The sequence below is a fragment of the Hanstruepera marina genome (assembly GCF_019880635.1).
Lineage (GTDB): Bacteria > Bacteroidota > Bacteroidia > Flavobacteriales > Flavobacteriaceae > Hanstruepera > Hanstruepera marina.
On the sequence record NZ_JAINVX010000001.1, the window covers coordinates 461,371 to 519,041 of the forward strand.

Annotated in this window: 49 protein-coding genes (1 of these 49 running past the window's edge); 19 read left to right on the forward strand and 30 right to left on the reverse strand. The window is 34.8% G+C overall.

Annotated elements, in window-relative coordinates:
* Window positions 1-22, forward strand: partial view of a penicillin-binding protein 1A gene (locus K7G76_RS02060; protein WP_255572898.1) — the 3' end only. Its footprint begins 2,228 nt before the window's first position; 22 of the gene's 2,250 nt are visible here — the last part of the coding sequence; its start codon lies off the left edge, out of view; it ends in the stop codon at window positions 20-22.
* A gap of 50 nt (window positions 23-72) precedes the next feature.
* Here the strand turns inward: K7G76_RS02060 and K7G76_RS02065 are convergent, their stop codons facing one another.
* From K7G76_RS02065 to K7G76_RS02150, 18 genes are all read right to left on the reverse strand, one after another.
* A complete protein-coding gene (locus K7G76_RS02065) occupies window positions 73-1,008 on the reverse strand; it encodes a DUF3078 domain-containing protein (protein WP_223032541.1) in 936 nt (311 codons plus the stop codon).
* Between the two features lie 59 nt (window positions 1,009-1,067).
* The gene (locus K7G76_RS02070; protein ID WP_223032542.1) at window positions 1,068-1,574 is read right to left on the reverse strand and encodes a DUF2480 family protein; all 507 of its coding nucleotides are present in this window, start codon (window positions 1,572-1,574) and stop codon (window positions 1,068-1,070) included.
* A gap of 5 nt (window positions 1,575-1,579) precedes the next feature.
* Window positions 1,580-1,903 carry a DUF59 domain-containing protein gene (locus K7G76_RS02075; protein WP_223032543.1) on the reverse strand — a complete coding sequence of 108 codons (324 nt, stop codon included), beginning with the start codon at window positions 1,901-1,903 and terminating at the stop codon, window positions 1,580-1,582.
* Between the two features lie 2 nt (window positions 1,904-1,905).
* The gene (locus K7G76_RS02080) at window positions 1,906-2,328 is read right to left on the reverse strand and encodes a SufE family protein (protein WP_223032544.1); all 423 of its coding nucleotides are present in this window, start codon (window positions 2,326-2,328) and stop codon (window positions 1,906-1,908) included.
* A gap of 30 nt (window positions 2,329-2,358) precedes the next feature.
* Window positions 2,359-3,141: an META domain-containing protein gene (locus tag K7G76_RS02085; protein ID WP_223032545.1), complete on the reverse strand. Its 783-nt coding sequence runs from the start codon at window positions 3,139-3,141 to the stop codon at window positions 2,359-2,361.
* A gap of 84 nt (window positions 3,142-3,225) precedes the next feature.
* Window positions 3,226-4,284, reverse strand: coding sequence for a zinc metalloprotease (locus tag K7G76_RS02090; RefSeq protein ID WP_223032546.1), 1,059 nt, complete (start codon window positions 4,282-4,284; stop codon window positions 3,226-3,228).
* 166 nt (window positions 4,285-4,450) lie between these two features.
* Complete coding sequence (locus K7G76_RS02095; RefSeq protein ID WP_223032547.1) at window positions 4,451-5,665, reverse strand: aminotransferase class V-fold PLP-dependent enzyme; 1,215 nt, start codon at window positions 5,663-5,665, stop codon at window positions 4,451-4,453.
* 3 nt (window positions 5,666-5,668) lie between these two features.
* Window positions 5,669-6,982, reverse strand: a complete 1,314-nt coding sequence (gene sufD / locus K7G76_RS02100) for a Fe-S cluster assembly protein SufD (RefSeq protein WP_223032548.1) — start codon at window positions 6,980-6,982, stop codon at window positions 5,669-5,671.
* A gap of 10 nt (window positions 6,983-6,992) precedes the next feature.
* Window positions 6,993-7,745: a Fe-S cluster assembly ATPase SufC gene (gene sufC / locus K7G76_RS02105; RefSeq protein ID WP_223032549.1), complete on the reverse strand. Its 753-nt coding sequence runs from the start codon at window positions 7,743-7,745 to the stop codon at window positions 6,993-6,995.
* A gap of 3 nt (window positions 7,746-7,748) precedes the next feature.
* Window positions 7,749-8,168 (reverse strand): hypothetical protein, encoded by a 420-nt coding sequence (locus K7G76_RS02110; RefSeq protein WP_223032550.1) that lies wholly within the window; start codon window positions 8,166-8,168, stop codon window positions 7,749-7,751.
* An 11-nt stretch (window positions 8,169-8,179) separates the two neighbouring features.
* Window positions 8,180-9,628, reverse strand: coding sequence for a Fe-S cluster assembly protein SufB (sufB, locus tag K7G76_RS02115; protein WP_223032551.1), 1,449 nt, complete (start codon window positions 9,626-9,628; stop codon window positions 8,180-8,182).
* Window positions 9,629-9,637: 9 nt separating this feature from the next.
* A complete protein-coding gene (locus tag K7G76_RS02120; RefSeq protein WP_223032552.1) occupies window positions 9,638-9,967 on the reverse strand; it encodes a HesB/IscA family protein in 330 nt (109 codons plus the stop codon).
* Window positions 9,968-10,071: 104 nt separating this feature from the next.
* Window positions 10,072-11,154, reverse strand: coding sequence for a cytochrome-c peroxidase (locus K7G76_RS02125; protein WP_223032553.1), 1,083 nt, complete (start codon window positions 11,152-11,154; stop codon window positions 10,072-10,074).
* 6 nt (window positions 11,155-11,160) lie between these two features.
* The gene (locus tag K7G76_RS02130) at window positions 11,161-11,934 is read right to left on the reverse strand and encodes an MbnP family protein (RefSeq protein ID WP_223032554.1); all 774 of its coding nucleotides are present in this window, start codon (window positions 11,932-11,934) and stop codon (window positions 11,161-11,163) included.
* Window positions 11,931-13,277, reverse strand: a complete 1,347-nt coding sequence (locus K7G76_RS02135) for a hypothetical protein (RefSeq protein WP_223032555.1) — start codon at window positions 13,275-13,277, stop codon at window positions 11,931-11,933. Before K7G76_RS02135 ends, K7G76_RS02130 begins: the two co-directional genes overlap by 4 nt.
* Window positions 13,277-14,485 carry a choice-of-anchor B family protein gene (locus tag K7G76_RS02140; RefSeq protein ID WP_223032556.1) on the reverse strand — a complete coding sequence of 403 codons (1,209 nt, stop codon included), beginning with the start codon at window positions 14,483-14,485 and terminating at the stop codon, window positions 13,277-13,279. Before K7G76_RS02140 ends, K7G76_RS02135 begins: the two co-directional genes overlap by 1 nt.
* Before the next feature lie 11 nt (window positions 14,486-14,496).
* Window positions 14,497-15,966, reverse strand: a complete 1,470-nt coding sequence (locus K7G76_RS02145) for a choice-of-anchor B family protein (RefSeq protein WP_223032557.1) — start codon at window positions 15,964-15,966, stop codon at window positions 14,497-14,499.
* A 1-nt stretch (window position 15,967) separates the two neighbouring features.
* A complete protein-coding gene (locus K7G76_RS02150; protein ID WP_223032558.1) occupies window positions 15,968-17,482 on the reverse strand; it encodes a choice-of-anchor B family protein in 1,515 nt (504 codons plus the stop codon).
* A 182-nt stretch (window positions 17,483-17,664) separates the two neighbouring features.
* On the opposite strand from K7G76_RS02150, the gene thiL reads away from it, so the two are divergent.
* Complete coding sequence (gene thiL, locus K7G76_RS02155) at window positions 17,665-18,711, forward strand: thiamine-phosphate kinase (protein WP_223032559.1); 1,047 nt, start codon at window positions 17,665-17,667, stop codon at window positions 18,709-18,711.
* Here thiL and K7G76_RS02160 read toward each other — a convergent pair.
* Both K7G76_RS02160 and K7G76_RS02165 read right to left on the reverse strand, forming a co-directional pair.
* Complete coding sequence (locus tag K7G76_RS02160; protein ID WP_223032560.1) at window positions 18,708-18,983, reverse strand: hypothetical protein; 276 nt, start codon at window positions 18,981-18,983, stop codon at window positions 18,708-18,710. The two genes, thiL and K7G76_RS02160, sit on opposite strands and share 4 nt — an antisense overlap.
* A gap of 57 nt (window positions 18,984-19,040) precedes the next feature.
* Window positions 19,041-19,820, reverse strand: coding sequence for an alpha/beta fold hydrolase (locus K7G76_RS02165; protein ID WP_223032561.1), 780 nt, complete (start codon window positions 19,818-19,820; stop codon window positions 19,041-19,043).
* Window positions 19,821-19,855: 35 nt separating this feature from the next.
* Between K7G76_RS02165 and brnQ the strand changes: the two genes are divergently transcribed.
* The gene (gene brnQ, locus K7G76_RS02170) at window positions 19,856-21,148 is read left to right on the forward strand and encodes a branched-chain amino acid transport system II carrier protein (protein ID WP_223032562.1); all 1,293 of its coding nucleotides are present in this window, start codon (window positions 19,856-19,858) and stop codon (window positions 21,146-21,148) included.
* Between the two features lie 19 nt (window positions 21,149-21,167).
* On the opposite strand, the gene K7G76_RS02175 is transcribed toward brnQ, so the two are convergent.
* A complete protein-coding gene (locus tag K7G76_RS02175; protein ID WP_223032563.1) occupies window positions 21,168-22,460 on the reverse strand; it encodes an aminopeptidase P family protein in 1,293 nt (430 codons plus the stop codon).
* Window positions 22,461-22,602: 142 nt separating this feature from the next.
* On the opposite strand from K7G76_RS02175, the gene K7G76_RS02180 reads away from it, so the two are divergent.
* The 6 genes from K7G76_RS02180 (at window position 22,603) to K7G76_RS02205 (ending at window position 31,793) form a co-directional block, all read left to right on the forward strand.
* Complete coding sequence (locus K7G76_RS02180; RefSeq protein WP_223032564.1) at window positions 22,603-25,434, forward strand: VPS10 domain-containing protein; 2,832 nt, start codon at window positions 22,603-22,605, stop codon at window positions 25,432-25,434.
* Between the two features lie 128 nt (window positions 25,435-25,562).
* Window positions 25,563-26,237: a succinate dehydrogenase cytochrome b subunit gene (locus K7G76_RS02185; RefSeq protein WP_223032565.1), complete on the forward strand. Its 675-nt coding sequence runs from the start codon at window positions 25,563-25,565 to the stop codon at window positions 26,235-26,237.
* Window positions 26,238-26,250: 13 nt separating this feature from the next.
* Window positions 26,251-28,263 (forward strand): fumarate reductase/succinate dehydrogenase flavoprotein subunit, encoded by a 2,013-nt coding sequence (locus tag K7G76_RS02190; protein ID WP_223032566.1) that lies wholly within the window; start codon window positions 26,251-26,253, stop codon window positions 28,261-28,263.
* 10 nt (window positions 28,264-28,273) lie between these two features.
* A complete protein-coding gene (locus tag K7G76_RS02195; protein ID WP_223032567.1) occupies window positions 28,274-29,020 on the forward strand; it encodes a succinate dehydrogenase/fumarate reductase iron-sulfur subunit in 747 nt (248 codons plus the stop codon).
* 87 nt (window positions 29,021-29,107) lie between these two features.
* On the forward strand, window positions 29,108-30,007 hold the full coding sequence (locus K7G76_RS02200; protein ID WP_223032568.1) for a M28 family peptidase: 900 nt from the start codon (window positions 29,108-29,110) through the stop codon (window positions 30,005-30,007).
* Window positions 30,008-30,023: 16 nt separating this feature from the next.
* Entirely contained in the window at window positions 30,024-31,793 is a 1,770-nt protein-coding gene (locus tag K7G76_RS02205; RefSeq protein WP_223032569.1) for a MutS-related protein, read from the forward strand.
* A 20-nt stretch (window positions 31,794-31,813) separates the two neighbouring features.
* Here the strand turns inward: K7G76_RS02205 and K7G76_RS02210 are convergent, their stop codons facing one another.
* The gene (locus K7G76_RS02210) at window positions 31,814-32,452 is read right to left on the reverse strand and encodes a GldM family protein (protein ID WP_255572899.1); all 639 of its coding nucleotides are present in this window, start codon (window positions 32,450-32,452) and stop codon (window positions 31,814-31,816) included.
* 67 nt (window positions 32,453-32,519) lie between these two features.
* The gene (locus tag K7G76_RS02215; RefSeq protein WP_223032571.1) at window positions 32,520-33,413 is read right to left on the reverse strand and encodes a thioredoxin domain-containing protein; all 894 of its coding nucleotides are present in this window, start codon (window positions 33,411-33,413) and stop codon (window positions 32,520-32,522) included.
* 250 nt (window positions 33,414-33,663) lie between these two features.
* On the opposite strand from K7G76_RS02215, the gene K7G76_RS02220 reads away from it, so the two are divergent.
* The gene (locus K7G76_RS02220; protein WP_255572900.1) at window positions 33,664-34,569 is read left to right on the forward strand and encodes a sensor histidine kinase; all 906 of its coding nucleotides are present in this window, start codon (window positions 33,664-33,666) and stop codon (window positions 34,567-34,569) included.
* Window positions 34,570-34,742: 173 nt separating this feature from the next.
* Window positions 34,743-35,435 (forward strand): LytR/AlgR family response regulator transcription factor, encoded by a 693-nt coding sequence (locus K7G76_RS02225; RefSeq protein WP_223032573.1) that lies wholly within the window; start codon window positions 34,743-34,745, stop codon window positions 35,433-35,435.
* Between the two features lie 51 nt (window positions 35,436-35,486).
* On the opposite strand, the gene K7G76_RS02230 is transcribed toward K7G76_RS02225, so the two are convergent.
* Window positions 35,487-37,577: a S46 family peptidase gene (locus tag K7G76_RS02230; RefSeq protein WP_223032574.1), complete on the reverse strand. Its 2,091-nt coding sequence runs from the start codon at window positions 37,575-37,577 to the stop codon at window positions 35,487-35,489.
* Window positions 37,578-37,655: 78 nt separating this feature from the next.
* Between K7G76_RS02230 and K7G76_RS02235 the strand changes: the two genes are divergently transcribed.
* The 3 genes from K7G76_RS02235 (at window position 37,656) to K7G76_RS02245 (ending at window position 40,012) form a co-directional block, all read left to right on the forward strand.
* Window positions 37,656-38,798 carry a methionine aminotransferase gene (locus K7G76_RS02235; RefSeq protein ID WP_223032575.1) on the forward strand — a complete coding sequence of 381 codons (1,143 nt, stop codon included), beginning with the start codon at window positions 37,656-37,658 and terminating at the stop codon, window positions 38,796-38,798.
* Between the two features lie 66 nt (window positions 38,799-38,864).
* Window positions 38,865-39,218: a hypothetical protein gene (locus K7G76_RS02240; protein WP_223032576.1), complete on the forward strand. Its 354-nt coding sequence runs from the start codon at window positions 38,865-38,867 to the stop codon at window positions 39,216-39,218.
* Window positions 39,219-39,232: 14 nt separating this feature from the next.
* Complete coding sequence (locus K7G76_RS02245) at window positions 39,233-40,012, forward strand: amidohydrolase (RefSeq protein WP_223032577.1); 780 nt, start codon at window positions 39,233-39,235, stop codon at window positions 40,010-40,012.
* On the opposite strand, the gene K7G76_RS02250 is transcribed toward K7G76_RS02245, so the two are convergent.
* Both K7G76_RS02250 and K7G76_RS02255 read right to left on the reverse strand, forming a co-directional pair.
* On the reverse strand, window positions 39,999-41,603 hold the full coding sequence (locus K7G76_RS02250) for an Ig-like domain-containing protein (RefSeq protein WP_223032578.1): 1,605 nt from the start codon (window positions 41,601-41,603) through the stop codon (window positions 39,999-40,001). The genes K7G76_RS02245 and K7G76_RS02250 overlap by 14 nt on opposite strands.
* Before the next feature lie 55 nt (window positions 41,604-41,658).
* The gene (locus K7G76_RS02255; protein ID WP_369412168.1) at window positions 41,659-42,300 is read right to left on the reverse strand and encodes a ComF family protein; all 642 of its coding nucleotides are present in this window, start codon (window positions 42,298-42,300) and stop codon (window positions 41,659-41,661) included.
* Between the two features lie 192 nt (window positions 42,301-42,492).
* Between K7G76_RS02255 and K7G76_RS02260 the strand changes: the two genes are divergently transcribed.
* Both K7G76_RS02260 and K7G76_RS02265 read left to right on the forward strand, forming a co-directional pair.
* Window positions 42,493-43,377, forward strand: a complete 885-nt coding sequence (locus tag K7G76_RS02260; RefSeq protein WP_223032580.1) for a hypothetical protein — start codon at window positions 42,493-42,495, stop codon at window positions 43,375-43,377.
* 62 nt (window positions 43,378-43,439) lie between these two features.
* Window positions 43,440-44,981, forward strand: a complete 1,542-nt coding sequence (locus tag K7G76_RS02265; RefSeq protein ID WP_223032581.1) for a glycine--tRNA ligase — start codon at window positions 43,440-43,442, stop codon at window positions 44,979-44,981.
* Window positions 44,982-45,084: 103 nt separating this feature from the next.
* Here the strand turns inward: K7G76_RS02265 and K7G76_RS02270 are convergent, their stop codons facing one another.
* The 4 genes from K7G76_RS02270 to K7G76_RS02285 all read right to left on the reverse strand — a co-directional run bounded on the left by K7G76_RS02270 (window position 45,085) and on the right by K7G76_RS02285 (window position 54,506).
* Window positions 45,085-46,236: an efflux RND transporter periplasmic adaptor subunit gene (locus tag K7G76_RS02270; RefSeq protein WP_223032582.1), complete on the reverse strand. Its 1,152-nt coding sequence runs from the start codon at window positions 46,234-46,236 to the stop codon at window positions 45,085-45,087.
* A gap of 9 nt (window positions 46,237-46,245) precedes the next feature.
* Complete coding sequence (locus tag K7G76_RS02275) at window positions 46,246-50,559, reverse strand: CusA/CzcA family heavy metal efflux RND transporter (RefSeq protein ID WP_223032583.1); 4,314 nt, start codon at window positions 50,557-50,559, stop codon at window positions 46,246-46,248.
* 68 nt (window positions 50,560-50,627) lie between these two features.
* Window positions 50,628-51,017, reverse strand: a complete 390-nt coding sequence (locus K7G76_RS02280; protein ID WP_223032584.1) for a hypothetical protein — start codon at window positions 51,015-51,017, stop codon at window positions 50,628-50,630.
* 57 nt (window positions 51,018-51,074) lie between these two features.
* On the reverse strand, window positions 51,075-54,506 hold the full coding sequence (locus tag K7G76_RS02285; RefSeq protein ID WP_223032585.1) for a hypothetical protein: 3,432 nt from the start codon (window positions 54,504-54,506) through the stop codon (window positions 51,075-51,077).
* Between the two features lie 121 nt (window positions 54,507-54,627).
* On the opposite strand from K7G76_RS02285, the gene K7G76_RS02290 reads away from it, so the two are divergent.
* From K7G76_RS02290 to K7G76_RS02300, 3 genes are all read left to right on the forward strand, one after another.
* On the forward strand, window positions 54,628-55,389 hold the full coding sequence (locus K7G76_RS02290; protein WP_223032586.1) for an exodeoxyribonuclease III: 762 nt from the start codon (window positions 54,628-54,630) through the stop codon (window positions 55,387-55,389).
* A 10-nt stretch (window positions 55,390-55,399) separates the two neighbouring features.
* Complete coding sequence (locus tag K7G76_RS02295) at window positions 55,400-56,359, forward strand: OmpA family protein (RefSeq protein WP_223032587.1); 960 nt, start codon at window positions 55,400-55,402, stop codon at window positions 56,357-56,359.
* Between the two features lie 89 nt (window positions 56,360-56,448).
* Window positions 56,449-57,486, forward strand: a complete 1,038-nt coding sequence (locus tag K7G76_RS02300; protein ID WP_223032588.1) for an aldo/keto reductase — start codon at window positions 56,449-56,451, stop codon at window positions 57,484-57,486.
* Window positions 57,487-57,671: the final 185 nt, after the last annotated feature.

Consider the following 57,671-nt stretch of genomic DNA (forward strand, 5'->3'; position numbering starts at 1 on the left):
AAAAGAATTTAAAGGAAATTAAAAAAAGCGACCTGAATGGGTCGCTTTTTTAAATAATATGTAGTTTGTTTATTAGAATGAATAACTCAATCCAAACGTGGTATAAACTTGTAAATCGTTGTCTACATTATCAAAATCAGGCTCTGGTTCTGTACCCATTGGATCCCAGTTACCATATGCAAAATTAACAGCTTCTTGTTTGTTGTCTCGTAATCCTACTTCAAAACCAAGACCTAAACTTTTCCATACTTTATAGCTTAAAGAGTTTATCCAAGTCCAGTTGGATAAGTTAGAATCTTCATAACTAATAAATGCCGATAGGTTGGAGTTGAAATCTAAATTACCAAAAGATTTTGAGTAATTAGCAACTACTTTAGCACCTAGTGATGATTCAAAAATAGCATCGTTATCAGCAAATACAAAGTTGTAGTTTATAGGGTGAACCACAACAATTAAACCATCAACAGGAGTCCAAGTAATACCTACACCAACGTCTAGATAACCTGGATCGTTAAAATTATTGATTAAAGTGGTTCGGTATTCAGCTAATGTAGATGCCGCTAATGTTTCGGTTAATTTATACCCAAAAAGTGAGGTTACACTAAATACATCGTTAGCTTCTCTAAAGCTATCATCGTCAGTTGGGTCGTCTTTATCATCAAATTTAACCCAGCTTAAGTTAATTTTAGCAGTATTATACCAAAAGTATTTTTCACGATCTAATTTGGCATAAGGATTTGCGGTAATGGTAATATTACCGGATGAGTTATTAGGTGTACCTTGACCATACCAATTATTAAATTCAGAAAAGCTAGCACCAATAGTTCCAAATGCACCAAATTTCCAACCTGGAAATTCATCTATTTGCTTTTGTAAATCATCTATTCGGCCTTGAATAGCATCAAGAGAGTCTTGTTTTTTAGATTTTTCTTCTTTGAGTTCATCAATGGTTTGCGAAAATGAAGCTGTCGCTAACAGCATGAAACATAGCGTAAAAATTTTTCTCATAAGATTAAGAATGAATTAATTATAGCTTATATAATTAGATTAATAACGGTGTAAAAATACTATTTTCTTTTAAATAAAGGCACATTGGAACAAGCTTCTCCAAACATAACAGATTTAGCAATTGGTTTCAATTTACTTGAAATCATGTTATAGGCATTTAAGGGTACGGGTTTTTTAGAACAGCCTTTAATGATAACAGGTTTGTCTTGAAAATCAGATATATCCAATTGGTCTATAATATCTCGGTAAATTACAGTTTCCAAAGTTTCTAAATTTCCTACAACAGTCAATTTAGAATAAGGCTGAAGTTCAAAGGATATTAGCATATAAGCCCAAGCTGGAATAATAGCATCTGTAGAACAGTAAACGGCTACATATTTTTCTTGGTATTGTTCCCAATTATGAGCCTTAACATGAGTTCTAAAGTCTTTTTCGCGTAAAACGATGCTTTCAAAAAGCCATTTAGAAATATCTAATAAAATACGTTCACCACTTGGGTAGTAATCCTCTAAATCAAGAGTGACTAGTTTACTGTTCGCTACACGATTTATTATTTCGTCTGACATAATTATTAAAGCATTCCCAATTCTAACTTGGCTTCCTCGCTCATCAAATCTTGACTCCAAGGCGGATCAAAAGTAATTTCAACTTCAGCGGATTTTACGGCATCTAAAGATTTTACTTTTTCTTCTACTTCCAACGGCAATGTCTCGGCCACAGGACAGTTAGGTGTGGTTAAGGTCATTAATATTTTCACATCGTAATCCTCGTTGACGAACACATCGTAAATTAAACCTAATTCATATATATCTACTGGTATTTCAGGGTCAAAAATAGTTTTTAAAACCTTTACAATTTTCTCGCCTAATTCTGTTGTGTCTATAGTTTCACTCATGATTATTGTAATTGTGTTTGGTATGCTATGGCATACATTTTCAGTTGTTTTATCATACTCACCAAACCATTGGCTCGTGTAGGCGATAAATGTTCTTTAAGTCCTATTTGATCAATAAAATCGGTATTGGCTTCAATAATAGCTTTTGGCGATTGATTTGAAAATACGCGAATAAGAATAGCTATAATGCCTTTGGTGATAATAGCATCGCTATCAGCTGTAAAAACAACATTGTTGTTTTGCATGTCAGCATGCACCCAAACTTTACTTTGACAGCCTTTTATAATATTGTCTTCAGTTTTATACTGGTCTTCAATAAGCGGCAGTGTTTTTCCTAAATCAATCATGTATTGGTAGCGTTCTTCCCAATCATCAAACATGGAAAACTCATCGATTATCTCGCTTTGAATTTCTTCAATTGTCATGGTCTAAATTTTGTACAAAAATACGGATATCTATTGTTTTTCAGCCAACTTCTTCATAGATAAAACCTTATTTACAATTTGCTCTATTGATTTTGGCGGATTACCATGGTCAAAAACAGCTGTCTTATATACGTTTCCTTGAAGTCCAATTTCTAACGTAGCTCCAGCTGCAGCATCATACTGATTAGTTTTTGATGGTGCTTCAAGGTCTGGTAGTTTTGTAATATCAATTCCTTTTATTAAATTAATTAAGTCATCCCATTCATTAGAAGGACAATTGGCTTGGTTTACTATCTTTAGATTATAGTCATTTGAAAAGTTTATAGACTTTTGATTTATCCAAATTTTTTCGAAGTATCCTCGGGTTGCAGCTTGATAAGTAATAAGCATATCATGTTCTTTTACTAGGGCTGTAATGACTGTTTTGTCACCTGTTTTTAAAATTAATTTCCCATCTAAATACTCATAGGTGTTAATTTCATTCAGCAGACTTAAAAATTGAGATTCAACAGCATTTCTATCCGGAGTACAAGCCATTTTTGTAGAAGCTAATGGACCAATTTTTAGAGTGTTTCCAATTGTTTCATAAGTTCCGGAAAAGCGGTTGCAACCTGAATAGCCTGAAACTGTTTTAAGACTATCGTTAAAACTAATAGTCAAGTCTTCTAACGATATTTTTGAACCATTAATTTGATTAATTGAAAATTCACCATTAAGGGCTTTTTGAGATTGTTTATCCACTGTTGTTGCGCTTTTAGAATTACCACAAGTAGTCATTGTAATTAATGCAAAAAATACTGTAATTAATTTCATAATACCTTTGTTTTTCTTTTAACATAATAATACAAAAAAGACGCCAAAGTTGGCGTCTTTTAAAATTATAATAAAAACTAGGATTTAGTTTGCCATAGCACTTCGTGGTCCACCAGATGCGAAAATAGAACGCATTCTAGTTTTTTGGCCTTCAGTAAACATATACATACAAGCGTCATCAACATAATCCATATAGTTCATGGTCATGTCATTTGAGCGACAATTAACTGTTGGATATGATGGACATCCATAATTTGGACCATCTGAAGAAGGTGTGTCAGCTACAAAATCGTCTTGACGACATCTTCCATCGCCCCAAATATGACGTAAATTTAAATAATGACCTACCTCATGAGTTGCAGTTCTACCTTCATTGTAAGGAGCTGCAGAGCCTCCTGGTAAGCTAGAGTACAATAATACTACACCATCTGTTGAGCTTGAACCACCAGGGAATTGAGCATATCCTAAAATGCCTCCACCGATGTTGCAGACCCAAATATTTAAGTGAGTATTTGGGGTAACTGGAGGATAAGCTGCTTTTACAGCATCATTGGTTCCCCAAGACGTTCTTGAATTTGAGTGTCTGAATACACCTGCCAAAGAAAATGTTATTTCACTATCAGCAATTAATCCAGCAAATTCTGATGGTGCTTGATTAGTATCGTTATTAGTTGCTCTAAAATCTTCGTTTAATACTGACATTTGAGAGTTTATTTGTTGGTCGCTAACATTTTCTGAAGAATTGCTATAGACTACATGTACATAAACAGGAATGTCAATAACCCCAAGGTTGTCACCACCTCCTGTTCCACCATCTCCTCCAGAGCCACCACCATTTCCGTTGCCATTGCCACCTTTTTTAGCAGCAATGAACTTACGAGAATTGTACTCAATGTCAAACATATTTTGCTCCAATTCTGGGTTTTCATTTAGCATTCTATTCAAATTAACCATTGAATAACAAGCTTTTGATTTGCCTTCGGCTAAACGAGCGGCTTCATCAATATCAGCATCTGTATAGACATAGAAATCACTCATGTCAATTTTTGATTGGTCGTCATTAGTTGGAATCGAGTTTTGATCATCGTTACATGATGCAAATAGTAAAGCTAGGGCAGCCATACTAAAGAGTGTTTTTTTCATAATAATGTATAATTTGGTTTAAAATCTTGCCGAATATATAATTCTTTAAGAAAAAATTAACGTAATTGATAAAAAAATAATCAACTTTTCGATGAAATGCATTTTAGGTGTAGAGCCAAAAAAACACCCGTTGGGTGTTAAGTTTTTGATAATCAAAAAGTTATGATTAACAAAGCATCATTTGGGCTTTTTTGACACCTTCTACTAAAGCATCCACTTCAGAACTGGTGTTATAAAATGCAAAAGAAGCTCTAACCGTTCCTGGAATTTTAAAGTAGTCCATAATAGGTTGGGCACAATGGTGGCCTGTGCGAACAGCAATACCCATTTTATCTAAAATGGTTCCCACATCATACGGGTGAATGCCTTCTAGATTAAAAGAGACTACAGAAGTTTTATGTTTTGATGTGCCGTAAATTTTTAAGCCTTCAATTTCTTGGAGTTTTTCAGTAGCATAAACCAGTAATTCATGCTCGTACGTAGCGATATTGTCGAAGCCAATTTGGTTCAAATAGTCGATAGCAGCACCAAAAGCAATGCCACCACAAATATTGGGTGTTCCAGCTTCAAATTTATGAGGTAATTCGGCATAAGTGGTTTTTTCAAAAGTGACTTCCGCAATCATTTCGCCACCACCTTGATAGGGAGGCAATTTGTTAAGCCAAGCCTCTTTTCCATACAATATGCCAACTCCGGTTGGGCCACACATTTTATGGGCAGAAGCTACATAAAAATCAACATCTAAAGCTTGAACATCTGGTTTTATATGCGGACATGCTTGTGCACCGTCAACTAAAACCGCTGCACCAACTTGATGCGCTTTTTGTATGATGTCTTCAATTGGGTTTATGGTTCCTAGAGCATTAGAAATATGATTCACAAAAACCAATTTCGTTTTAGAAGAAAGAAGATTATCGAATTCAGCCATTACAAGTTCCCCTTGTTCGTTCATAGGAATAACTTTCAAAGAAGCTCCAGTACGCTCGCAGAGCATTTGCCAAGGCACAATATTACTATGGTGTTCTAATGTCGAAACTATAATTTCATCACCATCTTTTAAAATTGATGAAAATCCATTAGCCACTAAATTTATACCATGGGTTGTGCCAGAAGTAAAAATAATTTCATGGGCTTTTTGGGCATTGAAGTGTTTTTGAATAGTTTGTCTTGCCGCTTCGTATTTATCTGTTGCTTCCTGACTTAAAGTATGAACGCCTCTATGAATATTGGCATTATAATTAGAATAATAATCAACAATACAATCAATAACTTGCTGCGGAGTTTGCGATGTTGCTGCATTGTCTAAATACACTAGTGGTTTACCATTTACCTTTCTTGAAAGTATGGGGAAATCTTTACGGATATTTTCAACAGCTAGCATAAACTATAAGTCAAACCCAATATTAACCCCCAATTTGTTGGCTATAATTTTAGTAATACGTTGTTTTATTTCAGGAATTTTTACCGAACTCAATACGTTGTTGCTAAATGCATACATCAATAAAGCTTTAGCTTCTTTTTCTGGAATACCTCGAGAACGCATATAAAACATAGCACTTTCATCTAATTGCCCAATGGTGCAACCGTGAGAGCATTTTACATCATCTGCAAAAATTTCCAGTTGAGGTTTTGTATTTATGGATGCCTTATCGCTAATTAAAATATTATTGTTGGCTTGGAAAGCATTAGTTTTTTGTGCTTCCTTATTAACAATAACACGACCATTGAAAACACCAGTAGCGTTATCACCAAAAATACCTTTATAATCTTGGTGACTTTCGCAATTCGGTTCTATATGATGAACCAAGGTGTTGTGGTCTACATGCTGTTTGTTTCCTATAATGGTAACGCCCTTAAGTGTAGAATCTATACGCTCGCCATTTTGGAAAAAATTCAAATTATTTCGCGTTAATTTACCGCCAAACGAGAAGGTATGGACAGAACAATGACTTTCTTGCTTTTGACTTATAAAGGTATTATCAATTAATGAAGCCGTTTCTCTATCGTTCTGAACTTTATAGTAGTCTATAATCGCACGTTTATTGGCGAAAATCTCTGTAACGCTATTGGTTAACACAGGGTTGTCCGTTAAACTTTGATGGCGTTCAATTATCTGTACATGGGCATTCTCATCAACCACAACCAAATTACGCGGTTGAAGCATTAAAGCTGATTCGTCTCCAGAACTGAAATGTAAAATTTGAATGGGCTTTTCAACTAGCTTATTTTTCTTAATATGAATAAAAGCACCTTCGCTAGCAAAAGCAGTATTTAACGATGACAAACTGTCTTTTGTAGCAGCCTTATTAAAATAATTTTCAATTACCAATCTGTATTTAGGTTTGTTTAATGCAGCAGACATTAAACAAACATCAAAACCTTCATGAGTGGTTTGCGATAAATGCGAGGAATACTTACCATCAATAAAGACAATTTTATAACTGTCTATATCATGAATAAAATATTTTTTAATATCTCGGTATTCTAAAGCATTTTCTTGTTTAGGAAAAACACTATAATCTTGATTTATAATAGATTTTAGCGACGTGTATTTCCAAGCCTCTTGTTTTTTTGTTGGAAACCCTTCCTGTTCAAATGTTTTTATAGCTTCGCTTCTTACATCATGCACTGGAGAATCTATATCAATTTGATTCTCAAAAGCCATGAAAGAGGATACTAATTTTTCTTTTAAATCCATTTGATAATGCTTACGCGTTTATTTCTTCTTTAATCCAATCGTAGCCTTTTTCTTCTAGCTCATGTGCCAATTCTTTACCACCTGATTTAACTATACGACCATTATATAAAACGTGTACATAATCTGGTACGATATAGTCAAGTAGTCTTTGGTAGTGTGTTATAACTATAACCGCGTTATCTTTACTTTTCAGCTTATTAACACCGTTGGCAACAATTCTTAAGGCGTCGATATCCAAACCGGAATCGGTTTCATCTAAAATGGCTAGTTTAGGTTCCAACATAGCCATTTGAAAAATTTCATTACGTTTTTTCTCCCCACCCGAAAATCCTTCGTTTAGTGAACGTGATAAAAATTTTCTATCAATTTCAAGAAGTTCAGATTTTTCACGAATCAACTTTAGCATTTCATTGGCGGGCATTTCTTCTAAACCTTTTGCCTTACGCGTTTCGTTAATGGCTGTTTTCATAAAATTGGTAACAGACACTCCAGGAATTTCAACTGGGTATTGAAACGAAAGAAACACACCTTTATGAGCACGTTCTTCAGCTGCTAAGTCATCAATATTTTCATCTTCTAAAAGAATTTCGCCTTCTTCAACTTCATATTCTTCCTTACCTGCTATAACAGATGCTAATGTACTTTTTCCAGAACCGTTTGGTCCCATGATGGCGTGCACCTCTCCAGGTTTAACTTCTAGGTTAATACCTTTTAGTATATTTTTATCTTCTACACTTGCGTGTAAGTTGTTTATCTTTAACATAGTTTATTTAGATTCCAATTTAACAACATTGTTAGCCTCTGGTTTAGAAGCTGTCACGTTTAATATTTCTTTAACTGCTACACGGTATGGCCAACCTTCTTCATTAGTTGGTTTAGGTGTGATTTTACCACGGATAGAAACTGTTACATAATCGGTAGCTTCATTTTTAAATGGTTTGGCAAGTTTGTCCAATTCATGCATTTTATCATCTATAATAACAGCATAAACTTCTCTATGCGTTTGCAAAACAGCAGCATCTGCATAATACACAAACTCACCTTTTAATAAGGTTAAACCATCGCTTTGTTTTTCAGTACGATTAGGACTGTCAACATCAATAGGTTTTGTGTCTTCAGTTTTTTTGTCGTTTTTACAACTAATTAATACAATTAGACTTAAAAGTAATAATGCTAATTTTTTCATTTTTATAATTTTTATCCGACTGATCCTTCTAAACTTATTTCCAATAATTTTTGAGCTTCAACAGCAAATTCCATAGGTAGCTTATTTAATACCTCCTTGCTAAAACCATTGACTATTAAAGCGATTGCTTTTTCGGTATCAATACCACGTTGGTTGCAATAAAATATTTGGTCTTCTCCAATTTTACTGGTTGTAGCTTCATGCTCAATTTTAGCTGTTTTGTTTTTGGCTTCTATGTATGGGAAGGTGTGAGCGCCACATTCATTACCCATAAGTAAACTATCACACTGTGAAAAGTTTCGCGCATTTTCAGCTCTTGAACTTACTTGAACCAGTCCACGATAGCTATTTTGGGATTTACCAGCTGAAATACCTTTTGAAATAATAGTTGACTTGGTGTTTTTTCCCAAATGAATCATTTTAGTTCCAGTATCAGCCTGCTGATAATTATTGGTTACTGCTATGGAGTAGAACTCACCAACTGAATTATCTCCTTTTAAAACACAACTTGGGTATTTCCATGTAACGGCAGAACCTGTTTCAACCTGCGTCCAAGATATTTTAGCATTTTTCTCACAAAGCCCACGTTTGGTTACAAAATTGTAAACACCCCCTTTGCCTTCTGCATTTCCAGGATACCAATTTTGAACGGTAGAGTACTTTATTTCAGCATCTTCAAGTGCAATAAGTTCTACAACAGCTGCATGCAACTGGTTTTCATCACGGCTTGGTGCAGTACAACCCTCTAAATAGGAAACATAACTACCTTCGTCTGCTATTACCAATGTTCTTTCAAACTGACCTGTTCCTGCTTGATTTATTCTGAAGTATGTCGATAACTCCATTGGGCATTTTACACCTTTTGGGATGTAACAGAATGAACCATCACTAAATACGGCCGAGTTAAGTGCCGCATAGAAATTGTCTTTTTGAGGTACAACAGTACCAATATATTTTTTTACAAGTTCAGGATGCTCTTTTATAGCTTCTGAAATACTCATGAAAATTATACCTTTTTCGGCTAATGTCTTCTTAAATGTTGTAGCTACCGAAACCGAATCGACAACAACATCCATAGCAACTCCAGCTAATTTTTTTTGCTCGTCTAAAGAAATTCCTAGCTTTTCAAATGTTGCCAGTAATTCAGGGTCTACTTCATCCAAACTGTCATATTTTGGTTTGCTGTTTGGTGCCGAATAATATGAAATAGCCTGAAAGTCGGGTTTTTCATAATGTACATTGGCCCAATTAGGCTCAACCATGTCTTTCCAAACTTTAAAAGCTTGAAGGCGCCATTCGGTCATCCATTCTGGCTCTTCTTTTTTCTTTGAAATAGCCTTAACAATATCTTCATTTAAGCCAACAGGAAATGTATCTGATTCTATGTCAGTGTAAAAACCGTACTCGTATTCTTTGGTTTTTAGCTCTTCCCTTAAGTCGTCTTCAGTATATTTACTCATGTTTAGAAATTAGAGTGAAAAAGATTCTCCACAACCGCAAGTACGATTGGCATTAGGATTATTAAAAACAAAACCTGAACCATTTAAGCCGCCAGAATACTCAAGAGTTGTACCAATAAGATACAAGAAACTTTTTTTATCCACTATTATTTTGATGCCATTATCTTCAAAAACCTTGTCCTCATCTTGTTGTTGCTTATCAAACTTCAAATCATAAGACAGACCAGAGCAACCGCCACTTTTAACACCAACACGGACAAAGTCGGTAGTTGAATTATAGCCATCTTCAGTCATTAATTCAATGACTTTCTTTTTAGCTGTTTCCGAAACTTTTATCATTTCTTTAATTAGATTTTGTCTAAATAGAGTGCAAATATACAATATAAGTCATGGATTACCATATAACCTAACATTATATTAATATATGATTTAATAGCTTTTTACTATTGGTTTTGAAAGTCAGGATTGTTAATGAAAGATGGGTCTGAAAGTGTTAGTAGAAACGCTTTTAGATCAGCTTTGTCTTGGTCGGATAGATGTACGCCGCCTTCGTCAACTTTTTTCATTAACGGATCTATTGTTGGTGAGTTTTGCAGTCCTTCACTGTAGTGGTTAATTACATCATCTAAAGTATTAAATCTTCCATCATGCATATAAGGAGCAGAATACGCTAAATTTCTTAATGAAGGTGATTTAAATTTGCCATTATCAGCTGGGTCACCTGTTACTTCGCCTAATCCTAAATCTGAAAACGTAGCATCCAAACCATTATTATGAAAAATATTATCAGTCCAAAGGGGATTGTTTGGATTGCCATGGCAATGGAAACAGTCGCCTCTTTCTTCATCCATAAAAACATTGAATCCATTTAGCTCTTGTGGAGTAAGTTGTACTTCACCTAATAAATATCTGTCGAATTTTGAATTGGCAGAAATAAGTGTTCTCTCAAATTGGGCAATAGCCTTGGTTGCTTTTCCCCTAGTAATTGGTCCGTTGCCAAATGCATTACTAAACATATTAGGATATTCAGGATGTTGTTCTAATCTATCTACAACAACTTCCCAAGTATTGTGCATTTCAATAGGGTTGGTTACAGGTTCTAAAGCCTGATGTTCTAGACCGAACACACGTCCATCCCAAAAGAATTTTTCATCATAATTCCAGGCTAAATTAAATAGTGGCATAGAGTTTCTGTTTCCAAAAATGCCGTCTATACCTTCACTAAATCTAGTGCTGTCCGTAAAGGCATTTTGTGGACTATGGCAATCCGCACACGATTGTGTTTGATCACCGGATAGTATGGGGTCAAAAAATAGTTTTTTGCCTAAAGCAATACCTTCCAGGGTTTGAGGATTGTCAATTGGTATTACTGGATCTAGAATGTTTTCAGAGAATATTTGTGGGATGTTTAACGGTGCAGGTGTTGGTTGATTGATATAATTACCATCATCAATCTTGTTATCGCTACAGCTTAAAACGGCGACAAGGCTAAATATTAAAATCCCATATTTTAAGAAATTATTCAAAATAAACTATTGTGTTACTGTACCGACAGAAAAAACAGTTGATACGTTTTCTTGCATCATTTTTTGTGCTGTGTAATTTGGCATTAAAGGTGTGTCTAAAACATTTAAATCCCAAGTGTTTGGGTTCTTAAAGAATTCAGCAATATTCATTTTCACTTCAATTACAGCGTTATTTGTTATTACAATTTCAGTTGGCAAATCTATTTCAGCAAAATTTTGTTCAAATACACCTGTACTTACTCTTGCCGTACCGTTATGGTAATTAAAAGGCGCAGGCGCAGTTGTATTTACATTATACATACCGTCAAATTGTAAAAAATGATAGCCACCACCTAACATTTCAGGCCAGTTCCATGACGCACTATTTAAATCTGCATAAGCACCATCAACATTGTCAGTTTCATTAAAGCCCCAAATAAATTTTAAAGTATATGTTCCGGGTGGGATACTGTTATTGTCTGGTGTGAAATTGTATGACGCTTCATCAGATAGATCAGTGAATTTGTAGCCATCAAAAAGATAAGATTCCCCTTGATTATTTACTAACTCCAATCGTGATACTAAATATCGAATTCTTGTCATGCTTATTTCTTCGCCATGCTCATTGGTAACAATTTCGGTTGTTAAATTAGAACTGTTAATGAGAGTGTTATCCCAATCGTGAGTAAAATTAAAGCTGACATTTACTTGCGATGGAGTAGGTGTAATATTATCATCATGGTCTTCGCTACATGCTGAAAAAACGAATACAATAGCAAGAATGGTTAAGATTTTTTTCATTTTGTTTTTACTATTAATAAGTCAGAAAACCCTTTGTTTTCTTCTATGTCACCATCAGAACTATTGGATTCTCCAACAGCAATAATGGTATTGTTTTCTAGAACTGTGGCATCATAACAAAAGTCAATTTGGGATCCGCCAACAGTTTTTTGAAACATTAAATTTCCAGAACCATCAACCAATACAATCCAAGCATCATTTTGACCTTTGTTTTCTTCAACATCACCATCGGCACTTCTTGAACTTCCCGAAATAATGAAACTATTATTGTTTGATTTTTGAATGGAACGCGCCACGTCAAAACTACTACCACCATAAGTTTTTTCCCAAACTAGATTACCTTCTGGAGTTATTTTAATTAGCCATAAATCGGCAGCGCCTTTATTACTTGAAACGTTAACATCACTACTTCTAGTATCTCCAGCTATTAGATAATTACCGTCTCCAGATTCAACAATACCTCTGGCTTCATCAATTTCAGTTCCACCAAAAGATTTTTCCCATACAAGGGTGCCGGTTTCAGATATTTTAACAACCCAAAAATCGTAAGTCCCAATGTTGTTTTGAATATCAACATCATCACTATCAGATGATCCAACTATTATATAGCCATTGTCTGCTGTTTGAATAGCATCAAAAGGCGTATCTGTAAAACTACCACCATAATATTTACTCCATTCACGATTACCACTGGCATTAAGTTTTATAGCCCAATAATCTCCACCAGCATGACGTGAGTTGGCATTACGTGTATTGCCCTCGCCGCCAGAAGCCGTTACATCTAAAACACCAGTAATTAAATAACCGCCATCATTAGATTGAAGAATAGTATTCCCTATATCGGAACCGGAGTACCCATAGGATTTTTGCCAAACTAAATTTCCGTTTGTATCGAGTTTTGCAATCCAGTAATCTTGGGCTCCAGCATTTTCAGACACATCACCATCGCTACTTGAGGAATAACCTAGAATAGCATAACCGCCATCTTGAGTTTGTATAATGGCATTGCCTCTATCATCATCAGAACCGCCATAAGTCTTTGACCATTGAAGTTCATGGTTAGCACTAAATTTTAGAACCCAATAATCAAAACTTTCATTGTCCTTATCGGTAATGTCGCCATCTGCACTTTGCGAATAACCCAAAATTACATAGCCACCATCTGAAGTTTTGGCAATGGAATGCCCTCGGTCATTTTTTGTACCACCGTAAACTTTTGCTAATTCCAGTTGAGGTTCTGGTGTTGGCGTGGTTCCTCCTGGAGAGTCATCGTCTGAAGAACAGCTTATTATGGATAGACACATTAAAACACCTAATAAGTTATATGGCGAATGTAATTTCATTAAGTTCCACTTTTTCTAATTATAAATAATCCTCTATTTATATCGCTTATTATAATATTTCCGCTCTCGAAGTAAGGGTAAACATTCCAAGCACCATTGAAATCGGTTGCATTAGATTCAGGGTGTGTATCAAAATAACCTATTGTACTGACCGAATTGTTTTCAATATTGGAAATATCATAAAACTTAACTCCAGCTGTGTAGTTTGCTAAATAGTAAATATCATTTTTTACATAACCGTTATGGTCTATTGCTGGTGAGTTGCCTATAATTTCGGTATGAAAAGTTGGGTTGTCTAAATCGCTAAAATCAAATACTAGAGTTCTTGTGTTGTTACCATAATTTATTTCATCTAATTCGTCGCCAACAATAAAATATTTCAAGTCTGATGAAAACCAACCTTGATGTGTGTAACCAATATTGGAGTATCCTATTGTTGTTATTTGAACAGGATTGGCTTTATCTGTAACATCAACCAAAACTATCTCATTTTCGTTACTGCCAATTAAAATTTCTCTTCCTGAATAATCTGAATCTGGTCCGTTGTATGTTATAACTTGAGCATCATGAGAATAACCAGAAAAACCACCTTCGCCAATTGGGCTTAAAGGGTTTTGAATATTTACAAAATGAGGGCCACCAAGAAATGTATTTGAACCAACAGCATAGGCGTATCCGGAGACTTCGTTTATTACAATATTGTGAGCGCTACCAAACCCAGAATAATGGGCGTCAGGGGTAAATGATTGTGGTGGATTAGTAACATCTCTTAATCTTGTTAAATCAAAAACTTGCATACCATGATTCTCTGCCTCACTTACAATAAAGGCATAATTATTATAAACTTTAACATCTCTCCAAGGGCTGTCAACAGTTTGTGTGTTAATTGAGCCAAGAAAAATAGGGTTTATAGGGTTTGAAATATCGACAAATGATGTAGCTCTATCGGTACAGAATAACACATATTCTTTGCCTGTTGAAGGGTCTGTCCATCCCCAGGAATCATTTCCCCTTGCTCCATTTCCTGCTAAAATATTTAAAGGAATATGTGCTAATAAATCATAATTATTGCAAGGATAAATACCAGCAAAACCATTGTTGCAGGTTGTGTCACCAGAAGGGTTATTAGGGTCTGATGACGCATCGTCACTTGAACATGCAATTATAAATAAGAGCAGTATAATTGAAACTAAAATTTTAAGTCTCATGGCACAATCTTTTAGTTACTTGGTCGAACTATAAATAAACCCCTTTCAATGTCGCTTATAATTATATTGCCACTAGCAAAATATGGATAAACGCTCCAAGCTCCATTAAAGCTTGTGTTGTTGTTTTCAGGGTGAGTATCAAAATACCCTGTTTCAGTCATGGTATTGTTGTTTATCCCAGAAATATCAATTATTCTTAATCCAGCAGTATAACTGGCTTGGTAATAGGTGTTTGCTTTTACATAGCCATTATGGTCTATAGCAGATGTTGGTCCAAAATATTCCATTTTAAAAGACGGGTTATCTAAATCGGAAAAATCAAAAACCAATGTTCGTGTGTTATTGCCAAAGCCCATTTCATCAGTTTCATCCCCTAGTATAAAATATTTCATGTCTTCGGTAAACCAACCTTGGTGTACATAACCAATATTATTATAGCCTATTGTTGAGATAGTAACAGGATTCCCTTTATCTGTTATATCTGCTATAACAACTTCGTTTTCATTACTACCTATTAAAATTTCATGACCTGAATAATCTGAATCGGGACCGTTGTACGTTACAACTTGAGCATCGTGGGCATATCCAAAAAAACCACCTTCATCTTGTGGGGTTAATGGATTTTGAATATTGATAAATAAAGGGCCACCACCGTAGGTGCCTCCTCTACTAGTTCCAACTGCATAGGCATAACCAGAGTTTTCATTTATTACAATATTGTGTGCGCTTCCAAACCCTGTATAATGTGCATCAGAGGTGAAGTTCTCAGGAGGATTGGTAACATTTCGCAATCGAGTTAGATCGAAAACTTGCATACCGTGAGCACCTACATTGTCTGCAACAATAAAGGCATAGTTATTGTAAACTTTTACGTCTCTCCAATAACTTGTACTTGTAGCCGTATCTAGACGGCCTAAAAATATTGGATTGGTTGGGTCGGTGACATCTACAAATGCAGTGCTGTTGGTCATAGCAATTAAAGCATATTCCTTTCCAGTTGTCGGATCTGTCCATCCCCAAATGTCACTGCCTTCAGGATTGCCCATTGTATTGGCAAGTTCAGAAACTGGAAGGTAGCCCATTAAATCATAACCGTCACAAGGATAGGGGCCTGCCATACCATTTTCGCAAGGGTATAGTGGCGTTAAATCAGGGTTATTTTGACAGGCATCTCCAATACCATCATTGTCACTGTCCAATTGGTCAGGATTTGGAGTATTGGGACAGTTATCTACGTCGTTTGGAACGCCATCATTATCGGAATCTGTATCATTTGTAGGATCGCAGATATCCCCAATGCCATCACTATCAGAATCTTCCTGATTAGGATTAGAAATGCTAGGACAGTTATCAATTCCATCCGGAACGCCATCGTTATCAGTATCAACAACAATTACTGGGTCTACGGGCTCATCTTCACAAGATTGAATAAAAGCAATTGTCAATAAGGCAAATAACAGAGTTTTAATTATGGTTTTCATTTTACTTTAGCAATATTTTTTTTGTGTTATTTGAATTTATGTTTACTAGATACATGCCTTTTGCATAGGTATGGATTGGTAAAACGAATGTTTTTTGATTTATATTGTTGGCACTAAAAAGCTTTTCTCCTAAAATGTTGAAAATCTCAACAGATTCAATTACTGAACTTCCATTGGAGATAATTTTAGTATTGGTTTCAGTTGGATTAGGAGTTATTAAGAAATCATTGTTTTTAACAAATTCTGGCTGTGACAATGTGCCACTTTTTCTCACTATAAACAACCCACGATTTATATCACCAATAATGATATTCCCACTATTGAAATATGGGTAAATACTCCAGGCACCATCATACGCTGTATTATCATTCTCTGGATAAGTATCAAAATAGCCTACTTCAGTCATAGAATTACTTGCAGCCGAAATGTTGGTAATATCTAATACACGCATGCCAGCTCTATAATTGGCCAGATAAAATTTATCGCCTTTTACGTATCCGTTATGGTCAATAGCCATTGAAGGGCCAAAGTATGTTGACGATAGTGTTGGGTTGTCTAAATCTTGAACATCAAAAACTAAAGTTCTTGTATTCATACCATACGATTGCTCATCGGTTTCATCTCCCATAATAAAATAGCGGTGATCATCAGTAAACCATCCTTGATGTGCATATCCAGGATTGGAATATGCAACTTCTGAAATCACAACAGGATTAGTTTTGTCGGTAACATCAATAAAAACAAGTTTGTCGTTATTAGAAAATGTACCATTGCTTGCTACTAAAATTTCTCTTCCAATATAACTGGGGACGGAAGTCGTATTAGGGTCAGGAGAGTTGTCAGGTCCGTTATAAGTCACAACTTGTGCGTCGTGAGTATACCCGCGATCGGCATAACCACCTTCAGAAACTGGATTAGATGGATTTGAAATATCAATAAAAACCAGTCCGCCACTAAATTCATCACAGCCCACTAAATACGCATAAGATTCAGATTCATTAATTACAACATTGTGACAACTTCCAACTCCAGAATACAGTGTGTAATTCGTAAAAGTTTGAGGCGGATTACTTACGTTTCTTAAATTGGTTAAATCAAAAACTTGCATACCATGTGCACCTACATTATCTGCCACAATAAAGGCATGATTATTATATACTTTAACATCGCGCCAAAAGCTTGTGGTTGTTTCGGTATCAATTCTGCCTAAAAAAACAGGATTTATAGGGTCTGTAACATCAATAAATGCCGTGCTATTTGTTGTCGCGAAAATGGCATATTCATTACCATTCAAAGGGTCTGTCCAACCCCAAATGTCACTACCTTCAGGATTTCCTTGTGCATTGGCAAGTACTGAAATGGGAATGTTAGATAATAAATCGTAGTCGTTACATGAAAACGATTCACCACCGCTAACATTTGCAACACCGCCAATACATGGTGTTATTTGAGAATGGCTAAAATTAAATGTAAAAAGGAAAAATAATAGAAATGTAATTTTTTTTATAGCTAACATGGTTTTAGGGCAATTATTAAGCTTGACAAAATTAACAGAATAATCGACAAAATCTAATGGTTTAATGTTAAAAGTCAGCTTTTTAGGCTTGTTTTTGTTTAATACTCTGTAATTTATATAAACTAAACAGTTTAATTATAAAATATCCTACTTTTTTAGATTAAGCTTTTTATTTTTGCAAAATGATAGAAGATAAAAATCAACAACCTACACCATTAAGCGAACTTGGTGAATTTGGTTTAATAGACCATTTAACGAAACAATTTGACACAAAACAGGAGTCAACTGTTAAGGGTATTGGTGATGATGCAGCCGTTTTAAATTTTGAAAATAAAAATACCGTTGTTTCAACGGATTTATTGATTGAAGGAGTACATTTTGATTTGAGCTACATGCCCTTAAAGCATTTAGGATACAAGGCCATAATTGTGAACTTATCTGATATTTATGCCATGAACGCAAAAGCTACTCAAGTTACTGTTTCGATTGCAGTTAGCAGTAGGTTTCCGCTAGAAGCTTTAGAAGAGCTGTATGAAGGTATCGCTTTGGCTTCAAAAATTTATAATGTAGATGTGGTTGGAGGAGATACTACATCTTCTACTTCTGGACTAATCATTTCGGTTACGGCAATTGGTGAGATTTCTCAAAATGATGAGGTGTTAAGAAATGGAGCCAAACCAAATGATTTGTTGGTGGTAACGGGAGATTTAGGAGCAGCTTATATGGGGCTTCAAGTTTTAGAGCGTGAAAAAGAAGTTTTTAAGGTTAACCCTAACAACCAGCCAGATTTAGATACTTATACTTATATTATTGAAAGGCAATTAAAACCAGAAGCCAGAAAGGATATTATCACACTATTTAAAGATTTAGATATGAAACCTTCTGCAATGATTGATATTAGTGACGGCTTATCATCAGAAATTTTGCACATCTGTAAACAGAGTGGCGTTGGTTGTGATTTGTATGAAAATAAAATTCCTTTAGATCCCCAAGTTATTTCAACTTGTGAAGAGTTTAATATAGATAGTACTACTGTGGCTTTAAATGGTGGTGAAGATTATGAGTTACTATTTACAATTAGTCAACACGATTATCCTAAAATTAAAGCTAATCCAAATTTTAGTGTTATTGGATTTATAAAAGAGGCTCAAGCAGGAGTGCATTTGGTAACTCGTGCTGAAACACAAATTCCTTTAAAAGCTCAAGGCTGGAAAAGTTTTAATGACTAGGCAGGCATTCTCAAATTTTGATTATATGCTCTGTTTTGTAAACGCATAATACGTTGCGTGTACATACGTTCTAGTATACTATTGATTTCACGATATTTTGGAGTTAGTTCAGTTAAGTTTCCATTGCTATTGGTTGTTAATTGTTTTTTACAATGAGAACAGGTATACTCCTTAACATGATGAGTTACTTTTCGGGTAACTTCATAATCATGACCAAAAATATTGCAGTACAACTTTGGGATGATTGCAGTTTTCTGTGTAGTTGTTTTCATAATTCATATGATTTGGGAAAATAAATCTATGATTTTTTATCATAAAATCGACAAAAGTTATATTTTTTCGACGAAATGCACAATATTGTGTAGGAATAAACGTTCATTTTCTATATAGTTCATGTGTCCCCCATCTAATTCTATTAAATCCGTATGAGTTGTTTTAGCTTCATTTATAAGAGTATATGGCTGAATTACAGTGTCCTTATGCCCGATTATTAGCAATTTTTTGAAAGAAGCATTTTTTAAAATTAATTCTCTGTTTTTTCTCACTTTCATACCTTCCAATGCGGCGATTATGCCTTGAAGCGGTGTTTTTAGGGCTTCGTTTTTGGTGTTTTTAATCTCTTTTGAATATAATTTTCTATTACTTTCTGCAAACAAGTTTGTAACGGCCATACTCACAAATGCTTTGTAATTTTGCTTTACCGCCCTTATAGCTCTACCTCTGTTGATTTTTCTTTCCTTACTATCTTCTTGGGAAGTTGAGTTAGCTAGGCACAATCCCAAAACTTTTTCGGAAAACATTTCAGCAAAGGCTAATGCTACATAACCACCCATTGAATGTCCTATAAATATAGCATTATCAATTTCTAAATGAATTAATACCGCATCAACCATTTTAGCCATATCTTCCATCGTGTGCACATACCCTATACAACCTGTTTGCCCATGACCCAAAAGATCTATGGAAATTACACGATTGGTTTTTGATACATGAGGTACTATGTTTTTCCACATGAGTGAGTTTTCTAAAAAGCCGTGCAATAATACTACAGGTGTTCCCTTGCCTTCATCAGTATAAAAAACCGGAATCTCTTTGTAATCTAAAATCATAAATAAACTATCTTGTGCAAAGATAAATTTATGAGATGAATAATAAGAAAACCATTTTCATAATTGGATTTGCTTTATTCGCTAGTTTTTTTGGGGCGGGCAACTTAATTCTGCCACCACAACTAGGATTCAATTCTGGTCCAGATTGGTGGTTAGTTGCAATCGGGTTTGTTATTTCGGCTACAATAATTCCCTTGTTAGCACTTTTAGGACATGCCAAATTACAAGGCACCATGATGGATTTTGGGAATAAGGTATCACCTGTTTTTAGTTTGATTTTCTGTTTATGCGTTTACATAATAGCTATCACACTTCCAATACCTAGAACCGCAGCAGTTACTCATGAGATGGCTATTGAACCATTTTTTAACACAAGTTCGTTGCTAACCAGCAGCTTTTATTTTGGAATTGCTTTTGTGTTTGTAATGAAACGCGATAGTATATTGAGTATTCTTGGAAAGTTTTTAACGCCTTTGATTGTAATAATTCTATTGGCAATCATTTTTGTTGGAATTTTCACGTCACCAGATCAGATGAACCCATCGGTATTGGAATCTTCAGCATTAGTAGCCGGTTTATTAGAAGGGTATCAAACCTATGATGCTTTGGGAGGGATATTAATTGGAGGAGTTATTATCATTTCATTAAATATTGAAGGAGGCATTTCTTTTGAAGATAAAAAAGCTATTATTATCAAATCTGGATTGGTAGCTGCAGCGGGATTATTTATTATTTACACAGGCATGATAGCGGTTGGTGCTTTACATAATTCAGAATTTAATTCATCAATTTCAAGGTCTGAGTTGTTGTCAGGTTTAAGCTTAAAAACCTTGGGTTATGTTGGAAATATGCTTTTAAGTGTTCTGATAGCGTTAGCTTGTTTTACTACAGCTGTGAGTGTTATTGTAGGTACAGCAGATTTTTTTAGTGGCTTGTTCAAGAATTTTAAAAATGCCTATTTAATGACGGCTTTGGTTTCATGTTTGTTGGGAGTTGCTGTGGGGCAAATGGATGTAAGTTACATTATTGATGTAGCGTTACCAGTTTTAATGTTTATTTATCCGTTGACTATTGTTCTTATTTTGTTGAACCTTCTTCCGGAACGTTTTATTGACAAAACAGTTTTTAGAATGGTGGTTCTAGTAACATTTATTTTTAGTATTCCAGATTTTTTAGGTTTTTTGATTGATGCAGAATGGCTTAATGAGATAAAAAGCTTTATTCCATTGGCAAATGATAACCTTGGCTGGGTTTTACCGGCTTTTTTGGTGTTTGTTTTAGCAAATACCATAAAAAAACCCCATTTAAGTGAGATAAATGAGGTTTAAATTATAGATGGAATTCACCTTAAGAATTCATAATGTCTTCAATTTCATCAGCTTCAATCGGGATATTGCCCATTAGATTGAAAGGTTCGCCATTTTCTTGAATAACCACATCATCTTCCAAACGAATGCCAAATCCTTCATCTGGGATATAAATGCCAGGTTCAACGGTAAAGACCATGTTGGCTTGCATAGGTTCTGTAAGAATGCCATAATCATGTGTATCCAAACCAATATGATGACTTGTACCGTGCATAAAATATTTTTTGTAAGCAGGCCAATCAGGATTTTCGTTTTGCACATCGGCCTTATCCAATAAGCCCAATCCTAATAATTCAGAAGTCATCAATTTGCCAACTTCAATATGATAATCCGCCCAAAGTGTTCCAGGAACTAACATCTTTGTGGCTTCATTTTTCACACGATTTACAGCGTTGTAAACTGCTTTTTGCCTGTCAGTATATTTTCCTGAAACCGGAATGGTGCGAGTTAAATCACTTGAGTAGTTGGCATATTCTGCACCAACATCCAATAATATTAAATCGCCTGCTTGGCACTGTTGATTGTTCTCGATATAATGTAATACATTGGCATTGTTACCAGAAGCCACAATAGGCGTGTAAGCAAAGCCTTTTGAGCGATTTCTTAAAAATTCATGCATCAATTCCGCTTCAATTTCAAATTCCCAAACACCAGGTTTTACAAAGTTTAATAATCTACGAACACCTTTTTCTGTGATATTACAGGCTTTTTGCATTAAGTCAATTTCAACAGGGTCTTTTACTGAACGTAAACGTTGTAAAATAGGATTGCTTTTAGCAACATTGTGCGCTGGATACTTTTCTTTTAACCATTTGGTGAAGCGATCTTCACGAGTTTCTGTTTCAACATTGGCACGATAATGTTCGTTGGTGTTTATGTAAACGGTATCACATTGCGTCATCAATTCAAATAGGATTTTTTCCATATCCTGAAGCCAATACACTGTTTTAATGCCACTCGCTTTAAACGCAGCTTCTTTAGTCAATTTTTCACCTTCCCAAACCGCTATATGCTCATTAGTTTCCTTTAAAAATAAAATCTCCCGATTTTTCTCATTTGGACAATCTGGAAATATAACTAGCACACTTTCTTCTTGATCTACACCGCTTAAATAGAAGATATCACGATGTTGTTGAAAAGGCATGGTGCTATCGGCACTAATTGGATAAATATCATTTGAATTAAATACTGCTAAACTGTTGGATTTCATTTTAGCGGCAAAATGCTTTCGATTTTTTATGAATAGTTGGCTATCTATAGGTTGATACTTCATTTTCTTTAAATTTAATTTCTCAAAGCTACATATTTCAAGAATGTCTAAAAAATATAGCCTGACTTTTGTTAAACTTTAACACCAAATTTTGATGCTGTTGCTGTAATGGTTATTTTTCAGAATAAATTCTAACCAACAATCCATGAAATTTAGATTTCTTTTCAGCCTAATAGTATTAATCTCATATTCATTTTTTGGACAACAACCTGCGACTTCAGCCAAAATGGTTGAAAAGGCTCTTTTGCAAAAAAAAGAGAGCCAAAACAATTCTCTGGTTAAGAATATTCCTTTTAAAAATGTTGGCCCAACCGTTATGAGTGGACGAGTGGTCGATATTGATGTGAACCCCAATGATCCTACGGAATTTTACGTAGGCTATGCTTCAGGCGGTGTGTGGCACACTACCAATAATGGGTCGTCATTTACACCAATTTTAGATTCATCGAATACACAAAATGTAGGTGATATTGCTGTTGACTGGAAAAATAGGACTATTTGGGTTGGAACCGGAGAAAACAATTCGTCTCGTTCTAGTTATGCTGGAATCGGAATTTTAAAGTCGAACGATAATGGTAAGACATGGGAAAATATGGGTTTGAAGGATTCTCATCATATAGGACGCATTTTGATTAATCCAAACAATCCTGATGAGGTAATAGTAGGAGTGATTGGACATTTGTACTCGCCTAATGATGAAAGAGGTATATTCAAAACTATAGACGGTGGAAAAACTTGGAATAAAACTCTATTTATAGATTCTGAAACAGGAATTATAGATGTGCAACAGGTCCCTGAAAATTTCAACACACTTTATGCCGCTTCATGGACTCGAGATAGAAAAGCTTGGAATTTTTCTGGTAGTGGAAACGGTTCTGCTATTTATAAAAGTACCGATGCAGGAAGCACATGGGAAAAAATATCAACAAGAAAGAGTGGTTTCCCTATTGGGGAAGGCGTTGGTAGAATAGGTTTGGCCGTTTTTGATGAAAATACGGTTTATGCTTTGCATGATAATCAATTTAATAGACCAAAGGACGATTCTAAAGAAGAAACACGAGGGTTGAAAAAGGATGATTTCAAAACAATGAGTGTTGATGTTTTTTTAAAGTTAGAGGACAAAAAACTCAACAATTTTTTAAAGACTAATAATTTTCAAGAAAAATATCGTGCTGAAAACGTGAAACAAATGGTGCGTAGTGGCAATGTAAAACCTATGGATTTGGCAACTTATCTAGAGGACGCTAATGCCATGCTGTTTGATACACCGGTAATTGGAGCTCAAGTTTATAAAAGTACTAACGGTGGAAAAACTTGGAAAAAAACCCATGACGATTATTTAGATGGTGTGTATTTTAGTTACGGTTATTATTTCGGTGAAATTAGAGTAGATGCCAAAAATGCTGACGCCATTTATGTAATGGGAGTTCCTATTATAAAATCTAAAGATGGTGGAAAATCGTTCACGTCAATAAGTCGAGAAAATGTTCATGCCGACCATCAGGCGCTTTGGGTTAATCCAAACAGGGCAGGACATCTTATAAATGGTAACGATGGTGGACTAAACTTGAGTTATGATGATGGTGAAAATTGGGAAAAGCTTAATGTTAATTCAGTAGGCCAATTTTATACGGTTAATGTTGACAATCAGAAACCGTATCACATTTATGGTGGATTGCAGGATAATGGTGTTTGGGTCGGCTCTCACCGAGCTTCCAACAATAAAAGTTGGCAGCAAAGTGGTGAAAATCCTTGGAAAAGTATTTTAGGTGGTGATGGGATGCAAATTCAAATAGATAGTAGAAACCACAATATTGTTTACACTGGATTTCAGTTTGGGAATTATTTTAGGATAAACCGCGAAACAGGTGAACAAACCTACATTCAGCCGAAACATGAATTAGGGGAAAGCCCATATAGATTTAATTGGCAAACACCTATTTTGTTATCCCCACATAATCAGGATATATTGTATTTAGGAGGTAATAAGTTAATGCGGTCTATGAATCAAGGAGCTGATTGGCAGGCTATTAGTCCGGATTTAACGTCTGGAGGCAAAAAAGGTAATGTAGCCTATGGCACCTTGACAAGTATTAGTGAATCTGCTTTTCAGTTTGGTTTGATATATGTTGGTAGTGATGATGGCTATGTTCATATCACCAAAAATGGTGGTGGAAGCTGGGAAAATATTTCAAGTTCCTTTCCAAAAGATTTATGGGTCAGCCGTGTTATTGCCTCACAACATAAAAAGGAGCGTGTTTTTGTAACGTTAAACGGATACCGTTGGGATGACTTCAATACCTACATTTATGTTTCTGATGATTATGGACAGACATGGAAAAGTATTACGTCTAATATTCCTTCATCGCCTGTTAATGTGATAAAGGAAGACCCTAAAAATCCTTATACTTTGTATGCGGGAACAGACAATGGCGCTTACGTTTCCCTTGATTTTGGTGAGTCTTGGGAAGCATTTGTAAAAGGGTTGCCAAGTGTTGCTGTCCACGATATGGTTATTCACCCTGAAGCCAACGATTTAATTTTGGGGACACACGGTAGAAGTATCTATGTTGCAAACATAGAACCTTTGCAAGGTGGAATTATTAAAACAACTCCTAAAATTTTTGAGATGGAAGAGGTAAGACATTCTTGGCGTTGGGGAAGTTCTTGGAGTAAATTTTTAGAGCCTTATGAGCCATCAGTTGACATAAAATTATACGCAAATAATAGTGGAGGTCAAACCATTAAAATTTTATCAGAAAGCGGTATTGAGTTAAATCAAATTCAGGCTGAATTGGACAGAGGATTTAATTATGTAGAGTATGATTTAACAATTACCGAAAAAGGGAGAAAAGCCCTAATGAAAGAAAATACTGAAATAGATATTTCAAAAGCGCAAAACGATAAATATTACTTGCCAAGAGGGGCTTACACTGTTGAATTGAATGGTAAAAAAGCAACTTTAATAATTAAGTAATGCAATAAAAACATTTAAAAAATTAAACATCTGTTTAAAATCATTCTAAATATGTAATTTAAGTTGAAGGCTTTTGCCTAGATATGATTTGTAGCGTATCTTTGTTGGGATAAAAATAAACTTCAACAATGAGCGGAATTTTCAATTCTTCGATAGGGAGAAAAATAGCCATGGCACTCTCGGCATTCTTCCTTATGATTTTCTTATTGCAGCATTTTGTTATTAACTCTTTATCGGTCATAAATCCAGATACCTTCAACGAAGTTTCGCATTTTATGGGAACCAACTGGTTAATACAGTACATTATGCAGCCTGTTTTAATTTTTGGTGTTGTATTCCATTTTATTATGGGATTTATTCTAGAAATTAAAAACAGACGTGCCAGACAAATTAGCTATGCTAAAAATAATGGTGCAGCCAATTCTACTTGGATGAGTAGAAATATGATCTATTCTGGGATGGTGATTTTGGCCTTTATCGTTCTTCATTTTATTGATTTCTGGTTTCCTGAAATTAACACCAAGTATATTCAAGGCGATATGTCTGGAATGCACAATGGAGAGTTTAGGTATTTCCATGAATTACAAGAGAAATTTTTAAGTCCTGCAAGAGTAGCTGCTTATGTTATAGCTTTTGTGTTTTTGGCATTGCACTTATTGCACGGGTTTACATCAGCATTCCAATCTATGGGATCGACAGCTGGACGTAAAAAAGCAATGCAGAATTTTGGTAAGGCCTATGCGATTATCATTCCGTTAGGATTTATAATCATAGCACTTTATCATCACTTAAATCACCATTAATCTTAATAATATTATGGCTTTAGATTCAAAAGTACCAGAAGGTCCAATTAAAGATAAATGGACAACTTATAAAGATAAAATTAACCTTGTTAACCCAGCTAACAAAAGGCATATTGACGTAATTGTTGTTGGTACGGGATTAGCAGGCGGATCGGCTGCTGCTACTTTAGCAGAGCTTGGATATAATGTAAAAGCTTTTGCTTATCAAGATTCTCCACGCCGAGCGCATTCCATTGCGGCTCAAGGAGGAATCAATGCAGCAAAAAATTACCAAGGAGATGGCGACTCTACGTACAGATTGTTTTACGATACTGTAAAAGGTGGAGATTACCGCTCGCGTGAAGCTAACGTATATCGATTAGCTGAAGTATCGGCAAATATCATAGATCAATGTGTAGCTCAAGGTGTTCCTTTTGCTCGTGATTATGGAGGATTATTAGACAACCGTTCATTTGGAGGGGTGTTAGTTTCCAGAACCTTTTATGCCAAAGGGCAAACTGGGCAACAATTGTTGCTAGGTGCTTATTCAGCGATGAACAGACAAATAGCCCGTGGTAAAATTGAAATGTACAACCGTCATGAAATGCTTGACGTTGTTAAAGTTGGTGGCAAGGCAAGAGGTATTATTGCGCGTAATTTAATTACTGGCGAAATTGAAAGACATTCAGCACATGCTGTTGTTATTGCTTCAGGTGGATATGGTAATGTATATTTCTTATCTACAAACGCTATGGGTTCTAATGCTACTGCAGCATGGAAAGCCCATAAAAGGGGTGCTTATTTTGCAAACCCTTGTTACACACAAATACACCCAACTTGTATTCCACGTTCTGGTGATTATCAGTCTAAATTAACGTTGATGTCTGAATCGCTTCGTAACGATGGTCGTATTTGGGTGCCAAAAAACATGGATGATGTCATGGCTATTCGTGAAGGCCGTAAAAAGCCAACCGATTTATCTGAAGAAGAACGTGACTATTATTTAGAGCGTCGTTATCCAGCATTTGGAAATTTAGTGCCTCGTGATGTGGCTTCTAGAGCTGCAAAAGAACGCTGCGATGCTGGATATGGTGTAAATGCCACGGGTGAAGCCGTTTATTTAGATTTCGCATCCGCCATAGAACGTTATGGTAAAGAGCAAGCAAAAATACATGGTATCAATAACCCTTCAAAAGAAAAAATTACGGAATTAGGAGAAGGTATTGTTGAAGCTAAATACGGTAACTTATTCCAGATGTATGAGAAGATTGTTGACGAGAACCCATACAAAACACCAATGATGATTTACCCTGCTACACACTATACAATGGGTGGCGTTTGGGTAGATTACAATTTAATGACAACTGTAGACGGCTTATATTGTATTGGTGAAGCCAACTTTTCAGATCATGGGGCAAATAGGCTAGGTGCTTCGGCATTAATGCAAGGATTGGCCGATGGTTATTTTGTGCTGCCTTACACTATAGGCGACTATTTAGCGAATGATATTCGTACTGGAAAAATACCAACCGATACTAAAGAATTTGACGAAGCTGAAAAAGAAGTTAAAGATAGAATTGACTTTTTTATGAATAACAGCGGAACCAAATCTGTTGACCATTTCCATAAACGACTTGGTAAAGTGATGTGGGATAAAGTTGGTATGGCTCGTAATGAGGAAGGACTAAAAGAAGCCATGGCTGAAATAAAAGCTATTCGTGAAGAATTCTGGAAAGAAGTGAAAGTTCCTGGAAACGCAAACGAAATGAATCCTGAATTAGAGAAAGCAGGGCGTGTAGCTGACTTTTTAGAACTAGGTGAGCTATTTGCTAAAGATGCTTTAATGCGAGAAGAATCTTGTGGAGGACACTTTAGAGAAGAGTCGGTTGAATTGGATGGTGAGCAAAAAGGTGAAGCAAAGCGTAATGACAAAGATTTTGCTTTTGTTGCTGCTTGGGAATATAAAGGTGAACCAAGTGATGCCGTTTTACACAAAGAAGAATTAGAGTTTAAAGATATTGAACTAAAACAACGTTCATACAAATAAAAAAGGCGATATGAATCTTACATTAAAAATTTGGAGACAAAAAGACTCAAATGCAAAGGGTCAGATGGTTGATTATAAAGTGACTGATATTTCAGAACACATGTCTTTTTTAGAAATGATGGATGTTTTGAATGAGCAGTTAATAAATTCTGGAGAAGAACCTGTAGCCTTCGATCACGACTGCCGTGAAGGTATTTGTGGTATGTGCTCCATGTACATTAATGGTGAAGCACATGGTCCAGATAGAGGTGTTACAACTTGTCAGTTGCACATGCGTATGTTTAAAGATGGTGATACTATTACTATTGAACCTTGGCGTGCAACAGCTTTTCCAGTAATTAAGGATTTAGTGGTAGACCGTACAGCTTTTGAGCGTATACAGCAAGCTGGTGGTTATATATCCGTCAATACTTCAGGAAACACTCAAGATGCCAATGCATTACCTATTTCAAAACATGCAGCTGATGAAGCTATGGATGCAGCAACTTGTATTGGTTGTGGTGCTTGTGTAGCTACTTGTAAAAATTCTTCGGCTATGCTATTTGTTGGGGCTAAAGTTAGCCAATACGCCTTGTTGCCTCAAGGTCAAGTAGAAGCTGCGGATCGTGTTAGAAATATGGTTGCGCAGATGGATTTAGAAGGATTTGGAAACTGTACCAATACAGGTGCTTGTGAGGTAGAGTGCCCTAAAGGGATTTCATTGGATAATATTGCGAGAATGAATCGCGAACTTATAAAAGCTAGTGTTAGTGACTAATAGGTTTTAAAATATAATAATTAAAAAATCTCAAGTTTATTCTTGAGATTTTTTTTGTTTCTTTAACACCTGAAAAAAACGCCCTTTATGAAAAAACTATTGATGCTATTCTTTTTAGGGAATGGTTTAATATCCTTCTCCCAAGAAAAGACATTTCAATTTGATTCTAATAAATTATTGAAGCATGTAGAAGTTTTGTCATCAGATTCATTTGAAGGGAGAAGAACAGGCACACATGGTGCTTTATTGGCTAAAGACTATATTGTTAGTGAACTTAAAAAAATAAGTATTAAGCCTTTGGGTGATGCCTACGAGCAACCTTTTAGTTTTAGAGCAAGGGGTAAGGAATATAAAGGCATTAATATTTTAGCGAAGATTTCAGGAACAGATGTGCCCAATAAATATATTGTGATTAGCGCGCACTATGACCATGAAGGTATCAAAAATGGTCAGATTTATAATGGTGCCGATGATGATGCTTCTGGTGTAAGTGCTTTGTTAGCGTTTGCCGAATACTTTAAAAAGAATCCACCTAAGCACTCTGTTATTTTAGCCTTTTTTGATGCTGAAGAATTGGGTCTTCAAGGTTCTCGATATTATGTAGATAATACCATTGTACCTTTGGAAAGTATTAGGCTTAATATGAATTTGGACATGGTGAGCAGAAATGATAAGAACGAGTTGTATATCACTGGAGCACGAGATAATCAAGCTTTTAAAAATGCCATTGAAAATCAAAAAGCTTCAGATGATTTTAAATTTGTAATGGGTCATGATGGTAAAGATGGTAAGCAAAATTGGACATTTTCATCGGATCATGGATCCTTTTTTAGAAAAGGGATTCCATTCCTCTACTTTGGTGTTGAAGATCACAAAGATTACCATAGACCAACCGATGATTACGAGAACATCCACCCTGAATTTTATAAATTAGCGGTACAGAATATGATTTCACTTTTTGCTGAAATAGATTCTTTGAAATTATAGTTAAAAAACACCTTTCATGCAAAATCCGCAAGATTTTTATTCTGAACAATTAACTCACTATCAAAAAATTGTTAAGGATTTAAACAAGCAGCTTATTCGGTTAAGTACGCTGCGTGTTTTGGTTTTTGTGTTGACGGTACTTGGGATTTACTTCACCTATCCTAATTGGATTTCAGTGGCTATCATAGCTGTTTTAGGGATTGGCATTTTTTTGTTTTTGTTGTCTAAATACACGAATGTAAAGTACAATCGTGATTTAAATAAGGCTTTGGTAGTTATCAATGAGGAAGAGTTGCTTATAGCTTCTGGAGACTTTCATCACAGACCCAACGGTAATACTTTTCAAGACCCGAAGCATTTTTATAGCTTGGATATAGATTTGTTTGGAAAAGGATCCTTTTTTCAATTCATCAATAGAACAACTATTCCTGAAGGGACACATCTGTTAGCCAATCTTCTAAAAGCAAATACTATTGACGGTATTGAGGAAAGACAAGAAGCAATCAAAGAACTGACACAAAAACCGACATGGCGACAACACTATTCAGCGGCTTCCAGTTTGATTCAGGCTGAAACGTCTGCAGGCGATATTATTGATTGGTTAAAAAACCATAAACCATTTTTACCAAAAATAATGCGTTGGCTACCTATGGCTTTTGGGTTGGCTTCAATCATTTTAATTATACTTTCGGTATTCCAGGTTATATTGCCCAATTTAGTTGGTTATTGGCTTTTGTTGGGATTTGCCATCACCGGAAAATATCTGAAAAAGATTAATAGTTTGGCTTCTAATACCGATAAGGTTAAAGACACGTTCAAGCAATACGCTACCTTGTTGGATAGCATCGAGCAAGAATCATTTACTTCAGAATTACTGCTCGAAAAACAACAACAAATAGAGTCTCATCACCAAAAGGCATCCGCTATTTTTAAACAGTTTTCAAGACATTTGGATGCCTTGGATAATAGAAATAATATGATTGGTGCTATTTTGGGTAATGGGTTTTTTCTAACCGATTTAAAACATAGTTACAGAATAGAGCAGTGGATTACAAAGCACCAGCAAACTGTTGCCAAATGGTTTGAGGTGGTTTCCTTTTTTGATGCTTATAACTCCTTGGGTAATTATGTGTTTAATCATCCAGAATATGTGTTTCCCGAAATAGTTGATCCCAAACAAGTCATTTCTGCACAAGATCTAGGTCATCCCTTGTTGGATAAAACCAAACGGGTTAGCAGTGATTTAGAGATTGACAACCAAGAATTCTTTATTGTAACAGGTGCTAATATGGCTGGCAAGAGTACGTTTTTGCGAACCGTTTCTTTGCACATTGTTATGGCTAATGTGGGTTTACCTGTTTGTGCCAAATCCAGTCAGTATCATCCCATTAAATTAATCACTAGTATGCGCACCAGCGATTCGTTGACAGATGATAGCAGCTATTTCTTTTCGGAATTAACACGTTTGAAATTCATTGTAGATGAAATAGCCAATGAGCCGTACTTTATTGTGTTGGATGAAATTTTAAAAGGTACTAATTCTACCGACAAAGCCATTGGCTCCAAAAAGTTTGTTGAGAAACTGGTGGCTTCAAATGCTACGGGTATTATTGCTACTCATGATTTAAGTTTATGCGACATTGAAAGCCAATTAGAGCCTGTTAAGAACTACTATTTTGATGCGCAAATAGTTAATGACGAACTCTTTTTTGACTATAAATTTAAAAAAGGTATTTGCCAGAATATGAATGCCAGTTTCTTGTTAAAGAAGATGGAGATTGTTTAAATTCCTGCGCACGCAGGAATCTAATCTTTAATTATTATTTTAATTTGTAAAGGATACTGCATTCCCACTGAAGGAGCATTTTCAACTTTGTAACCAATTCCATAACCATAAATGTATATAATATCGTTAGCTTTTAATTCTTCTATTCTCTTATTAATTGATTCTGAAATGACATTCCCTTTAATTGTAATTGGGTCTTGATTAGGTAATTTTATCTGAAATTCTTCTATGTGATAAATCCATCCATGTAAGAAATTTGGAACTTTTATACCAATTGTCCCATTAATGATTTCATTTTTTCTTAATTCTAATATTCCGCTTTTATTATTTAATGTTACTACATGTTTTTCTATATCTTTAATACGCAATGTTTTGATAGCAGTAACAATCTCCCCATCTGGAAGTTTGCCTCGTAGTTCAATATCAACGGTTAACCCAGAACCAGGATGCATAATGTAGTTCCCATAATCATCAACTTTTTTTAATCCTGGAGCTGATGCTTCAAAGGAAACGGTTCCTGGCATACTTAACGTTAAGGGGTTGCTCACACCTCGGTATACTACATTCATCTTGTTAACTTCAACAACTGCTTTGTGAGGTTCTTGTGAGAAACCAATAATATTTATAAGAAGAAATAAGAAGCAATAGAGGAATTTCATAACGGATGGTTTAGTTACTCTAATAACTAAAAATACCGTTTTTTATTTTGTTTAGTGCCTCGAGAAGCTATTCGACTTGAGACTTAATCTTTTCAATCATTTCTTTTGCATTGTCATCATCTGGCTTTAGGCTTAAGACTTTGTAATAGTTTTTTAATGCATTATCATAATTCTTGGTTTCAAAATAGGCTTCACCCAAGCTGTCATAAACATTGTATTTATAAGGAAAAATTTGAGTGTTCAAATTAAAAATATACAAGGCTTTGTCATATTCTTGAGTGCGTAAATACACATAACCTAAAGTATTCAACTCCCGACTGCCTTTTACAAATTCGGCCAATCTGGGAACTAGAATATCATGTTCCAATTGTAAACTATCAATCGACTTGGTTTCTAGTAATGCACCAACATAATTGGCTGCTACGTAATTGGGTCTATATGTTTTGTTTGAGACAATGTTAAGTATATCGCGTTCCAAAGTTTCCATAGGATGTTCCACAATACGATTCACCTCCTGACCATTTTTATAAAAAATAAAAGTTGGTACCCTATGAATGTTCAAGCCTTGTTCTTCATGGTTCGGAGCTTGTTTATAGGCTTCAGGTGTTCTATCTACAGCAATTACTTCCAATTGATTTTTTGGAAATTTAGCCATATCCAAAATATGGTAAAATCTTGGGACTTCTTTTTTGCTATCACCGCACCACGAGCCCAAAAACACTTTTATGTAATACTGGTGCAGTGAATCTTTGAGTTTGGATACCACCTTTTTGTTGACAAGATAGTCATTGTAATTAGGTTCAAACCACTCGTTAAAAGGTGCTTGTTGCAGATCGCTTTTGTCAATTTTGCCTAATAATTTGGGATTGCCCTTGTCGTTAATGACCGTTTGGTTAATGGTTTGAGAAAAAGTGATTTGGGAGCAAAAAAGGATGGCTAAAGTTAGTGCTATTCGTTTCATGATGGATGATTTTTAATCAAAAATAGAAGCTTAACAACTTGCTTGCCAATAATTTGTATTTTCAACTCATTTAGGTGTACGAATGTTTAATTTCATAATACAAATGGTTGTTTGTTGCGTTATTTCTGCCTTTTGTACATTATGTTTGACCAACTAAAGAATTCTGTTTACTTTTCATTTCCATATGAATACCTTAAAAAAACATAGCTCTCAAATATTGGTGCATATCCTGTTTTGGATCTTGTTCGTCATGGTATCTTTATTTGTTTTTTCACCTTATTACTGGCGCGAAAACCCCTTTTTGCAGTACATATCCATATTGGTGTTCATTGTTTATGTCAACAATTTGATATTACTGCCCTATTTTGTCAAGAAGAAAATGTACGCTTGGTATGTTTTCGTTATTGCCTTAATTTCATTTTTGGCCACGCAATTGTACTGTTATGAATTTGCTCAATGCGGTTGCTCCATTATGAAATGCTTAAGCGATTATTTATGGCAAACCTTGGTACCACTTATTTTCTTCTCTTTTGTTTGGGTGTTATACCGATTTATAGATAAGCAAGAAGAAGTAGAGCAAATAAAGAAGGAACATTTGGAAATGGAATTGAAGTTTTTAAAATCACAGATTAATCCGCATGTACTGTTCAATAACCTGAATACCATTTATTCCTATGCTTTAGAAAAACCAAATGAAACACCAGAATTGATTTTAAGGCTTTCCGATAATTTAAAGCATGTATTGTACGAGAGTAATGCGAAAAAAATTCCATTGCACAAGGAGATTCAGTTTATTGATAATTACATGACCTTTCAAGAATTGCGAACCGAAGGTGTGAATACGATTGTTTATACCAAGAGCATTGAAAGTGAAAACAATCAAATAGCACCTTTATTACTAATAACCATAATTGAAAATGCATTTAAGCATAGTTCCTTGAATAGTGAAATTATGGTTTCCATCATTGAAAAAAATGGTGTTTTGGAGTGTGTTTGTGAAAATGATTTTACAGAAAAAGATCGTGACTTGGCTGAATTTAAAATAGGCCTTCAAAACTTGGAAAAGCGTTTGGAGTTGTTATATAAAGATCATTATGAATTGAACGTTATAAAAAATAATAAGTTTAAAGTTGTTTTGAAATTATCACTACTGTAAAAATTAACTCCAGTTGTCATTCCTGCGAAGGCAGGAATCCATGGAATTATTTGTCTTAAAACCATAATGTTTTAAGAATTTAAATAGCGTAAAGAAAGAAAATTATTAATCAAAATACCGGAGCTTAAATAGATTCCTGCCTTCGCAGGAATGACAGAAAAACTGGATTTAGTATGACCTGTATCATCATTGAAGACGAAATACCTGCGCAAAACATTCTTAAGAATTTCTTGAAAAAGTTGCCTGATATGGAATTAATAGCAACTTTTAAAGCCGCTATTGAAGCCAATAATTTTCTAAAAAGCGAAACGGTAGATTTGGTGTTTTTAGATGTAAACTTGCCAGATATTTCAGGGATTGATTTTATTAAAACCGTTAAAAATCCGCCAGCTATAATCATGACAACGGCTTACCCAGATTATGCTGTGAGTAGTTTTGAATTGGATACTATTGTAGATTATTTGGTAAAACCCTTCTCGTTTGACCGTTTTATAAAAGCGATTAATAAAGCTAAAGATAGACTAGAGGTTTCGAATAAAACGACTGCTGATGAATCTGAAGTATTGTTTTTGAATGTCGACAAAACACTTCATAAAATTGTATTGGATGAATTGGTCTATATAGAATCCGACAGAAACTATATTACTGTTGTTACCACCAAACAAAAACTGTCCTATATCGATTCCCTAAAAAACTGGAACGAAAAATTACCGAGTAATCAGTTTATACAAACCCACAAGAGCTACATCATAAACCGTAAGTTTGTCGATAAAATTGCGGGTAATGAAATTTATGTAAATAGTAACCGCTTACCAATTGGCAGAACCTATAAGCAGGAATTGTTAAGGAAGTTGCATATTGTATAAAAAAAAAGCCTCAAATAGATGAGGCTTTAAATTTTATAAACGTATAGTGACTTACTTTTTCGGATGCACCAAATCCATTTCTTCAATCAGGTGTTTGGCACCGGCATATTTATCAACGATAAACAACACATAGCGTAAATCCACCATAATGTTACGGCATATTTCTGGATCGTAATTCATATCACTCATAGTACCTTCCCATACACGGTCAAAATTTAAACCAACCAAATTACCGTGGGCATCAATAGCTGGACTTCCTGAATTGCCTCCAGTCGTGTGATTGGTTCCTAAAAAGCACACAGGTACTTTGCCATTGGCATCGGCATATTGTCCGTAATCTTTGGCTTCATAAAGATCCAATAGTTTTTGTGGTACATCAAATTCATAATCGCCAGGCACATATTTTTCAATAACACCTTCTAAATGGCTAACAGGCTGATAATACACAGCATCTCTAGGTTGATAACCACGTACTTGACCATAGGTAACACGCAAGGTGCTATTGGCATCTGGGAAATAGCGTGCATTAGGTAAGGCTTTCATAAGCGCAGTCATATATTCCGTTTGTAAAGCCGTAATAGGTTCATTTTTTTGCTCGAATTCTGGATTGATACTGGTGTAGAATTCCTCAATAATGGGTTTGGCGTATGCATAAGCCGCATCGTCGTTCAACTTTTTAATAACATCATCAGCAGAACCTTCAAAAAGCTTCAGGGCACTATCTAAATTAGTGAAAGCTGTCTTGTCATAAATAGTTGGGTCAACATTGTTTTTTTTGTAAAGTGGCATGACGGCCTCATAAACACCTTTATCAACATTAACATCATAGTTTTTGTGAATACCCTTTAATAGATTGGTAATGTAATCACGATTCTTTTCTAAATTATTAGGATCTTGTTTTAAGGACTGTTCAACTTGATAGGCTCTGAATGTCATCTGCATCAATTCGTTAGTCACTAAAAACACTTCTATGAAATTTCTACGTTTTATATTGACATCGGCAAAATCTTTATAGAGTTTTTCAAATTCAGGTAAAATATGACCATACTTGTCTTCGAGTCCTTTTTCTTTTAAAGCTCTGGTGAATGTGGCTTCAAACGCTTGACGCTCGGCAACTGCATTACTTTTTTCAATACCTAAATTTTCACCAATCCATTTTTTCCAAGCATTGGCAATACGCGCTTGTTTGGAGGCATATTTAATGCGTACTTCATCATCAGCTTTCATTTGGGCATCAATCACTTTTAAAGCAGCCTCACGAATGGCAATATTACTTGGGTTATAGTCTTTAGTAATATGCTCAATAGCTACAGCAGGAAGATACTCGTCTGTACGACCTGGAAAACCAAATACCATGGTAAAATCACCCTCTTCAACACCATCTAAAGAAACCGGCAAATAGTGCTTTGGTTTGTAAGGCACGTTATCCTCACTGTATTTTGCGGGACGATTATCTTTGTCAGCATAAATTCTGAATAATGAAAAATCACCTGTATGTCTTGGGAATACCCAGTTATCCGTATCACTACCAAATTTACCAATGCTACTTGGTGGCGCACCAACCAAACGAATATCTTCAAAACGCTCCGTTACGAATAAGAAATATTGATTGCCTTTGTAAAACGATTTAACTTTGGTGTCTTGCCATGCTTCTTTTGTAACTTCAGCTTGTAAACTGTTACTGTTTTTATCAATGGTCGATTGTTTTTCTTTTTCGGTCATGGTTTCTGTTACGCCAGCTAAAACCTGATCGGTAACATCTTCAATACGTACAATAAACTCAATAAAAAGGCCTTCGTTTGGTAATTCTTCCTTTAGGTTCATAGCCCAAAAACCATCTTTCAAATAATCATTTTCTAAAGAAGAGTGCGATTGAATTTGACTAAATCCACAATGGTGATTGGTTAATACCAACCCTTTAGATGAAATTACTTCACTGGTACAGCCACCATTAAAATGACCAATAGCATCTTTTAAACTGGAATTGTTAACATCGTAAATATCTTTGGCGGTTAACTTGCTGCCCAAGGCTTTCATTTCATTTTCGTTCATACCTTCTAAAAGTGAAGGAATCCACATGCCGCCTTGTTGTGCTGAAACCTGAAGTGTGATAAAAAGTAAAAGTAATCGGAATAATTTCATGGTGTAAAAATTTTAATCCTTCAAAGATAATAAGTTCTTGTAATAAAATAGTATGTAGAAGTTATTACCTTTACCTTTATGAGACATATTTCGAAACTGCCACATGTTGGTACAACTATTTTTTCGGTGATGAGTACATTAGCGAATGAATACGATGCCATTAATTTATCTCAAGGTTTTCCCAATTTTAAAAGTGATCAAAAATTGATTGACTTGGTGAGCAAGGCCATGAATTCGGGCTATAATCAATATGCACCCATGTCTGGAAATTTGCAATTGCGCCAAGCTATTGCCAAGAAATTTGAACGACTTTATCAAACCAGTTATCACCCAGAAACGGAAATTACCGTTACAGCTGGTGCTACCCAGGCTATATTCACAATAATTTCAACTTTCATAAAGCAGGATGATGAGGTTATTATTTTTAAACCAGCTTATGATTGTTATGAACCGTCGATTAAACTTTTTGGTGGGATTGTGAAGCCAATTCAATTAAACGCACCAAACTATCAAGTGGATTGGGATTTGGTTAAAAAAACGATTTCCAGTAAAACGAAACTCATAATAATTAACACACCACACAATCCTAGTGGAACTGTATTGTCTGAAACCGATATGCTCAAACTTCAGGAACTGACGCAACACACTGATATTATGGTGTTAAGCGATGAGGTCTATGAACATATTATTTTTGATGGTTTGAAACATCAGAGCGCATGCTTGTTTCCAGATTTAAAATCACGCAGTTTTGTGGTGGCTTCCTTTGGAAAAACCTTTCACAACACAGGCTGGAAAATGGGTTATTGTTGTGCACCAAAAGAGTTGATGGATGAATTTAAAAAAGTGCATCAGTTTAATGTGTTTGCCGTAAACCATCCTATGCAAAAAGGATTGGCAGATTATTTGGAAGAACCTAGCCATTATTTGGATTTACCTAATTTTTACCAAGAAAAACGAGACTATTTTTTAAGCTTGATTAAAGATTCTAGATTTAAAATAAACCCTTCACAAGGCACATACTTCCAGGTGCTTGATTTTTCTGAAATCACTGATGAACATGATGTCAATTTTGCCAAAAAATTAACTATTGAAAACAAGATAGCATCTATTCCAATGTCTGTGTTTAATGAAGCTGGAAAGGATGATAAAGTCCTACGGTTTTGTTTTGCAAAAACGACCGAAACTTTAGTGCAAGCTGCAAGAATATTAAATAACATATAAATATTGTTACTATTCATGATTTAATGTGTCTAAAGTTTTATATTAACACATAAATTTATAAGTACAATGAAACGAGTTGTTTTGTTTTTAGGGCTTTTGCTTATTAGTTTCAATCTATCGGCACAAGAGATGACCGAAAAAGAGACCAAGGCTATTCATAAAGAGCATAAAAAGGCCGAAAGAGACATGAAGCGTGCTGAAAAAAAGCACAAAAAAGCTGAAAAGGAGCATAAAAATAAAGAGAAGTCTCGAAAAGATTTAGAAAAGGCAAAGAACAAGTACCAAAAAGCAAATATCAAATATGAAACGCTTAAAAATAAAGGAACATTAGAGCCTAAAACAGAAGAAAGGTGGTTACAGAAACTGGATAGGCTAAATGAAGATATTATAAAAGCAGAAAAGAAATTTAAACGAGCTTAAGACTTTATCTAAATATGCAAAACCAACTAAAAATTGCCTTCATACAAACCGATTTGGTTTGGGAGGACCCCAAAGCTAACAGAAAGCATTTCAAAACGAAATTTGAAACCTTATCTCAAGATGTTGACTTAATTATTCTCCCTGAAATGTTCACAACAGGTTTTACCATGAATGCGGAAGCAGTTGCCGAAGCCATGGATGGAAAATCTGTTACTTGGATGATTGATTGCGCTCAAGAATTTAATGTTGCTATTACTGGTAGTATAATTATTAAGGAAGAGGATAACTTTTATAACCGTTTGATTTTTGCTTTTCCAGATGGTAATATAACGACATATGATAAACGGCATGCATTTTCTTTGGCAGGTGAAGACAAAGTATTTGCTACTGGCAACCAAAAAGTAATTATTGAATACAAAGGCTGGAAGATTTGTCCACTGATTTGTTATGATTTGCGTTTTCCAGTTTGGTCAAGAAACACGGCAGATTATGATGCGGTTATTTATGTTGCCAATTGGCCTAAACCAAGAATTGCTGCCTGGGACGCTTTGCTTAAAGCGCGAGCTATTGAAAATATGTGCTATTGCATAGGTGTTAACCGAATAGGGACAGATGAAAAGCAAAATGAGTATTGCGGTCACTCGGCAGTTTATGATGTTTTAGGTAATAATATTACACCTTTGAGGCCAAACAAAGAACAAATTGAAATCGTTACATTAGAGAAAAAACATATTGAATACTACCGAAATAAGTTGAAATTTTTAAACGATAAAGACAGCTTTACAATAGAATAAATTCGTAAATAGAATCAAAATTTGATCGCACTTCCAGTTTGTCTGGATAATGACTTACACGTTCTGGTTGTTGTTTCTTTAGGTAATTTCCAGAGTCAAATTTGCCATTACCGTTAGAATCAAAAATGGCACGCATATAATAATCACCAGATTCTATATGTCTAAAATCAATTGGTTCAGGTTTTGTAGTATAAATTTCGGCTTTCACTTCTCCTTTGTCATTGGTGAGTTGCACAATCATAGGGTATACAGCGTTTTGCAATGTTACACGAACATTACCATAATCGGCATAGGTTTTAGTAGATAGCTTATAATTTAAAGTGTCGTTTGTGTCCCCAAAAAAATCTTCGAAAGCTTCAGGTAATATTTCAATATTAAAGCGTTCGCTTTCTGGTTTTTCAAAGGCAATTTCAACAGTATTGGATAATGTGTCCAGCTTTGTTTGAAAATCAACTTTTAGAGAATCGGCATTAAGAATGGTAATTTTATCGGTATCAATTTTTGAGAACGGTACGGTTCCGGTCATTTTAAAATTATCTTTAAAATTTAGTGTGCCTGTTGGGCTTGCAGATATTTCTAAAGTATCCCGTTGTTGCTCGCTAATTTTAACTGTAAAATCTTCGGTATAATTTTTTGCCGTTACATTAAAAAGTAAGGAGTCTACTTCCAACCTTGGTTTATACCAATAGTATAAGGAATCTGCTTCAGGGTCTTTTGTAATACGTGATTCAAAATCACCTGGAACATTAGAGCGCATATTAATTGCAATAGAATCATAATCGCCTTGGTAGCCAAAGGCAATTTTCTCACCTGATATGAGTCGCGGACGTATAATTTTGGTGTCTAGGGTTTCTTTAAATAATTTCAACTCATAAACACTATCTGTTGGAACCGTAATGTAAGACTTATAAAAGCCTATTTTATCTGTGCTTGGCTGAAATTTATAATCTTGGTTTTCATCTTTCATGGCTACTAACATATACTTTCCAGCTTTTAAATTTTCTAAAGTAAATGTTGTTGTACTATCTAATGTATTGGTAATATATCGCGGTTGTTTTTTAAAAACTACAGAGTCGTTTAAAGTAGAATCTACTTCGTATAACATTACAGAAACAAAATTATCTGGTTTTTGCAACTCGGCATCAATAATATAACCACTAACCGATAAGGAATCAATATAATCTCCAGTAGAGAATACATATTTGTAATACGGAAATGGATTTTCTTCATTATTATCTACAATGCTATTGCCAAAATTAAAGGCGTAAGTTGTGTTTGGAGAAAGGGTATCGTTAATTCGAATACGAATGGTTTTACTGGCCAAGCTCATAGGGGTAATTTCTGGAGCCGGATCCATAGGTGGTGAAATAATAAGCTGTTTTTGTAAGTTTTTAATTTTTATATACTCATCAAAAGTTATTTCAATTTCATTGCCTTTAAAATTTAAATTGTAGTTTTCTGGTTCAGACTTTACAATTTCGGGAGGTGTTATATCTTTTGCTCCACCACCAGGTTTTCCACGATTGGCACAGTTAAAAAAAACGATGCTAACTACTAAAAGAAAAATAAAATTTGAAAGGCTTTTGTTCATTCTAGTATTCTATTTGTGCAAAGAAACAATATATTTAGCATTATTAAAATAGAGATTAAGCTATTGCCATAGTAGCAATGCTAATTTTAACGTTTTTTGTGTTTAATAATATATTGGAGCATGCTTCTAAAGTTGCTCCTGTTGTAATAATATCATCTACTATTAATATATGTTTGTTTTCAATTTTATGGGTGTTAACAGCTTGAAATATTTCAGAATTATTAAACCATCTCGAAATTCTTGTTTTGTTTACTTGAGAAGCAGTGTCGGTTGTTTTAATTAAAACATCATCAACATACACTGCACTAATATGTTTTGCTATTTGCTGGGCAAATAAAGCAACTTGATTATAGCCTCTTTTGTGCAACTTTTTTTTGTGTAGTGGTACAGGAATTACCAAATCTACTTGTTCGAAATTTTTAATGGTTTTAAGTTCAGAGCCTAACCAATTGCCAAGAAACAAGCCAATTTCTTCAAAACCTTTGTATTTCAAGTTGTGTATTAAAGCTTGAGTAAGTCCTTTTTTTTCAAACCGTAAAAGTGCAGTGGCATGTTTTATTGGGACCCTGCCATAAAAAATACGTGTAACAGTATCGTCATCATTAAAATGAAAGTCTGTGACTGGTAACTTATGTCTGCACGAGGTGCAAATATATAGCTCATTATCTGTTAATAAATGGCTACAAGTATAGCACACTTTTGGAAAAAATAAATTGGTTAACGACTCAAGCACTTTCTAATAATTTAGTAATAAATATATTACAGTTTTTTAAGCCTGTAAAATGCAATTGAAATTTTATGAGAACTTCAACAAATTTTTTTTCATTTCATCGATAAAAAGTGATTTTAATCAATCTTAATTTTAGTTTAGCGAGATAATAGATTAATTATGATAGTTAACCCTCAATTATTTAACTACAGATTAATTATTGGTACTTTGGTAATAGCCATTGTTGTATTAGGGTCAATTAGCTTTTCTAGTTACAACACATACAAAAGTCAAGAAGCTGTTGCAGAACAAGAATTTAAGCTTGTGCAACAGGAGTTGTCAGAAATGATTTCGCTTTATGAAGGAGTAGGTGTTGAAAACGAAGATATAGCCTTACAGTTACGACATTCAAAATCTAGAATTCATGTTCTTCTAGATTCTTTACATTTGGTAAAAGCCAATCTTCCATTAATTACGAAGTATAAGCAAGAAGCGAGAGCTTTAAGAGAGAGCCAAAATGGTGTGCTTGCTAAATTAAATTCAATTAAAAAAGAAAATTCCAAACTTCAATTAGAATCTGATAAAGCCTCTGAAACCATTGCCTTGCAAAAAGACCAGATAGAGCAACTAACTGTAGAAAACCAAAAGTTGGCTATTGTTGTTAAAGAGTTTACGGCATTATCGGCTAATAACATTCAGGCAAAAGCTCTAATTACATCAAGATCAAATTACGATATTGAGACAAACAATGCTGAAGAAGCCAACAATTTAGAAGTTTGCTTTACATTGGAAGAAAATCCTTTTTCGCCTAAAGGTAATAAAGATATTTATGTTCAAATTTTAGATCAGAACAACAATGTAATTTCAGATAGAGGTGCTGTTCAATTTGGACAAACATCGTTGGTTTACAGTGGAAAAACATCTGTAAATTATAGAAATTCCAATATAGACGTGTGCACTAAAATCAATGTAAATTCTAAAGAGCCACTTAAAAAAGGAAATTATATCATTTCTGTTTTTCATGACAATGAAATTCTAGGGACTTCAAAAATAGAACTAAACTAACTAACCAATATATTTTTTAGAAAACCGCTCATTTAGTTGAAGCGGTTTTTTATTTTTGCAGCATGGCAAATAACGACGATCAATTTAAAAAGGTAATCTCTCATGCAAAGGAGTATGGTTACGTGTTTCAGAGTAGTGAAATCTACGACGGATTAAGTGCAGTTTACGATTATGCTCAAAATGGAGCAGAATTAAAAAAAAATATTCGCGACTATTGGTGGAAGGCTATGGTGCAAATGCATGATAATATTGTGGGTATCGATGCAGCAATCTTTATGCACCCAACAACTTGGAAAGCATCTGGTCATGTCGATGCGTTTAATGACCCATTAATTGATAATAAAGACTCTAAAAAGCGTTACCGAGCTGATGTTTTAATAGAAGATTATTGTGCCAAACTAGAAGCTAAAATTGATAAAGAAGTCGCAAAAGCTGCTAAACGTTTTGGAGAAGCTTTTAATAAGGACGAGTTTGTTTCAACAAATGGTCGTGTATTAGGCTATCAAGAGAAGATTGATACTATTTTATCGCGAATGGCTAAATCATTGGAAAATGAAGATTTAGCTGATGTAAAAGCGCTTATTGAAGAATTGGAAATTGCCGACCCTTTATCAGGTAGTAAAAACTGGACAGATGTTAAGCAGTTTAACTTGATGTTTGGCACCAAACTTGGAGCTTCGGCAGATACAGCAATGGATTTGTATTTGCGTCCTGAAACCGCTCAAGGAATTTTTGTTAATTTCTTGAACGTGCAAAAAACGGGTCGTATGAAAATTCCGTTTGGAATTGCGCAAACAGGTAAGGCCTTCAGAAATGAGATAGTTGCCAGACAGTTCATCTTTAGAATGCGTGAGTTTGAACAAATGGAAATGCAGTTTTTTATTAAACCAGGAACCCAAAAAGAATGGTTTGAATACTGGAAAGAAACCCGATTAAAATGGCATAAATCATTAGGTATGGGAGACGATAATTACCGTTTCCACGACCATGAGAAGTTAGCGCATTATGCCGATGCAGCCACAGATATAGAATTTAAATTCCCATTTGGATTTAAAGAATTGGAAGGTATTCACTCACGTACCGATTTCGATTTAAAACAACATGAAGAATATTCTGGAAAGAAATTACAATATTTTGACCACGAGGATAATGCTAGCTATACACCTTATGTATTGGAGACCTCTATTGGTTTAGATCGTATGTTTTTAGCTGTGTTTTCTAATGCTTTGGTAGAAGAGGAATTAGATAACAATACAACCAGAACAGTATTGAAATTACCAGCAGTTTTAGCACCTTTTAAAGCGGCTGTTTTCCCTTTAGTTAAAAAAGATGGTTTGCCTGAAATAGCGAAGAAAATAGTTGACGATTTAAAGTGGGATTTCAATGTGTTTTATGACGAAAAAGATGCCGTTGGAAAACGTTACAGACGTCAAGATGCCAACGGAACCCCGTTTTGTATTACGGTTGATCATGACACATTAGAAGATAATTCAGTTACTATTCGTCATCGTGATACCATGGAGCAAAAGCGTGTGAAGATAGACGATTTACGCGATATAATTAAAAAAGAGGTTGACGTTAAGGAATGGTTGATGCGCATGTAAGCAGCTCTAACTATACAACATCAAATTTTACAAGAATGATTTATATTAAAACTCCCAAGTAATTTACCTGGGAGTTTTTTATGTGATAAAATTTGTATTGTTTTTAATGGCTATGTCCACCATCAGAACCATTTCCTAAAAGCATATAACCACCTTTGACTAGTATTGTTTTGTCTTTTAAATCGTTGCTGTTTAATATTTCAACAAAATTTTCAGTCTGCATTCCAATGTCAAGTTTTACTTTTTCAAAATGATATTCAGAATCGGTTTGGCTTTCAAGAATTAAGGCATAAAAACTATTGTCAAGTTCCATTAAAGCCTCTTTTTGTAAAGCCCATTTTTTTGCTGTATCAATTACAATTTCTGCTTCTGTAAACATGCCGACAATAAAATTGGTGTCTTCATTGTCAATGTGGCCATGTACTTTAACACGCCTGGTTGTTTCGTCAATAGTTGTGCCTACTAAATGAACATCGGCTTTAAATGTTTTGTGGGTAGCTTCAGGGATGGTAAAGTTAATGGTTTGCCCTTTTTTTACCTTTAAGATATCTTTTTCATAAACCGATAGTTCTAAATGAATATGGTCAATATCAATAATTTCAAGAATTGAGTCTGAAGGCGAAACATATGTACCGTTACTAACATTTACTCGCGTAACATGCCCTGAAATGGGTGCGTAAATATTTATGGATGAACTTAAATTACCTGCTTCAACGGACGATGGGTTTATATTCATCATCTGAAGTTTTTTGTGCAAACCGTTATAATGAGCTAAAGAGCTTTTATAAGTGCTCTCTGCCTTTAGAAAGTTTTTCTGAGAGCTTATATTTTCATCATACAAAGTTTTTTGCCTATCGTATTCTGACTTTAAATATTGAAGTTGTTCAGAAACTTCCAAATATTCTTGTTGAATTTCCACAAATTCAGGATTTTCTAAAGTCACCAAAAGCTGTCCTTTCTTTACAACATCCCCAACAAGTAATGGCGTTTTTGTAATATAGCCACCAATAAACGTACTTACGCTAGACTTGTTATGTGGTGGTACATCTATCATGCCACTTGTTTTAATTGTCTCATTAAAGGGTTGTTCAGAGATATTGCCCAAAGCCATGTTTTCTGAATTAAATTGGGCTTTTGTAACTTCAATATCGGTAGTGGGAACAGCAGGCTGGTTAGTGTTTGTTTCGGTTGATTTATCATTGTTACCACATCCCAAAACCAAAACCATTATTAAGTATATATATATGTTTTTCATGGTATTATTTTATAAAATTAAATAATTGATAGCTATTATGGTTTGGTTATAGCTATTCAGATTTTTTAAATAGTTTAATTGTATTTCTTTAGCTGTTTCTATACTTTGTATATATTGAAAGAAATCTATTTCACCTTCTTTAAATGTACGTTCAGCTGTTTTTACAATTTCTTCAGCTAAAGCTTTTCCTTGTGAATTATAATAGCTTATTTCTTCTAAATATTTTTGAAGTTCAGCCATTAACAATTGGTATTCGGCATCTAACTTTAATACGTAATCTTGCTTTTGTTCTTCAACAATTTCTTGAGCAATTTTTGAGGCTTTTATTTTATGTGCATTACCACTAAAAAACAGAGGGATCTTAATGCCCAATTGATAGCCAATCAGGTTAGTGTTTAAAGTACTATTACTGCCTTGAAAATATTCGACATTTAAATCTGGCAAAAGCGCTTGTTTTTCTTTTTGATTTATGGCTTCGAAATATAGTTTTGACTGCTCAAATTTTATAAGCCCAATATTGGTTTCTGTAGAAGTAAGCTGCAATTCTAAAGGGATTAAAGGTTCGTTTACAGTGGTTATGCTATCGGTTTGAACTAATTTTCGCAAACGTTCAGTTTGCTGTTTTATTTCCTGAACCGATTGTTTGTATAAGGTTTCTAATTGCTTGTGCTTAGATTGAGCCGTTATCATTTCTAAATAGTTTGTCTCACCAAGTTCGAAACGCCGTTTTGCGGCCTTTGCAAAATTACTATATAGGCTATCTAAAAATCTATAGGTATCCGATTTGTTTTTGGCATAACTTAAATCATAATACGCCAAATAGACATCTCGTTTTAAAGCCAGTTTTTGGATATTGTAATTGGATGCTTCAATATGGTACTGTGCTTCATTAACTTTCTTATCAGCAAAATAAACTGTAGGAAACTTAAAGCCTTGGGAAACACCAAATACATTTAATGGCTCGTTGTTGATTGCTAGGTTGTTTTCGTCTCGGCTATAATAAAGTTCTGTTTTGTCAATGCTAAAAGCACTTCCGATAAGGGTGTTGGCTTTATCAACTTTAAGTGAACTTGCTTTTAAGCTAGCGTTTTTCTCTATTGCCAGATTAATAGTTTCGTCAATGCTCAAAGGTTTTTGTTGGGCATGAATTCCTATTGAAAAAAGCAAGATGATTAATGTTATTATTCTTTTTTTATTCATTTTAACATCTTTTTTTTCTTCAAACCAAGCATAAAGAACAGGAAGCACAATTAGTGTTAATAGTGTTGCTGTTATTAATCCACCTATGACTACCGTGGCTAAAGGTCTTTGGACTTCAGCACCTGAATTTGTAGAAACGGCCATTGGTAAAAACCCAAGTGCAGCCGCAGCGGCTGTTAAAACTACTGGTCTTAAGCGTTCTGTTGCTCCACGTTTAATGCGTTGATTAATATTTATAACCCCTTGGGCTTTTAATTCCTTAAAGTGTTCAATGAGAACAATACCGTTTAACACAGCAATCCCAAACAATGCAATAAAACCAACGCCCGCTGAAATACTAAAAGGCAGATCTCTCAACCACAAAAGCATTATGCCTCCAACTGCTGCTAGAGGAATAGCCGAATAAACCATTAAAGCATCTTTTACAGAATTAAAAGCGAAATAAAGTAGAATAAAAATTAATACTAGGGCAATTGGTACAGCTACAAGTAATCTTGATTTGGCACTTTGTAGATTTTCAAATTGGCCACCATAAGTAATATTATAACCTGTTGGAAGCGTAATGTTAGATTCTATTAGAGTTTGAATATCATGGACTACAGATTGTAAGTCTCGATTCCTAACATTTACTCCAACAACAATTCTACGCTTGGTATCGTCTCTTGAAATTTGTGCTGGCCCGGTTGAATAGCTAATATCTGCCAATTCTGACAGCGGAATTTTTGTGCCGTTTGGCGTATCGACATAAAGATTTTTAAGGCTCTCTAAATCTTTGCGTTGTGCTTTGTTTAACCTTAAAACCAAATCAAACCGTTTTTCGCCTTCAAACACTTGTCCAACAGAAGTGCCAGCAAATCCCATGGTTATCATTTGGTTGATGTCTGAAATGTTAAGTCCATATCGAGCAATTTTAGCTCTGTTGTATTTTACATTCATTTGGGGTAATCCTTCAATTTTTTCAAGAATGATATCAGATGCACCATCAACATCTTGAATTAGGGCTTTTATTTCTTCGCCTTTATTGGCCAAAATGGTTAAGTCTTCACCAAATATTTTTATAGCTACATCGGCACGAACACCTGTTATAAGTTCATTAAAGCGCATTTCTATGGGTTGAGTAAATTCAACTTCCATTCCAGGAATAATAGCAAGAGCGTCTTTAAACTTATCGGCCAGCTCATCTTTAGAAGTAGCTGACACCCATTGGTTTTTAGGCTTTAGTTTTATAATAACATCACTTTGTTCCATTGACATAGGATCTGTAGGTACTTCGGCAGCTCCAATCCGACTTACTACTTGGTCAACCTCTGGAAAATTATCTAGAAGCGTTTTTTCAATTTTAGTAGTAATTTCAATAGTCTTGCTTAAAGATGTTCCTGTTTTTAAAACAGGTTGAATAACAAAGTCACCTTCATCAAGTGTTGGTACAAACTCACCTCCCATTTTATTAAATAGCCAAATACTGGAAAACAGTAAAAGGGCTGATGCTCCTATTACCAATCGTTTGTTTGATAATGCCCAACCAATAGTTGGCTCGTACCAACGGTTTAACTTTTTAATCAAAAGAACAGAAATATTTTTGCTGCTTGGCTTATTAGGTTTTAAGAATGCCGATGATATTACAGGTACGAAGGTTAAACAAAGTACCATAGCTCCCATTAGCGCAAAACTGAAGGTTAAGGCCATAGGTCTAAACATTTTCCCCTCAATACCACTTAATGATAATATTGGAATAAATACAATAAGAATGATTAGCTGTCCGAATATGGCCGAATTCATCATTTTTGAAGAGCTTTTTAGAGTAATACTGTTAATCTCGTCTTGTTGCTCCTTTTTTGATAATGCTGAAATTTTAGAGATTTGGGATGTTATTTGAAAGGCAATAAACTCTACAATAATTACAGCGCCATCTATTATTATTCCGAAGTCAATAGCACCTAGGCTCATTAAATTGGCATCGACACCAAATAGGTTCATAAGTGAAATAGCGAATAGTAAACTTAAAGGAATAATTGAAGCTACTACCAAACCAGAACGCCAGTTGCCTAGTAATAGTACAACGACAAAAATGACAATTAGCGAACCGAGTATTAAATTTTCAGAAACTGTAAAAGTTGTTTTGTTAATGAGTTCACTTCGTTCTAAAAACCCATTTATATAAACACCTTCTGGAAGTGTGTTTTGAATAGAATTTACGCGTTCTTTAACGGCATCGATTATTTGTTTGGAATTCCCGTCTTTTAGCATCATGACTTGGCCTAAAACTTTTTCGCCTTCACCATTCCCGGTAATGGCGCCAAATCTTGTGGCACTGCCAAAGTTAACTTCGGCAATATCTTTAACATAAATAGGGATACCATCATTTTTTACAACAATGTTTTCTATGTCATTAAGTGTGGTAACTAAGCCTTCTCCACGAATAAAATAAGCTTTGTTGGTTTTTTCAATATAGCCACCACCGGCCACGCTATTGTTTTTTTTTAAGGCATCAAAAATTTCAGATACTGAAATATTCATGGCATGAAGTTTCAGTGGATTTATAGCAACCTCGTATTGTTTTAAAAAACCGCCCCAAGTATTGACTTCTACAACACCGGGAATGCCCGATAACTGACGTTTTACTATCCAATCTTGAATAGTCCTTAAATCGGTAGTAGTGTATTTATTTTTAAATTCGGGCTCTACATCTAAAATATATTGGTAAATTTCTCCTAGTCCAGTAGTTATTGGGCCCATTTCAGGAGCACCAAAATCTTCGGGTATTTTTTCGGATGCCGATTTTATTTTTTCAGCTATTAGTTGACGCGGCAGGTATGTACCCATATCGTCATTAAAAACTATGGTAACCACCGAAAGGCCGAATTTTGAAACCGAACGAATTTCTTGTACGCCAGGTAAATTGGCCATTTCCAATTCAACAGGATAGGTTATAAATTGCTCAACATCTTGAGTGGCCAAGTTACGTGATGTAGTAATAACCTGTACTTGGTTATTGGTAATGTCTGGAACGGCTCCTATGGATATTTGGGTTAAGGAGTAAATACCGAAACCTATAATAAAAGCAATAAACAGAAAGATAATAAGCTTGTTTTTTAAGCTAAATTTTATAATATGCTCTAACATAATTCATTAATAAAGAGTTTTACAAGCTAAAGTTAGCTTGTAGTTTAAAAGTGTAAATCAGTAATGAATTAGGCTAACTTGGGAGGTTGAAAAACAGAAGGTTTTTCAAATAAAGAAACAGAGTCTTTATAAAAGAAATTAAAGGGAATTTCTATGAAGGGATCGTAAATTAATTGGTAATCCAATGTGTGAATTGTAAAAACGGCATTAGCATGTACGCAGGCTTTATGATGATCTTTAAAAGGTAATTTCTCGTGGTCTGAATGTTCTGTTTTTGGGTGGTAAGTACTATCGCCATAATGCTCGGCAATAAACTCAAAAAACGAGTCGCCATATTGCTCTTGATGATATTGGGCATGTTCTAAAAGTACGTTAAAACGCGACACATCTTCAAAACTTAAATTAAAACTTTGAAAGAGTATTAAAAAAGAAAATGTTATGGCGAATAACTTACTCATCTATGTTGCTAAATTACAAAAAATCATAAAGTAATACGTATCAAAAGTTACAAAGCCCTAAAAATAAGCCTTTAACTGTATGTTTCCTGTATGAATTACTTTACTGGTTTCAGATTTTCTACCGTTATAAGATAGATTTAAATCTAAAAAACTGGTTATTTTCTTTTGGGCAATAAGATTCCATGTATAGTTTTTGCCTGGCTGCAAACCTTCCATCATTTGGTAAGCTACTGCCGTGTTCGTGTCGCCAGAGAAATCATTTGAAAAATAATTAAACTCGCCACTAATAGCTATTTTTTGAAAATTAGCATAGCGAAACGAGGCACCATATTTTTGCTGCTTTAAAGTTTCAAATTGAGCGATAGTATTTTCTTTGTTTGCGTATTGGAAAAACACATCAAAACTGGTATTGTCATTTAACAGATAAGTTAGCTTTGGGAAAAAATTAGTCTCTTCAATATTGAAATTTTTACTTGGATAATTTTCACTTAAGCTCTCGTTTTCATTAAAATTAGATTCCAAATTTATAAGCCAATTTTTGGCAAACTTATGATTGAATTGCAACTTATGACTCACCAAATTGTTCTCAATAAATCCAAAAGATAGAACATTTCTTGACTTATTGCTTAAATAGGTGTAGGATGTTGTGTAACGCTGTTTCCCACGATTAAAAAACAATACATTTCTAAAATTATATTGTAGTGCTAATTGATTGGCTTCATTTATATTAAACGGATTTAAGTTAAAGTCGTTACCATCACGCCTTTCTTTGCTGTCTATTAAATATGAAGTTTGGTTGTGAAAATGCGAAAGCACTTTTTTAAAGGCATTGTCGTCGTTAGCCCATTGTTGCGGATTAAGCGTTAATAATTGACTAAAACGTATTTGATGGGTTTTAATAAAAACCTGGTTGGGAAGTAAAACACGTATATAATCGGCTTCATCTGGAAATTGTGCAATTTCAAACTCTTCCAGTTCCTGTATCCCATTATTGTTATAGTCAATCCATGTATAAACACCTTGTCCAGATTCTACCTCCAAATACGTGAATTCTTGTTGTGGTGCTGTACCGGAATTGGTTTCGTAAGTGGTATTCCAGAATATAAGTTGTTTAACAAAGCGTTGGCTAAAAATTAAACGCGAATTCAGTGAATTTTCATCACGGTTTGGGTTTATGTCTTTTAATGTTCTATAATTGGCATAAAGCGACAAATTGGTTCTGCTGTTTTGAATAAGACGCGAATCGATATAATAATTGTTAGAGGTATTAACTTTTTTTAATTGGTCATCTCTCAAACTATCATTTACTCTAAATTTATAACCTGCTTCGGCAAAAACTTTGGTGCTATCACCAATACCTGCAAAAATTTCATACGATTTAAATCGTTGACTTATTGGTGTAAAGGAATCGGTTTCAATAACACGTTGCTCATTGCTTTCTAATGCCAATCGTGTCCCAGTCCAGCCTTTATTAAAGCTATATGCTATACGGTTGTAAGAGCGTAAAAAAGTTGAGGTCGATTCATTTGAATCGGCATTTAGAAAACTGGAATTACTGGCCACTTGCCAATGTTTTAAGGCTAAATCGGCAAAAGCTATATGTCTGTTGCCATTAAAATTATTACTGTAATTTAAGTATTCAAATTGATAGGAAACAAGTCCTTTTTTTGGATGAAAAGCTTTTAATCCCGAAGTGATAAAAACCTGATTACCCAAATTTGTAACATTTTGTGAGCCATTTGTAGTGTTCAAGTTCCAGTCCCTACTAAATTCAGCATTATAAATACGTTCAATAGTTCTAAAGTTTTCATTAATATAATCCGTATCGACAAGTGCATTTAAATTCCATAAACTATCCGATTTAATAATAGCTTGGTTAACTATAAATTTCCCGGCATAGCCATCGTTATCATCGTCATCAATACTTGAGAACAGATTGAGGTCGTTTTTGCTACCGGCAAGTTCAAATGTAATATCCGTTTTTTGTGTTGGCTTATAGTTTCCGTTTACTATTGCTAATTGCAATTTATTTGGAGCAACCAATTGTATAATGGGCTCATAATTCCCTTGAGGTATACCGGCAATAGGTTCAATATATTCATATATAGTTGAAATAGCATCGATATCGCTAATAATATAATTTCCTAAATTATCACCTACCAAAGAAAACTGAACACTAAATAGTTCGTCATTTGGATTGTTTGAAAACACAAAAGCTTCAATACCATTTATAAGTTCTTTTTTATATAAAACTCTATTTTCGTTATAGGCTTCTGGTGTAGCTGATGGCGCAACCATAAGACTTTTATCGTCACCAGCTTGGGCCAAAATCTCAACCTGTTCTGGTGATAGGTTCTGGGATAACGGACTGTTTTTTGAGTCATTCTCACTATAAATTGAAGCACCTATCTTAAGCTTATCGTCTGAATAGTTACCGCCACCATAAACAATTAAACGGGAATAGTAACGCTCACTATATTGATAGTCTATCGTAATACGCATTTCGGAAGTAATAGGAAATATTGGGTTAAAAATAATTTCGCCAGCATTGTAGTCTATTATATAGTCGTTATTTTCACCACGTTCTAGGGGAACTCCGTTTACATAAACGGTTTCGCTGCCAGATACTATTAAGACATAAAGCTCCTCGTTTGGGCCAGTTATTTTATAAGGACCTTGATTGCCTTCCTGCGCTGTAAATTGTGAGGTGTTAAATTGTCCTCTCACCAAGGCACCTGCGGCAAATAAATTTGTGGTGGAATTGGGATGGTTAAGTTTAGCATTAATTGAAAGCCCTTGGACACGTTTGCTAAAGTTTCCAAAAAACGAATTGGTATTTACTAAATCAACATCACCAGCACGGATTTTCCAGTTTTCACTAAACAATTCAATAAACACTTGATCAAACTCATCCAAACGTTGCGAGTATCCACTTTCTTGAAGCGGAATATTGGCATCTTGAATAGAGGCTCTTAAGGACACTTTTTCGCTTAATTTACCTGTAATGCGCAAATCCAGTTCACTATTTAAAACAGAGTTTTGGTTGTTTCCAACTACAATACCTCTAGAAATACTTCCTTGGGTTGTAAGACCATCAAAAGGTTTGTATTCATCGCTCTCACTAGGTTGCGATAGCTTGTACAATAATTGTTGTTTGTTGGTATTGGCTAAAACAACCTTATCGTCTAGTTGTTTATATGTTTTTGTTAGAAAATCTGGGTACGCCAAATAATCAATAATTAAACTATCTTCAGTAATGGGCTTTTTTAAATATAAAACAGCTTTTGCAAAATCTACATCATAAAAACTCGTATCGATAAACGAACTATCTTTTTTTTTGAGAGAAAAGAAACCGGAATTTATGCTTACACTATCAATAACAATAGAATCATTAACCGCTACTGTTTTGCTTCTAAAATTCGATTTAGGGTTTTGTGAATACATACAAAACCCTAATAATAAGGACAGAACAGTTAGTTTAATTCTCATGTTGTACTAAAACTGCTTTAAACGGTATTTATTTTGTTAATAGTTTTTGTTAAAAGCAATTTAATTTAATAGTGTAAAAGTAACGCATTATTTACTTTAGCTAAAATTCTAAAATATAAACATGAAAATCATTTCTTATAATGTAAACGGCATTCGAGCAGCAATTAATAAGGGGTTTGTAGATTGGTTAAAATTAGCTGATCCAGATGTGGTTTGTTTGCAAGAAATAAAAGCTATGGAAGAACAATTGGATTTGAGCTTATTTCACGCTGCAGGTTATAATTATACGTATTGGTTTAGTGCGCAAAAGAAAGGATATAGCGGTGTGGCTATATTAAGCAAAACAGAGCCAAACCATATAGAATTTGGCACAGGAATAGAGTCCATGGATGCTGAAGGTCGAAATCTGCGTGTAGATTTTGATGGGTTTTCTGTAATGAGTTTGTATTTGCCATCAGGCACCAACGATTTAAGATTACAGCACAAGTTTGATTACATGGATATGTTTCAGAGTTACACCAATACATTAAAATCTACATTGCCAAACTTGATTATATGTGGTGATTATAATATTTGTCATGAAGAAATTGATATCCATAACCCAAAAATGAAAGGTGTCTCTGGATTTCTTCCTGAGGAAAGAGAGTGGCTTGGTAAGTTTATAGACAATGGATTTATAGATTCTTATAGGTTCCTACATCCAGAACGCCAAGAATATAGCTGGTGGAGTTATCGTGCAAATGCCAGAGCCAATAACAAAGGTTGGCGATTAGATTATGCCATGGTTTCGCAACCCTTACAAGAAAAAATTAAAAGAGCCGTTATACTCACGGAAGCAGTACATAGTGATCACTGCCCTATATTATTAGAAATAGAAAATTAATAGCAAACAAATGAAAAGAACAACACTTACAGTAGTCGCAATGACAATGCTTTTATCGGCATGTGTGTCGCCAAAAGTTTATAAAGATTTAGAAACAAAATATGGCGATTTAAAAGAACAAAATAGAGAATTACTTGCTGAAAATGATGAGCTTTTAAAAGCAAAGAATGATGCACTTAATCAACTCGAGCAATTACAGGCTGAATATGATAAGACGCTAGCAGAGCGCGACAAGTTGCAGCACGACTATAACGCAGCAAAAACAAATTTAGATAATCTTAAAGCGTCCTATGACGCTCTTGAAGCTAATAGTTCGGCAGCCATAGCTGAAAATGTTCAAAAAAACAGAGAATTATTAGCACAACTTGAAGCCAAAGAACAAGCTTTGGAAGCAGAAAATGGACGATTGGAGAAATTAAGACAAGAATTAGAATCACGATCTAATCGTGTAGCCGAATTAGAAAGTGTTATTGCAGCCAAAGATGCGGCCATGAATCAATTAAAAGATGCTATTTCGAGAGCATTAACTGATTTTGAAGGTAAAGGTCTAACTGTTGAGCAGCGTAATGGAAAAGTTTATGTGTCAATGGAAAATAAGCTATTGTTTGAATCTGGTAGTTGGGCTGTTGGTTCTAATGGAAGACAAGCGGTAAAACAATTAGGAACAGTATTAGCCGATAATCCCGATATAGCCATTTTAATTGAAGGACATACCGATAATGTGCCTTACAAAGGCAACTCGCAATTAAGTGGTAACTGGGATTTGTCAACAAAAAGGGCAACAGCTATCGTTAATATATTACGTGAAAATCCCTCAATTAATCCTGAAAATCTTACGGCTGCTGGTCGAGGTGAATTTGCACCAATAGCATCCAATGACACTGCAGAAGGCAGAGCAAAAAACAGGCGAATTGAAGTGATTCTTACACCTAAATTAGATGAAATTTCAAAACTTCTAAATGAGATTTAATTAGCAAAAAACTTGTTTACTGGTTTTAAACCTTTCGGGATGGATGTTGTTCTGAAAGGTTTTTATCTTTATGGAATAAAATTAAAATCATGAAATACACGACACTACCACATACCAGTATTAAAGTTAGTAAGATATGCTTAGGTACAATGACTTGGGGAAACCAGAATACTGAAGCTGAAGGTCATGCCCAAATGGATTTGGCTTTTGATAAAGGCGTTAATTTTTTTGACACGGCAGAATTGTATCCTGTACCAGCAACAGCAGAAACTTATGCAGAAACCGAAAGAATTATTGGAAGTTGGTTTCAAAAAACAGGCAATAGGGATAAAATAGTTTTGGCTACAAAAATAGCTGGGCCAGGGGATTATACAGCTCATATTAGAACCAACGGATTTAGTAAAGAGGCCATAAACGATGCTGTAAACCAGAGTTTAAAACGCTTGCAAACCGATTATATAGATTTATATCAATTACATTGGCCAGAGCGAAACACAAATACATTTGGTGTTCGAGACTATAAGCATAATCCAGATGATAGATGGTCTGATAATTTTAATGAGGTTTTGAATACCCTAGATACTATAATCAAATCCGGTAAAATAAGGCACGTTGGTGTTTCTAATGAAAAAGCTTGGGGCACAATGCGTTATCTAGAAGAATCTAAACAACAAAACCTTCCACGCATGATTACTGTTCAAAATGCGTATTCTTTATTAAATCGTGTTTTTGAAGGTGATATGGCAGAAATAGCCATTAGAGAAGGCATAGGTTTATTGGCCTATTCCCCTATGGCTTTTGGTGTGCTGTCGGGTAAATATATTACAGGTCATGTTGGAGAGAATGCGCGTTTAAAATTATTTCCAAGGTTTGCTAGGTATAGTAGTGAACAATCGACTGAAGCCACAAAAGAATATATGAAAATTGCGGACCACTACAATATGTCTCTAGCACTAATGGCTTTGGCTTTTGTAAACCAACAATCTTTTGTTACAAGCAATATTATTGGAGCAACATCCTTGGAGCAATTACAGGAAAACTTAAGCAGTATAGATATTGAACTTAAAGAAGAGGTTATTAATGCTATAAATGATGTTCATAGTAGAATTCCAAATCCTGCTCCGTAATCAGAAGAAGTGTTATAAAATCCGACGAATCGCATAGGTGTTAATTCTGTTAATTCAGTTTAACGATGAAAATCGTATTTAATCTATTAAGCTTGTGTTAAGAGAGTGTAAACAGAGTTTTTTTATAATTTTAGGGATTGATAATTTAAGCATTATCTCGTGAATATAACGTGTTTTTTGAAGCT

Excerpts from the sequence above, each read along its gene's own strand:
- K7G76_RS02175 (WP_223032563.1), bottom strand. The coding sequence starts at position 22,460 with ATGAAGTATCAACCTATAGATAGCCAACTATTCATAAAAAATCGAAAG.
- sufD (WP_223032548.1), bottom strand. The coding sequence starts at position 6,982 with ATGGATTTAAAAGAAAAATTAGTATCCTCTTTCATGGCTTTTGAGAAT.
- K7G76_RS02195 (WP_223032567.1), top strand. The coding sequence starts at position 28,274 with ATGAATCTTACATTAAAAATTTGGAGACAAAAAGACTCAAATGCAAAG.
- K7G76_RS02120 (WP_223032552.1), bottom strand. The coding sequence starts at position 9,967 with ATGATAAAAGTTTCGGAAACAGCTAAAAAGAAAGTCATTGAATTAATG.
- K7G76_RS02205 (WP_223032569.1), top strand. The coding sequence starts at position 30,024 with ATGCAAAATCCGCAAGATTTTTATTCTGAACAATTAACTCACTATCAA.
- K7G76_RS02275 (WP_223032583.1), bottom strand. The coding sequence starts at position 50,559 with ATGTTAGAGCATATTATAAAATTTAGCTTAAAAAACAAGCTTATTATC.
- sufC (WP_223032549.1), bottom strand. The coding sequence starts at position 7,745 with ATGTTAAAGATAAACAACTTACACGCAAGTGTAGAAGATAAAAATATA.
- K7G76_RS02150 (WP_223032558.1), bottom strand. The coding sequence starts at position 17,482 with ATGTTAGCTATAAAAAAAATTACATTTCTATTATTTTTCCTTTTTACA.
- K7G76_RS02265 (WP_223032581.1), top strand. The coding sequence starts at position 43,440 with ATGGCAAATAACGACGATCAATTTAAAAAGGTAATCTCTCATGCAAAG.
- K7G76_RS02235 (WP_223032575.1), top strand. The coding sequence starts at position 37,656 with ATGAGACATATTTCGAAACTGCCACATGTTGGTACAACTATTTTTTCG.
- K7G76_RS02245 (WP_223032577.1), top strand. The coding sequence starts at position 39,233 with ATGCAAAACCAACTAAAAATTGCCTTCATACAAACCGATTTGGTTTGG.
- K7G76_RS02260 (WP_223032580.1), top strand. The coding sequence starts at position 42,493 with ATGATAGTTAACCCTCAATTATTTAACTACAGATTAATTATTGGTACT.
- K7G76_RS02250 (WP_223032578.1), bottom strand. The coding sequence starts at position 41,603 with ATGAACAAAAGCCTTTCAAATTTTATTTTTCTTTTAGTAGTTAGCATC.
- brnQ (WP_223032562.1), top strand. The coding sequence starts at position 19,856 with ATGAATAATAAGAAAACCATTTTCATAATTGGATTTGCTTTATTCGCT.
- K7G76_RS02215 (WP_223032571.1), bottom strand. The coding sequence starts at position 33,413 with ATGAAACGAATAGCACTAACTTTAGCCATCCTTTTTTGCTCCCAAATC.
- K7G76_RS02220 (WP_255572900.1), top strand. The coding sequence starts at position 33,664 with ATGGTATCTTTATTTGTTTTTTCACCTTATTACTGGCGCGAAAACCCC.
- K7G76_RS02065 (WP_223032541.1), bottom strand. The coding sequence starts at position 1,008 with ATGAGAAAAATTTTTACGCTATGTTTCATGCTGTTAGCGACAGCTTCA.
- K7G76_RS02185 (WP_223032565.1), top strand. The coding sequence starts at position 25,563 with ATGAGCGGAATTTTCAATTCTTCGATAGGGAGAAAAATAGCCATGGCA.
- K7G76_RS02085 (WP_223032545.1), bottom strand. The coding sequence starts at position 3,141 with ATGAAATTAATTACAGTATTTTTTGCATTAATTACAATGACTACTTGT.
- K7G76_RS02145 (WP_223032557.1), bottom strand. The coding sequence starts at position 15,966 with ATGAAAACCATAATTAAAACTCTGTTATTTGCCTTATTGACAATTGCT.
- K7G76_RS02230 (WP_223032574.1), bottom strand. The coding sequence starts at position 37,577 with ATGAAATTATTCCGATTACTTTTACTTTTTATCACACTTCAGGTTTCA.
- K7G76_RS02190 (WP_223032566.1), top strand. The coding sequence starts at position 26,251 with ATGGCTTTAGATTCAAAAGTACCAGAAGGTCCAATTAAAGATAAATGG.
- K7G76_RS02300 (WP_223032588.1), top strand. The coding sequence starts at position 56,449 with ATGAAATACACGACACTACCACATACCAGTATTAAAGTTAGTAAGATA.
- K7G76_RS02135 (WP_223032555.1), bottom strand. The coding sequence starts at position 13,277 with ATGAAATTACATTCGCCATATAACTTATTAGGTGTTTTAATGTGTCTA.
- K7G76_RS02070 (WP_223032542.1), bottom strand. The coding sequence starts at position 1,574 with ATGTCAGACGAAATAATAAATCGTGTAGCGAACAGTAAACTAGTCACT.
- thiL (WP_223032559.1), top strand. The coding sequence starts at position 17,665 with ATGATAGAAGATAAAAATCAACAACCTACACCATTAAGCGAACTTGGT.
- K7G76_RS02270 (WP_223032582.1), bottom strand. The coding sequence starts at position 46,236 with ATGAAAAACATATATATATACTTAATAATGGTTTTGGTTTTGGGATGT.
- K7G76_RS02160 (WP_223032560.1), bottom strand. The coding sequence starts at position 18,983 with ATGAAAACAACTACACAGAAAACTGCAATCATCCCAAAGTTGTACTGC.
- K7G76_RS02075 (WP_223032543.1), bottom strand. The coding sequence starts at position 1,903 with ATGAGTGAAACTATAGACACAACAGAATTAGGCGAGAAAATTGTAAAG.
- K7G76_RS02225 (WP_223032573.1), top strand. The coding sequence starts at position 34,743 with ATGACCTGTATCATCATTGAAGACGAAATACCTGCGCAAAACATTCTT.
- K7G76_RS02200 (WP_223032568.1), top strand. The coding sequence starts at position 29,108 with ATGAAAAAACTATTGATGCTATTCTTTTTAGGGAATGGTTTAATATCC.
- K7G76_RS02095 (WP_223032547.1), bottom strand. The coding sequence starts at position 5,665 with ATGCTAGCTGTTGAAAATATCCGTAAAGATTTCCCCATACTTTCAAGA.
- K7G76_RS02110 (WP_223032550.1), bottom strand. The coding sequence starts at position 8,168 with ATGAAAAAATTAGCATTATTACTTTTAAGTCTAATTGTATTAATTAGT.
- K7G76_RS02290 (WP_223032586.1), top strand. The coding sequence starts at position 54,628 with ATGAAAATCATTTCTTATAATGTAAACGGCATTCGAGCAGCAATTAAT.
- K7G76_RS02295 (WP_223032587.1), top strand. The coding sequence starts at position 55,400 with ATGAAAAGAACAACACTTACAGTAGTCGCAATGACAATGCTTTTATCG.
- K7G76_RS02285 (WP_223032585.1), bottom strand. The coding sequence starts at position 54,506 with ATGAGAATTAAACTAACTGTTCTGTCCTTATTATTAGGGTTTTGTATG.
- K7G76_RS02140 (WP_223032556.1), bottom strand. The coding sequence starts at position 14,485 with ATGAGACTTAAAATTTTAGTTTCAATTATACTGCTCTTATTTATAATT.
- K7G76_RS02180 (WP_223032564.1), top strand. The coding sequence starts at position 22,603 with ATGAAATTTAGATTTCTTTTCAGCCTAATAGTATTAATCTCATATTCA.
- sufB (WP_223032551.1), bottom strand. The coding sequence starts at position 9,628 with ATGAGTAAATATACTGAAGACGACTTAAGGGAAGAGCTAAAAACCAAA.
- K7G76_RS02210 (WP_255572899.1), bottom strand. The coding sequence starts at position 32,452 with ATGAAATTCCTCTATTGCTTCTTATTTCTTCTTATAAATATTATTGGT.
- K7G76_RS02280 (WP_223032584.1), bottom strand. The coding sequence starts at position 51,017 with ATGAGTAAGTTATTCGCCATAACATTTTCTTTTTTAATACTCTTTCAA.
- K7G76_RS02080 (WP_223032544.1), bottom strand. The coding sequence starts at position 2,328 with ATGACAATTGAAGAAATTCAAAGCGAGATAATCGATGAGTTTTCCATG.
- K7G76_RS02165 (WP_223032561.1), bottom strand. The coding sequence starts at position 19,820 with ATGATTTTAGATTACAAAGAGATTCCGGTTTTTTATACTGATGAAGGC.
- K7G76_RS02130 (WP_223032554.1), bottom strand. The coding sequence starts at position 11,934 with ATGAAAAAAATCTTAACCATTCTTGCTATTGTATTCGTTTTTTCAGCA.
- K7G76_RS02090 (WP_223032546.1), bottom strand. The coding sequence starts at position 4,284 with ATGAAAAAAACACTCTTTAGTATGGCTGCCCTAGCTTTACTATTTGCA.
- K7G76_RS02240 (WP_223032576.1), top strand. The coding sequence starts at position 38,865 with ATGAAACGAGTTGTTTTGTTTTTAGGGCTTTTGCTTATTAGTTTCAAT.